Genomic DNA, 57,671 nt, shown 5'->3' with positions numbered 1-57,671 from the left:
GCAGTGATGTTATTGTAAGTTTATGCATTGACCATGAACACAAGCTTTGGATAGGGACCTATTTTGGAGGGCTGGACTGTTTTGACGGGAGTAAGTTTATCCATTATAAACATGATGATAAAGTAGCGGGTAGCCTTGCAGACAACCGGGTGTGGAATATTCTTGAAGATTCGTCTCACAGGCTATGGGTAGGCACATTTAACGCCGGATTACAAGTTTTTGACCGTGCGCAAAAAATGTTTTCCCCATCATTCAAGCAAACTGATATCAGAAGCCCTTTCGTATCCGCGCTTTTTGAAGATAAAACGGGTAATATTTGGGTTGGAGGCTATTTCGGCGTCGATGTGATTAAAAAAAACACAGGCCGCATCATTCATTACAGTAATGATAAGAATGCGGCCAAGGGTTTAATAAGCAATAGCGTCAACGGAATTAACCAGGATAGCCGCGGCCTTATGTGGATAACAACGCGCGAAGGAGTTAATGTTTTAAACCCCAAAAATGGGGCTTTTCAATCTTTAACGACACATAACGGATTGCCGGACAATAATGTACTTGATATGCTTGAGGATAGGTGGGGAGCTGTCTGGTTGAGTACGGCAAACGGAGTAAGTAAGGTATCCGTAACATCCAAAAAAGAAGCTTACACCTTTAGCTTTGAAAACTTTGATGAAAGTGATGGCTTACAGGGCCGGGAATTCAATGTTCAGGCCGCTCTTAAAACCGGCGATGGAAAACTGATATTTGGAGGGGGACATGGTTTTAACATTTTCGATCCTTCAACTATACATGCCAATATATATAAACCGAAATTGGTTTTCACAGATTTTTTGCTGTTTAATAAAAGTATTAAAGCAAATGAAGAAGTTAACGGGCATGTAATATTGTCTAAATCAATTTCGGCAACCCGCGATATTACGCTGAAGCATGGCGAAAACGTTTTTACGATTGAATTTGCGGCGCTTAATTTTTTTAATCCTAATAAAGTAAAGCATCAGTACATGATGGAGGGATTTGATAAGGGTTGGATTGATGCGGATAATGCTACACGAAAAGCTACCTATACCAACCTTGACGGCGGCGACTATACCTTTAAAGTAAGGGCCATCAGCCAGGAAAGGACGTGGGAGCCTGATTGCATTACGTTAAAAATCAAGGTATTACCGCCCTTCTGGAAATCGAAAGTTGCTTATGTTATTTACGTTTTGCTTTTGGTTGCAACACTCTTTCTGATGCGGAGGCGAGGTATCCAAAAAATAAGAAGGCAGTTTGAAATTGAAAAGGAAAAACGCGAAGCTAAGTTGCTGATCGAAAACGAACGTAACGAGGCCCGGCGCATGCACGAGCTTGATATGATGAAAATTAAATTTTTCACCAACGTAAGCCACGAATTCAGGACCCCGTTATCATTAATTATGGCACCGGTTGATAAGATTTTAAAGCAAACCGAAACCGAAGAGCAGCGAAACCAGTTGCAAATGATTAACCGAAATGCAAGGCGTTTACTGAATATGGTAAATCAACTGCTCGACTTCAGGAAAATGGAGGTACAGGAACTCCGGCTGCATGCCCGGAGCGGGGACATCGTAAATTTTATTACAGAAATGGTTTATTCATTTTCGGATATGGCCGAGAAAAAAAATATCAGGCTGGTATTTGATTCGGAAATAAAAAGCCTCATCATCAATTTTGATCACGACAAAATTGAGCGAATCATTTTTAACCTGCTTTCCAACGCGTTTAAGTTTACGCCTGATGGTGGTAATATTAGTGTATTGATATCAATAATTGAAAAAAACGTCGAAACAAAGCAACTGGAGATAAAAGTTATAGATACAGGTATCGGAATCCCATTGGATAAGCAGGATCGCATTTTTGAACGCTTTTTTCAAAACGATATACCAGGCACCATGGTTAACCAGGGCAGCGGGATAGGTTTATCAATAACCAGGGAATTTGTAAAGCTGCATAATGGCGAAATATCAGTTCAAAGCGAATTGGGCCAGGGTAGCACTTTTACTATCCACATGCCTGTTGACCTGGCAACGGAGCCTGTATTATCCATCTACGAAACTAACTTACTCAAATCAGAATTACAAGATAGCACCGAATTGGCAAAGGCGGGAAGTGGTATTAACAGAAAGCTTACCGTATTGCTGGTTGAAGACAATGAGGATTTTCGTTTCTATCTGAAAGATAATTTAAGCGAAACCTTCAACATCATTGAGGCAGCCAACGGAAAGGAAGGATGGCAAAAAACGCTTGCACTTCACCCTAACCTCGTAGTTAGCGATATCAGTATGCCCGAAATGAATGGCGTCGATTTGTGCCGTAAAATACGCAACGATAAACGTACATCCCATATACCGGTAGTATTGCTCACCGCGGTAACTGATGAAGAGCAGCAATTACAGGGGCTTGAAACCGGCGCCAACGACTACCTGACCAAGCCTTTCAACTTCGAGATCCTTACCTCGAAGCTTAAAAACATACTGGCCATGCAACAGGATATGCGTAAAACCTACCAAAAGCAGCTTGATGTTAAGCCAACAGAGATAGAAACCGAATCGTTTGATGAAGCGTTTATTAAAAAGACAGTACAACTGATTGAAAAGAACATTGATAACGCTGAATTTTCGGTGGAAGAACTGAGCAGCGAGCTATGTGTAAGCCGTGTAACCCTCTATAAAAGAACCCTCGCTTTAACCGGGAAATCGCCGGTGGACCTGATCCGTACTATCCGCCTCAAACGTGCCGCGCAATTGCTTGAAAATTCGCAGCTAACCATATCACAAATCTCCTACAAGGTGGGCTTTAAAAGCCAGAAGTATTTTGTACGATGTTTTAAAACTGAGTTTAATTGCCTTCCTTCAGCCTATTCCTCAAAAAAAAATAAATAACCTTTTATAGCATTTGCACTTTCCGCTTCCGGCCTTCTTATCAAATGGTATAGCCGGATGTTCAAAAGTCCTCTTTGGGATATTAAACTGCTGTGAACAAACATGGCATGCTGTCTTAACATTTGTATCCCTATTTATAAACAATCTATTACGTACTAAAATTTAGTTTAGCGGCGCAATCAACAACTCTTTAGTACAAAATACAATGAGTTTTGTATTGCTTAGCCAATTTTAAAACCTGCTTAATTTACTATGATGTTAAAATACATACATATGCTATTTCGGGGACGTAGGATATTGTACATACAGGCGAACCGATAACTTGCCTTGCCGAAATGTTATTCATGCTTTTACAGCTGGCTGCAATTAAAATTCCCACGACAATAATGCCTCCTTTAATCACATCCACATCTGCTTTTGGCATCCCATATTAATAACCATCGCTATACCATGCTTACAAAAATTCCCTTCTTCAAAATTTTTTACTTCTTGATTTTATTTTTAATTATTTCTGCAAACTCAATAGCCCAGCTACCAAATGTATCAGGTTCAAAACGCGAACACATTTCAATAGATAACGACTGGCGTTTTGCGTTGGGACATGCTTATGATGTTTCGAAAGATTTTTATTATGGAACCGGTGGTTTCTCTTACCTGGCAAAAACAGGTTATGGAGACGGTGCCGCCTCGGCAGAATTTGATGACAGAGGTTGGCGAAAACTCGACCTGCCGCATGACTGGGCGGTTGAACAGTCCTTTAGCCCTAAGGGTAGTTTCAGCCATGGATCGAAGGCAATCGGCCGTAATTTCCCGGAAGCCAGTGTAGGCTGGTACCGCAAAACTTTTGCTATCCCCGCCTCCGACCTCGGTAAACATATATCCATAGCATTCGATGGCGTTTTCCGCAACAGCATAGTTTGGGTAAACGGACATTTTTTAGGTACCGAGCCCAGCGGTTACCACGGCTTTGAATACAATATTTCAGAATATTTAAACTATGGCGGCAATAACGTTATAGCCGTGCGTGCAGATGTAACTATGGAAGAAGGCTGGTTTTACGAGGGGGCCGGTATTTATCGCCATGTATGGCTTAACAAAACAGATCAGCTTCATATTTTGCCCGAAGGAACCTTTGTTACCACAACGGTAAAAGATAATGTGGCCGGGGTTACCGCGACATCGGCTATAAGTAATGATAGTGAAAAGCCAAGGAGCTTTGATATAACCCAAACAATTATTGATGATAAAGGGAAAGCCCTTGCAGCAAAAAACACTACCGGAGTTGTTTTAAAGCCGTTCGCAGCTAAGGATATTAAAAGTTTATTAAATGTTAGCAATCCAAAGCTATGGTCGTTAGATATGCCCTGCCTATATCAGCTAATTACCACCGTTGAAGAGAATGGGATTGTTTTGGATAGTTATGTAACAACGTTTGGCATTCGTACCATCAGGTTTGATGCTAATGAAGGTTTTTTTCTGAACGGTGAGCATGTAAAAATACAGGGCACCAACAATCATCAAGACCATGCTGGTGTTGGCGTTGCGCTGCCGGATGGTTTACAGGAATTCAGGATCAGGACGTTAAAGGGGATGGGTTGCAATGCATATCGCTGCTCACATAATCCCCCGACGCCAGAATTGCTTGATGCGTGCGACAGGTTAGGTATGCTGGTTATTGACGAAAACCGTTTGATGGGTACCACTTCGACACAGTTGAACGACCTGAAAAGGATGATAACGCGCGACCGGAACCATCCCAGTATCATCAGTTGGTCGATAGGGAACGAAGAGTGGGCTATTGAAGGCAATATTAAAGGTGCGCGGATAGCTGCAACTATGCAGGCTTTCGCTAAATCGGTTGATTCAACACGCTACATCACCGCGGCCATCAGCGGTGGCATTGGCTGGGGTATATCGACCGTGATAGATGTGTTAGGCTATAACTACGTAGCTACTAAAAACACTGATGAGCAACATAAAAAGTACCCTGATCAATTTAGCTGGGGTACCGAAGAGGGGTCGACAGTTGCCTCAAGGGGAATTTATGAGAATGATCCGGACAGGCACCAGCTTGCAGCATACGACCGGAAGCAAAACGATTTTTTTTATAGCCTGGAACAAGGATGGAAACATTACGCCTCACGCCCGTACCTGGCCGGCATGTTCATCTGGACAGGCTTTGACTACAGAGGGGAACCTACACCGTTTGGGTGGCCCTCTGTCGGATCATACTTCGGGATGGTTGATGCCTGCGGCTTTCCCAAGGATGATTACTATTATTTAAAGTCGTGGTGGACGAAACAAACGGTAGTGCATATTTTGCCGCACTGGAACTGGCAGGGTAAAGAAGGCCAGGAGATACGGGTATGCACCTACAGCAATTGCGACGAGGTAGAGCTTCTTCTAAATAAAAAAAGCCTCGGCAAAAAAACGATGGAGCAGAACGGGCACCTCGAATGGCAGGTAAAATACCAGCCCGGCACATTGCAGGCGGTAGGTTATAACAAAGGCATAAAAGTAGGCAGCGATATGGTTAAAACCACGCTGCCACCGGTTCAGGTTAAGCTATCAGCCAACAGAAAAGCGATCAGGGCTGATAAAAAAGATATGGCCATAATTACGGTTGAGGCTGATGATAAAAACAATCTCCGGGTGCCTACGGCGCAGAATGAGGCGACCTTTTCAATTACAGGCCCTGGTAAAATTTTAGGAGTAGGCAATGGCGATCCGACTTCGCTGGAAGCGGATAAATACGTAGAAAGGATCGACCTTGTTCACATAGATACGTTAAAGGAGAAATTTGTTGACGATTTAAATCCAAAAGCTGAAGTGGCCGAGCATTATAACGACAGCAAATGGCAAAACGCCTTTATGGATACAAGGGATGATGAATTTGGGCGAAAGGTGAAAGCGATAGTCTACCGTGCCGGTTTCAATATGCCTGCTGATGTTGCAGCTGCAACGGCTACCTTTTTCAGTAAAAACATCGGTACGGTTCAAAATATTTTTATTAACGGTAAGGAAATAGGGCATCAAATTAAAGTGGCCGATCTGAACACCGATTTTAAACTGGATGCTTCATTGCTGCACCCCGGCAACAACACTCTTGCTATTGTAGCAACACCATTGCTTAAAGCTAATATATGGGCAAGTGTTAACACCGATCCCGGCCTCATCCAGTTGGTTTATCCCCCTGCTCCTTATAAGCGAAAACTTTTTAGCGGGTATGCACAGGTAATCGTTCAGTCAACAGGGCAACCGGGAACTATCGTTTTAAAGGCAAGCTCGCCGGGCTTAAAATCTTCGGCTTTTGAAATAACGGCTGCTGAAAAATAATCTATAAATAACCAATCCAAAGAAATAGTTTTTATGAAATATATAATTACCTGTTTTATCGCGCTTTTTTTGTTTGGCGGTGTATCTGCACAAAACAAAAACGAGGCGGCCATTAAATTGAAGATCAATAGCGTGATCAAAAAGATGACACTTGAAGAAAAAATAGCGATACTGCATGGTAACGCCTTGTTTTCGTCGGCAGGTGTGCCCCGCTTAGGTATCCCTGAATTAACGTGTGACGATGGGCCGTTAGGCGTGCGGGAAGAGATAAAACGCTTTGATTGGGCTTCGGCAAACTGGACAACGGATTCTGCTACTTTTTTACCCAATGGTTCGGCGATAGCCGCTACCTGGAACCCAACTATGGCCAATAAATATGGTGTGGTAATAGGAGAGGAGGCTAATGCCCGAAAAAAGAATGTAATGCTTGCACCCGCCTTTAATATTTGCCGGATGCCGCTTTGTGGCCGCACTTATGAATATTACTCAGAAGATCCCTACCTGAACAGCCTGCTGGCCGTTCAGGCGGTAAAGGGTATCCAAAGCCAGCATGTGGCTGCCTGTATAAAACATTTTGCTGCCAATAACCAGGAGCTTAATCGGGATAGCGTAAATACCATAGTTGATGAAAGAGCCTTACAGGAAATCTATTTTCCCGCCTTTAAAGCGGCGGTTCGGCAGGGTAATGCTTATACCGTAATGTCGGCTTACAATAAGTTAAATGGTTATTGGTGTTCTGAAAACGGTTATTTATTAAATAAGGTTTTAAAAAATGACTGGGGTTTTAAAGGTGTAGTGATGTCTGACTGGGCCGGAACGCATCATACTGTTGCGGCAGCAAATAACGGTCTCGATATTGAGATGGGATCCGGCGGACCTTACGAGCAATGGTACATGGCCAAACCATTGCTTGCCGCTGTGAAGGCGGGCAGCGTTTCGCAGAAAACCATTAACGATAAGGTAAGCAGGATTTTATGGCTTATGTACCATACGTCCATGAGTGCCAATCATCCAAAAGGATCGATCTCAACCCCTGAGCATGGCAAAGCCGCGTATGAGATCGCCTCAGAGTCTATCGTACTGCTAAAAAACGACAAACAACTTCTGCCTTTGCAAATAGGCAGTATTAAACACATTGCCGTTATAGGAGATAATGCGATACGCACGTTTGCCTTGGGCGGATACGGTGCAGGTGTAAAAGCCAAATATGAAGTTACGGCTTTGCAGGGGATAAAAATAAAATTCGATAAAATTGCCGAAGTTAGTTTTGCCCAGGGTTACCGGGCCAATTACCAAGCTAACAAAACCGCCGTGCAAAATGGTGATTATAATAAACCCGATCAAAACCTGATTGATGAAGCAGTAGCGCTTGCTAAAAAAAGTGATGTTGCTATCTTGTGTATTGGCTCAAACCGTGAATATGAAAGTGAAGCCCATGATCGTAAAAGCCTTGAACTGCCTTTTGGTGAGCAGGCATTGGTTAACGCTGTAAGCGCGGTTAACCCCAATACCGTTATCGTAGTGATGGCCGGTGCGCCCTACGATTTGAATGAGATCAGTAAATCTAATCACACCATTGTTTGGTCGTGGTTTAACGGTTCGGAAGCTGGTAACGCGCTGGCAGATGTTTTGAAAGGAACTGTAAACCCCTCGGGTAAGCTGCCGTTTACCTTCCCGGTTTCATTAAATGACTCACCGGCTTTTTATATGGATACCTACCCGGGAAATAAGCTCACGGCCGAATATAAAGAAGGTATTTTGGTAGGATACCGCTGGTATGATACCAAAAACATAACGCCGCTTTTCCCTTTTGGATATGGACTGTCTTACACCGGTTTTTCATTAAGCCATCTGGCTACCGATAAGCCGGTATACAGGAAAAACGAGATAATACATGTACGGTTCACAATAAAAAATACGGGCGACAGGTACGGCGCCGAAGTTGTACAGCTTTATGTAAGCGAACCGGTTAGTACCGTGCAGCGTCCTCAAAAAGAGCTTAAAGCCTTTAAAAAGATCTTTTTAAAGGCCGGCGAATCAAAAACGATAGATATGCAGGTAAAGGTTACAGATCTTGCGTTTTATGACGAAGCGAAAAAAGGCTGGAATACGGAAGCGGGCGAGTACGTTATTGAGTTAGGTAATTCATCACGTAATATTATTCTAAAAACAAAAATTACAGTTAAGTAACTGTGTAATGCACACTATTTCATGAAAACAATAACCATAGCCATCCTGTTTTTGGTTTATAGCATGTTAAGCTTCGCCCAACTTCCGGGCGCTATCATGCGAAAACAGCTATTTGATTACGATTGGAAATTTAACCCTGGCGATGATTCGCTGGCGAGATTAAGAGACTTTAACGATAAGCCCTGGCGTAACCTTGACTTGCCGCATGATTGGAGTATTGAGGGGAAAGTGAGCCTCAAAAATCCAACCGGCGGTGCGGGCGGTTACTTCCCGGCTGGTATCGGTTGGTACAGAAAAACGTTTAGGGCTCCTCCCGAATGGAAAGAGAAAGAGGTTTCTGTTTATTTTGAGGGAGTTTACATGAATGCTGAAGTGTTTATCAATGGTAAATCACTGGGCATCCGGCCTTATGGCTATTCTTCATTCAGTTATGATCTTTCACCTTATCTTGATTTTGATAAAGAAAATGTGATAGCCGTACGTGTTGATGATTCACAGCAGGTTAATTGCAGGTGGTATAGCGGCTCTGGAATTTACCGCCACGTATGGTTGAATATTACTAACCCTGTGCATATTGCCGGATGGGGAGTTGCGGTTACAACCCCCGAAGTATCTCCAAAACAGGCCTCAGTGCTTGTTAAAGCGAAGGTGAAAAACCAAACGGACATTCTGCAGCGGATTACTATCAACACAGGCTTGTTTTATGGGGGCGCTAAAAACGTAGGAAATAGCAAAGTAAGTTTAGAGTTACCGGCAAACAGTGAAAAAGAGGTAGCACAGATTATAAAAGTGTCGAAGCCCCTGTTATGGACACCCGAAACCCCATATTTATACCAGGCCCGGATCCGGATATCAAAAGGCAATGAAAAAATTGATAATACGAATACCACTTTCGGCATCCGTTCAATAAAATTTACTGCCGAAGATGGTTTTCAGCTCAATGGTAAAACGGTAAAGATCAGCGGTGGCTGTGTTCATCATGATAACGGCTGCCTCGGTGCCGCCGCTTTTGACCGGGCCGAGGAGCGTAAGGTGGAGTTAATGAAAACTTCGGGGTTTAATGCTGTACGCACTTCTCATAATCCCCCTTCTGAAGCTTTTTTAGATGCCTGCGACAGATTAGGTTTATTGGTTATCGATGAAGCTTTTGATGGCTGGAAGGTTAGTAAAAACAAGTATGATTATTCGGCTTATTTTGACCGTTGGTCTAAACCAGATCTGGAAACGATGGTGCTGAGGGATAGGAACCACCCGTCAATTTTTATGTGGAGTATAGGAAATGAGGTGGTTGAAAGAAATAAGCCCGAAGCTGTGGTAACCGCTAAAACGCTTGCAGGTATTGTTAAAAATATAGACAGCACACGGCCTGTAACATCGGCGATAGTAAAATGGGGCAACGACTGGGAATCGTTAGACCCACTTATGGCAGCACACGATGTTTGCGGTTATAATTACCAGCTGCAGGGCGCGCCTGCCGACCATAAAAGGGTTCATTCACGTGTTATTTTTCAAACCGAATCGTACCCGCGCGATGCATTTGCCAATTGGAAGCTGGTGCAAAATAATAACTATATCATAGGAGATTTTGTATGGACAGCTATAGATTATTTAGGTGAAGCTGGAATTGGCCGTTGGTATTACTCGGGCGAAGTGCCGGGCGAGCATTGGGAAAATAATCTTTTTCCATGGCATGGCGCATATTGTGGGGATATTGATTTAACCGGATGGAGAAAGCCTATATCGCACTACCGCAGCATGTTGTATAATGATAAGGAAAAGCTGTATATGGCTGTTCGCGAACCCAACCCCGAGCCATTGGAAATCAAAGAAACCTGGTGGTCGGTTTGGCCCACGTGGGAAAATTGGACCTGGCCTGGCTTTGAGGGCAAAAAACTGGATGTAGAGGTGTATTCGAGATACCCCAAGGTAAGGCTTTATTTCAATGACAAACTTCTTGGTGAAAAACTCACAACAGCACAGGAGGAATTTAAAGCTACTTTTCCTGTTCCTTATGCGGCGGGAACCCTCAAAGCAGTAGGCGTAGAAAATGATAAAGTGATGGAATCAACCACACTGCAAACGTCGGGTTCTGCTGCTAAGATCCGGCTCTTTGCCGACCGCAAACAAATATTGCCGAACGGACAGGACTTATCCTATATTACAATTAAAGTAACCGATAAGGACGGCGTTATTCAACCCAATGCATCAAATCGGCTTCAATTTAAACTTGAGGGGCCGGGCGTAATAGCCGGGGTTGATAATGCCGATGTTAAAGACACAGACCCTTATGTCGGCAATTCCCGTAAAGCCTGGCACGGCCGTGCCATGTTGGTGATCAGAAGTACGCATAACGCCGGCGATATCAAACTTACAGTAAGTTCGGCGGGATTGACCGAAGCGACAGTAACGGTCAAAGCCCACGCAAATTAATAGATAGATTTTCCAACCAACTATAACAACCTAAAATGATAAGTAAAGTAAAAAAGATCGTCGCCCTCGGCCTGGTACTTTCAACAAACACATTAATGCTGTATGGGCAAAACCTGCCCGTTAACAAAGGACCGTTCAATCCTTCGGATTCTTCATTTAAGCAATACCAATATCCCGCCTGGTTCAGAGATGCCAAGTTTGGTATCTGGGCGCATTGGGGCCCGCAGGCTGTTCCACGCCAGGGTGACTGGTATGCCCGAAATATGTACATCCAGGGCAGCGAACAGAATAAATATCATGTTGCACATTACGGGCATCCGTCAAAATTTGGGTACAAGGACATAATCCCGTTTTGGAAAGCTGAAAAGTGGGACCCCGAAAAATTGATGGCGCTTTATAAAAGGGCCGGGGCAAAATACTTTGTGAGTATGGGCACCCACCATGACAATTTCTTCTTATGGAACTCTGCACTGCACCGGTGGAACGCTGTGCAAATGGGGCCGCATAAGGATGTGGTTGGCATCTGGCAAAAGGAAGCTAAGAAGAATGGCCTTAAATTCGGGGTTTCGGAGCATTTGGGAGCGAGCTTTACCTGGTACCAACCGGCTCATAATGCTGATACATCCGGCGATTATAAAGGCGTGCCATACGATGGCAACGATCCGCAGTATGCGGATTTGTATCATTCAAAGGCAAAACCCGATGACCGTGCGTGGTACACTACCAACCCCGAATGGCAACGCACCTGGTATAAAGCTGTTAAAGAATTGGTAGATAATTATCATCCCGACCTGCTTTATTCAGATGGATGGTTCCCGTTTGGGGATATTGGCCGGGATATGTTAGCTAATTTTTACAACGGAAACATCGCATACAACAACGGTCGGCTCAACGCTGTGTATAACTGCAAGCAGGCATCGAACGGGATGTGGGTGCAGGATATTGAACGGGGCGTTCAGGATTCGATCAGTCCATATCCATGGCAAACCGATACTTCTATAGGCGATTGGTTTTACCGCACCGGTCAAACCTATAAAAGCGGCACCGACATTATACAAATGTTGGTAGATATTGTAAGCAAAAACGGAAACTTGCTGATTAACATCGTTCAAACACCGGAAGGCGACCTGGAGCCTGATATGCTGAATACACTTGATGAGATTGGCAAGTGGACGGCCGCTAATGGCGAAGGTATATACGGATCACGCCCCTGGAAAATATTCGGCGAGCGGCCGCAGAATGTGGCAACTGTTAAAACCAGCGCCTTTAACGAAGACCGGGTTAAGTATACAGGGGAAGACATTCGCTTTACTTGCAACGGCAACAAGTTATATGCATTTCTGCTCGACAAACCTACAGGAGATATCAGAATCAAATCGCTCGGTAAATCATCAGCCCTGAATAAACAGAAAATAACCTCGATAAAGCTTTTAGGCAGTAAGGAAAAGATCAGGTGGCAACAGGAAGATGATGCGCTGATCATTAAAAAGCCTGTGAATTTACCGGACTGGAAAGTGACGGGTATCAAGATTGATCTTGCTGATTAAGCGGGATAAGTGATAAATAGAAATTAAACTAACAAAATGTGTTTCCACCCGGGGACACATTTTGCATTAAACAGCTTTAAACCGATAAACAACCAGAAAACATAATGAGAACTTTAATACTCGTAACCATATTTAGCAGCTGGCTGGCGCATGTATCCGCGCAAAAATCTGTACCGCTTTACCCCGGCGATATTCCTAACGGTAAACCCACACCTGCAACTTATAACGAAAAACCTAATGAATGGGGCGGTACTGCCAATGTATCTGTGCCAACGCTTACACCCTATTTATTGAAGGAAGGTGCCATGCATACCGCCGTGTTGGTAATTCCGGGCGGCGGCTACTCGGCGGTGGTCATGGGGCATGAGGGAGAAGCCATAGCAATCGCCTTTAACAAAATAGGGGTAGCCGCATTTGTATTGAAATATCGATTGCCGAATGATAGTATCATGGTCGACAAAACTATCGGTCCTTTGCAGGATGCACAGTCGGCTTTGTGCATGATCCGCAAAAATGCGAAACAGTGGAATATTGACCCTGCTAAGGTGGGGGTGATCGGCTTTTCTGCAGGTGGGCATTTGGCCTCGACCCTGGGTACACATTTCGACAAACCGGCGATAAAGAACAGCGATCATATCAGTCTCCGCCCGGATTTTATGGTATTGATATATCCCGTTATTACGTTTGGAACATTCGCCCATTCCGGGTCGCGCGAAAATCTGATCGGCAGAAACCCGGCACAAAAACTGATCGACCTCTACAGCAACGAAAAACAAGTTACCGCCGCAACACCGCCCGTATTCCTGATGCATGCCGAAGATGACAATGTAGTGCCTGTTCAAAATACTTTATTATTTTACAACGCGTTAATCCAAAACAAGGTTAAAGGAGAAATGCATATCTATGCCAATGGGGGCCACGGTTTCGGCTTATATAATTCAACTACACGCGATTACTGGTTTGATAGGCTAAAGGCTTGGATGGATACCAATGGCTGGCTTAAATAGCTGTATGAACCATCGTAAATGGATTTAACCCTTGTACGTAGTTTCCGACGAAACTAAAGTTTCAATCCAGCCGTCTTGGTTATAAGGTACTTTTCTTAAAGTCCTCCAAAAAAGGCGAGGATATTTGGATACGGGCCCTGGCAAAATACGAAGTCCGCTAATTTTTCAGCCATAAAAAAGCGATCAGGTAAAGTGCAAGCCTTACCTGATCGCTTTTTTATTTGTTAAGGAGGCTTTCGCTACTTTTTCAATAGCAAAACAGCTGTTAATTTCCGCCTTGCTTAATGGCATTTATGGTACGCTGATCTTTTACAGTATAAGTTCTCCTGTCTAAAGCGCCGCCTGTGTCCCAATAAAACGGTAACATCCCGCGTGTTTTCGCTTGTTTGGTTACATACATGTTCCAGTAGTCAACCGCATCCTCATGTGTTGGCAAATCTAACGGGACATGCGCCGTATTGTCACGCCTGTAAGCGCCGTACTCGCCTAATAAAACCGGGATTCCCTTATCAACAAACTTTGTCTTCATCCTATCAAAAGAAGCATCAACTTCGCTTTCTTCACCCCAGGTAGCGTTTCGGTCGGGTTCGATGGCAGAATGGTGCCCTTTACCCCAGTAATAAAACATTTTACCCCAGCTCGCGTCATTATCCAGCAGGCAACAGAATTGAAACGGTGAGTAATAATGCACCTCAACCATCATCCGCGCAGCAGCCGGGTCTTGCGGCAGGGTTGTCATGAAATCGCTTGTCTTTTCCATATTGGTTGCAGGGCCCTGAAGTACCAGTACACGGTAGGCATTCTTACCGCCCGTTGATCTGACCGCGCTGATAAAGGTTTGATGATAGGTTAAAAGAATTGCTGTCGCTGCTGCGTCGTCTGCCGCTGGCTCGTTGGCGCTGGCAAACATTAAATGTTCGTCAAAATCGCGCATGGCGGTTGCAATTTGTTCCCACAACGCTTTTTGCTTAGCGTTAACAGAATCCTGTTTTATTTTGGTGATGTTATTTTCAAGCCAGCCGCCATCCCAATGGATGTTCAGCAATACATACATATCGTTTTTTACGCAATATCCTACAACATCTTTTACCCGTTTAAGCCAGTTTGGGTCTATTTGCGCTGTCGCAGGGTTGCTTAGATGGCCCATGTTCCAGGCACATGGAAGGCGTATGGCATTAAAGCCCTGCTGTTTTACAAATTTCACATAATCTTCGGTGATGAGCGGATTGCCCCAGCCTGTTTCGCCGCCCGAGGCTTCCAATGTATTGCCAATATTCCAGCCCAGCTTAATTTTTGCCGCAAGCTGAACTGCATTGCTACTCATTCCAGTAGCATCCGGAGCAATTGGCGAGGTATTGTAGTCGGGATATAGATTGGCAGTTTGAGATACTTTCAGGCTCCTGGCCTGGCCGTTCGAGGAGTTTATGGTTAAAGTACTTGAGCGTGTTGATCCGGTACCATTAGATGATAAGGTTTTTATATGAACCACCGTTTGCCCACTATTGCCGCTGGTTACATTTAACTGCAGCCATGATGACCCGGGATTAACGATGTTCCATGTGGCGTTACAGGAGATGGAAAAATCCTGGGTTCCGCCATCAGGAGTAAATGTGATAGCTGTTTGATTTACCGTAAGCTCGGCAGGCGTGCTTTTCGTTTTACTGCACGAAAAAAACGCTAACAGCGTTAGCGTTATCAAGAGTACAGGTTTTAAGAACGGTGTTTTTTTCATTTTTTTAATGCTTGTATTTAAATATGTTGTTTGTTTTTTATGCGATTGTTTATTTGGCTTAAGGTTGGTAGAGTTACATGATTTTAAATTGATTGGCAGCCGGTTTTAAAGCATCTTGCTAAAAAATGCCGGGGCCCTGTTTGTAACCCCAGGCATCCATTTATATTCAACTAACTTTTACTTTTTGATTAACTGCCCTTGAAATACAAGCAGCCAAGTTATTCCCGACCGGGAGTGATCCTTTACTTTGGATACGTTGGATTTCTATCGCAGCACCGCTTTTAAAAATGCCGGGGCGGTTAAGCCACGTGCATTCACTTATAATCAACTAACTCTCTCGCTTATTTTATTCTCACCACCCTGATATTATCAATAGCCGCCTCGAAAGTTTGGACAGTGCTTGACCCGTCATTGATAAATTGAAATTCGATGCCACCGGCGCCGGTGGCACCAAGAAAATCGGTGAGGGTTGCGGCGGGGAAGCCTTTGTTATCTACAAAGCTTGAAAACGGTATGGTAACCGTTTGCCAGCCCTTTGTTGTAAATGCCGCTGTTGCGCCTGTGGCTGTTTTCCACGGGCGATAAAGGGCTGCGTAACTACCGTAATCCTTTAAAATCTGGATCGAGCCGTTTACCCATGGCTTGGTGGCCGAAATCTCGAACTTAACGGCATAATGGCTCAAGGTATCTTTTAAATTTGCCTGGGGAACCCATTGTGCCGCGTTGATATTGATTGAACGGCCACCGTTCCACCAGGACCAATCGCCGGCCGGAACATTTGAGGCAGCCATTATGCCATAATAGCCCGTGTTACCAGGATAGGAGGCAGAACTGTTTGAGGTATTCGATCCCCATGAAAAATTGTTTACGTTATCATAATTGTTCAATACCCCGGCAGTAAAATTATGTACAGCATAAACGGTAGCAGCTTTGCCCGACTTGGTTTCAACGCTTACAATTCCCCCTGTTTGCGTGATGCCGGAAGGTACCGCGAGGCTGAGGCTTGTGCCGTCGTTTGACGATTTAAAACCGGTAATATTAATTCCGCCGTACACCACGCTATTAACAAAGAAAAAGCTGAGCCCGTTAATCCTTACCGAATCGCCAGGATTAGCGCTTTCGTTAGAAATACCCGAAATAGTAGGGGCGGGGGCAACGATAGGAAACGAAAACGTAGTTTCGCCATGGTTGGTAACATAATGTATGGTATTCAGCTTATCGGAGGGAACCGACGGAAACGCGATAACCGCCGGGATCAACGCGATGGCGCTGGTATCGGAAAACCAGGCATCGTTAAAAGAACCTTTTACCCCGTCGAAATTGATAGCAAGCGCGCCCCGCAGATTTTTGCCCGAAATAACTATCCATTGGCCGGTACCAACGCTGCTCAGAAGCGAATCTCCGGGATGGGCTACATAATTGCGGATAGCAGTTATTACAGGGGTGCCCTTTGATGAAGATGCATCCTTTTTGCAGCCATACTGCATAAAAACCACCGCAGCCAACAGTAGGAGTAAGGGGGAGTTTTTGATATAGTGATTTAACTTTTTCATGATCTGAAAATTTGAATGATTTTTGAACGTATTTAATAATAAGGAACAGGTTCCTGCAATAACATCGGGTCGGCAGTTTGCTCATTTGCCGGTATAGGCAGCGTAAATGTGTTAATGCTTGGCGGTGTAATAATCAAGCTGTTAGCCGATGCTGTTTTAATTCCCGTAGCAGGGTCATAGCTAAACTGCGACCGGGGGATATACGGTACCGCATCCTTTGTTGGAGTTATCTGTTTATTAATGATCGAGATTGCCTGTTGCGGGTTATAATAAGAAAGGCGTACCAGGTCAAACCAGTACTGACCTTCAAAGGCCAGCTCTATCCGTCTTTCCTTCCATATAACATCGGCAGTAAGGGTTGTAACCTTGTCAACCCCGGCTCTTGTGCGCACCGCGTTAAAATATTGTAAGGCTTCACCATTGGCGGTAGATGCATTGTTACCTAATAAAGCCTCGGCATAAATCAAATATACATCGGCAAGGCGCAATACCGCGTTATGCTCGATAGACGACCAAAGGTCCATTGTTGGCGAATTATTATCGGCAGCGGTGCCCACTACATGCTTTTTAACGTTAACACCGGTTGCAGTGTAGCCGCCGCCGGCGGCGTTAAGTTCAGGGTATTTATCGCCGGTAAGCATAAAGGTAGCTTTACGGCGCACCGAATCCTGGGCTGTGTATTGGTTTGCGAGATCAATAGTTGGGCCAATAGCACCGCCCCAGCCTCCGCCGCCGGTAACAAGGCTGCCGCTTGGCGCAAACTGGGCTTGTATGGAGTTACCTTGTCCATAAGCTACGCCTGGTGCCCATTGGTACGCAAACAGCGATTCGGTATTGTCGTTGTATTGTGTCCGGAATAGGTTGTAGTAACTTGGTAAAAGTGTTAATCCGCTGGTTTTGCAAACATTACCCGCATAGTAGGCGGCGCTGTCCAGGTCGGATTGATTACGTGAACCCTTTTGGTTTAAACCGGCCCTGGTTAAATAAACCTTTGCCAGCATACCCTGGGCCGACCATGTAGTGACGCGGCCCGGCTGATCAGTTTTGGGTAAATTAGCAACAGCATATCGTAAATCGTTTATAATAAACTTGTACACATCTTCAAGCTTATGGCGGGGTACAAGCGGATTCGCTATCAGTTTATCATTATCCTCAATAATGGGTACCGCACCCCAAAATTGAGCAAGGTATAAATAAGAAGTAGCACGGATAAACCTGATTTCGCCTAAGGCCCCTGCTTTACTTTTTACAGATACGCTATCCGGCATTTTAGTGTTGATGGCTTTAAGGTTTACATTGCAATGCGCTATAACATTGTAAAAACTTTGCCATGCAGCTGTAAGCGTTCCGTTTTGAGGTGTGATAGAAAATGTGGTAAGCTGAACAAGATCGCCATTGTAGGGCTGCAACATGTTGCCGCTCATAATATCCCCCATGCCAAGCAAGGGGAAATTGTTCCAGCTGGCCCAGGGCTGGGCGTATAAGGTAGCTGTAGCTAATCTTAAATCCGCGCCGCTTTTATAAAAGTTGTCGGTAGTTATACCGGTTAAAGGCGGGCGTTTCAGGTAATCTTTTTTGCAGCTGCATATCATAATAATACAGATAACCAGCCACATTATATTTATACGTTTCATAAATCTTGATTTTAGTTGTTTAAGGATAAATTAACGCCGAACGTATATACCCGCGGTTGGGCATAATAACCGTTATCGATACCTGCTGCCAAAGGGTTCCATGAGCCTATCTCAGGATCGTAACCGGTATATTTAGTAATGGTGAACACATTGGTTACGTTAACATATACCCTTAGCGATCTTAACTTAAGCTTATTTAAAAGGCTGTTAGAAAAATTATAGCCTAAAGCGATGTTTTTGCATTTAATGAATGATCCATTTTCAATGTATTTATCAGAAAAGCGCTGATTATCATTGCCGCTGGCCTGGCTAATGCGGGTGATATTTGTGGATGGGTTTGTGATATACACATTGTTGATATCCGACGTTGAACCCGTCGGATCAATCAATCCTATTTTAGCATAGTTGAAAACCGATGGGAAATAACCGAAGTTTTGATTAGGGTTATCGCCGTTTACTTTTAACTGGTTATAAACTTTGTTACCATAGTTGCCGGCCAGAAAAACATTCAGGTCGAAATTTTTATAATTAAAGCTGTTATTGATGCCGAACTGAAACTTAGGCATGGGCGAACCCAGGAAGGTTTGGTCGCTGGCATCAATTTTACCATCACCGTTGATATCCTTAAAAATCACATCGCCTACCCAAACACCGCCCGAACCAGGGGTTATAGGTATAGGGCCACTGCCATTTTGCGGTAAAGCGGTGTGATTGGCAAAATCGGCGGCGTTTTTATAAATACCCAACACCTGGTAACCATAAAACTCACCGATAGACCTGCCTACAACAGTTTTAGAAACAGTTCCGTAGATAGCCGGGGTACCATCAACCAGAGCAAGTACCTTGTTAATATTCCGCGAAAAGTTGATGTTAGTGTTCCATGTAAAATTTTTCGACCTGATGTTTTGTGTAGAAAGTGAAAACTCAAAACCCCTGTTGCTTACCGCGCCAATATTTACATAAGGGGCCTGCACAGCGCCCGGCGAATAGCCGCCTGCCGCGAATGTGCCAGAGTAGTAGGGTAGGGTTAAACTGAGCAATAGGTTATCGGTTTTGCGGTAATAAACATCACCAGAGAAGTTGATCCTGCCATTTAACACAGACGCGTCTAAACCAATATTGTAGGATTTTGTAGTTTCCCATTTGATGTTCGGGTTTCCGGTTGTGGTAGTGATTTGCGAATTACCCGACAAACCGGTTGATATCGTACTTAAGGTTGAGCCATAAGCATATTCCGCGATGTTTTGATTGTTCACCAATCCGTAACCCAGCCTCAGTTTAAGGTCATTTATCGCTTTTATGCCTTTAAGAAAGCTTTCATGGTTTATTTTCCAGGCAAGCGCACCCGAATAGGTTGTATTCCACCGGTTGGCTTCAGCAAATTTCGATGATCCGTCATGGCGCACGGTTGCGGTTAGCAAATAACGATCATCATAAGTAAAGTTAGCCCTGCCGAAATATGCTTCTAAAGCGCCCTGACCCTTAACGCCGGTATTGGTTGCGGTTGTTGCATCGCCGCTGCTTATTGTTTGTACGTTGTTACTTGCAAAATTGGTACGTGTGGCCGATATGCCGCTATTTTTAAGTAGTTGGGCTTCATGACCTGCAACAGCGTTTACAAAATATTTTTTTGCAAATGTGTGCTGGTAGGTCAGGTAATTTGAAATAGAGTTGTAAAAATTTTGCGCGCTCGAGGCCGTGCCGCTGTTATTACTTTTAGTATAAGCGCCCATTACGTAGCTTGGGTTAAAGTAATCTTCGGTAGCGAAATCAAAATTACCAGCTACTTCGTTACGCAACGTTAAATCTTTGGTAAATTGAATTTCCGCATAAGCATTACTGAATAGTTGGTAGCGGCTTTTAAAATCTTTCACTATGGTTGCTATGGCGAAAGGGTTAGTGCCTACAGCGCCATAAATATTAGGGTCGTTGCCTCCCCAGGTACCATCCGGGTTCACAACGGCTACATCGGGGGTTTGATTAAGTGCTTGTAAAATCACACCCGTATTGGAGGTGGTTACATTTTCGGCCACATGCGCCATGTTCAGGTTAATACCAACCTTTAACCAATCGGTTGTTTTGTTATCAACATTCGCTTTAACCGATGTTCTTTTAAAATCTGAGCCTAATGCAATACCGGTTTGTGAAAAATAGGTGCCTGATATGTAATATTTTGTTCTCGCATCACCGCCGCTGATGGCTAAATTATGGTTTAACATAGGGGCCGTGCGAAACAGCGCTTTCTGCCAGTTGGTGCCCGGCCCCAGGTATTGCGGGTTGGCAAATTGCGGCCGCAGATCATAACCTATAATTGCCGACTTCTCATTCATGAAGGTTGCGTACTGCCTTAAATCCATCACATCGTAGTACTTGGGCAATTTTTGCCAGCCCTGGTAGCCGTCGTAGCTAATAAGCGGCGGACCGGAGACACCCCTTTTGGTGGTAATGATGATTACACCGTTAGAGGCCTGTGAGCCGTAAATAGCTGTCGCCGACGCATCTTTTAATACATCTATTGAAGCTATATCGGATGGGTTGATGCTGGATAATGGGTTTGTGCCGTTACCCGCAATGGCCGATTGTCCGTTCGGCGGGATCTGCACACCATCAATCACATATAAAGGAGGAGCGCCTGTAAAGCCGCCCAAACCGCGGATCTGAACATTCACATCGCCGCCGGGCTGGCCTGATACCTGCTGCACAACCACGCCCGCTACTCTTCCCTGTAAGGCCTGATCGAAAGTTGTAGGTTGTGCTTTCAGTATATCTGCAGATGTTACTGAGGAGATGGCACCGGTAAGGTCATGCCGTTTACGGGTGCCATAACCGATAACCACCACTTCGTTCAAATCGCTGGTTGACGATTTGAGCACCGCGTTGATAACCGAAGATGTGCCGACATATATTTGCAAGGTGTTGTAGCTTATGAAGCTAAAAACCAGAACATCTCCTTTTTTTGCATTAATGGTATAAGTGCCATCCAGGGCCGATAATGTACCTGTAGAGGAATCCTTTACTTTAATGGTTACACCGGGTAATGGCAGATTATTATCTGCACTGGTAATTTTACCGGTAATTTTTATGGTTTGTGCAAAACCGGTAATACTTAACAGCACTAAAGCAGTAAACAGCGGTACTACCTGTTTTAATCTTTTTCGTAAATCTTTTTCCATGTTAATTGACGTTCATAATTGTTTGGTTAATTGGTTTGTTAATTGTTTGGTATTTTATCGGGCAGTTTTATACGCTGAAGCATTGGTGTGAATGGATAGCAATTTATTATAGCAGGATCTTGATTCCCTTGGTGTCATGAGGAAAATTCAAGGCTATTACACTTGTAACATCGTTACAACACCAACTGATACGGGTACTGCAAATAAGGCAGCCCCTAAGTTTTTAATGGTTTACCGTACAAAAAGTACGAGTGCATATAAGTATGCGTTTTGGCATAATAATTAGTTTAATTAGGTTATTGTTAAAATTGGTTATACCGTTGTTTACCATCGTTGGTAACAGACACACGGCAGCGACAGGGCAAATGCCGTTTTATGGAGGATAAATTTAGAGGACCCGATCTCAATCGATTGTTTATAAATAGGGATACAAATGTTAATCAGTTATTAAGACATTGATATTCAATCAAATAAATTATATTGCTACCTGATGTGGCCCAAAATGGTTCAAAAATTATCAAATGTATGAAAGGAGCAAAGCCTGATAAGTTCAAATAGTAGTATGCCTTCTCTCCGACATGCGAGGATGATGCCGATTTTAAAGGAGAATAATACCGTGAACCAGCATCGTACAAAGCATAACAGCTGATTTAAAACAAAATTGATTTCAGGGCTATTTAAATGTTAATGGATTAATCGGGTTTTTAACATTTGTATCCCTATTTGTAAACAACTGGCTGCGCACCCGATTCTACTTTTGCGCTATCGAATAACGCGGAACATCTTGGTATGGTTAAAGATTTACGGTAAACTGTTATATCGTAAAAATAAAGTTCCGTAATTTATTCGGTACCGGGTAACAAGGAGGCGAAAAAGTGGCCGAGCCAATCGTCTGGTATCCGGAACAAATAACCAATTAATATGAAAAGAAAAATTTTACCATTCCTTATAGCGGGTAACCTTTGCAGCAGTGTTTTGGCGCAAACTGATCATCCGGGTCATGCGCCTACAGCTAACAGAATTATTAGCCTTGATTTTAATAAAGAAAAAGGGATTTTCAATACTTCGTTTAAGGCGTGTGTGGGGGCGGGGCGTGCAAACGAGGGCTTACGATCCGATTGGCAACAGCAATTGGCCATTGCGAAAAAGGAATGCGGCTTTAAATATATCAGGATGCACGGCCTCCTCACTGATGATATGGCTGTTTACATGGAGGACAGGAACGGAAAGCCGAAATATAACTATCAATATGTCGACGTACTGTATGACTATATTTTGAGTATAGGCATGAAACCTTTTGTGGAGTTAGGCTTTATGCCGGGAGCGCTGGCAAGTGGTAATAACACAATTTTTTGGTGGAGAGGTAATGTGACCCCGCCAAAAGATTATAAAAAATGGGAAGGTTTAGTCAGAAACCTCGCTCAGCATTTTACCGAACGATATGGCGCTGATGAGGTTAAAACCTGGTATTTTGAAGTTTGGAATGAGCCTAACCTGAAAGGAGGTTTTTGGACAGGCTCGCAGGATGATTATTTCAAATTGTATCAGTACAGCGCAAAGGCGATAAAAAGCGTGAGTGCGGCCTATAAAGTTGGTGGCCCTGCTACCGCGGGGGCGGCATGGGTGCCCGAAATGATAGATTTTTGTTATAAGAATTCGGTTCCGATTGATTTTATAAGCACCCACGCTTATGGCGTAAAGCAGGGTTTTTTAGATGAATACGGATCGACAGGTACGGTGCTGGATAAAAATAAGGAAAGTGTTAGCGGTGACGTTTGGAATTCACGCAAACAAATTCAAAATTCAGCCATTCCGGGGCTGGAATTACATTACACTGAATGGAGTTCGTCATACACGCCTGCCGATCCATTGCACGATAGTTATCATGAGGCGGCGTACATTCTCCAAAAGCTGAAGCAAACAGGCGCGGCAGCCAATTCCATGTCGTACTGGACGTTTACAGATATTTTTGAAGAGCCAGGCCCCCGGTTTACTCCCTTTCATGGCGGATTCGGTTTGCTGAACACACAGGGAATAAAAAAGCCTGCTTTTTTTTCCTACTCCTTTCTAAATAAATTGGGTGAAACAGAAATAAATGATGAGGACAATTCGTCATGGGCTTGCAAGGATAAAAAAGGCGGCGTTCAAATTCTGTTATGGGATTATACATATACTTTGCCCGATTCCGTTAATAACCAGTCGTACTACATCCGCGATCTGCCAGCCAAATCAAAAGGAGAGGTTGATTTAAGAGTATCCGGTATGCAGAAGGGAAAATACCGGTTGGAAATTTATCAAACCGGTTATAAAGTAAATGATGCTTACACAACCTACCTATCGTTGAATAAACCCGATCAATTAACAAAAACGCAGGTGGCCATGTTGAAAACCCAGAATGACGGTGCTCCGGTTTTTAAGGCAACAATCAGCGTTAACGCTTCAGGCCTGTTTTTCCGGAAAATTGCATTAAAAGAGAACGACGTTTTTTTGATTAACCTTGTCAGGCTTTAAAAGATAAATCCCCAAGCACACCATCGTGTTTTAAGTTGCATGATGTTGATTGTCTTAAACCAAATTTCTAACGGTTTGCTTCGCCGCTAAGGCTACATGATTAACGTGTACTTTTAGCGGTTATTTGTTTACGCCGTTAGTATTCCACAGTCGTTTCGATATTAAAATTCCGGGCAACCTGTAATAGCCCGAATGCTGGTTATTTTTTCTATATTCTTAGTGAATATTAGCCTTTAATTAAAGGTTGTTTAATATTGAATTAAACATTCGGTACCCTATTTATTCACTTTCGTAACCTTTTCGCCCAATAAATTTGGCTCCCAAACCAATAAACTAACAACGCTTTAAACCAACAACAGGCTACAAAATTTAAAACGGAATTACAATCATCTAAAAGCTGTTTGTAATCTGGTTCTCTGTACCTGTTGCTTTTTGTAATAAACCAATTAATAATTCAATATGAGAACACTAAACTTTTTTTTAGGTATCGCTATGCTTTTACTGTTAACACAATGTAAAAAGCAACAAATTACCACCCCGGATGCTAAGCCGTCTATTTCAAAAACAACCAAAACGCTGGCTGTAATAAGTTATCCCAGCTACAACACATCTCCCCTCGCGCCAGATCAAACGGGAGTTTCCAGCACCGCTGCCCAACTTGCCGCAAAATTTCAATTGGGCTGGAATTTGGGTAACTCACTTGAGGCAACCGGAGGGGAAACAAACTGGGGTAATCCAATGGTAACTCAGGCACTTATCGATGAAGTAAAAAAAGCCGGTTTTACAGCAGTTCGTATACCGTGCGATTGGGACCAGTACTCAAACCAAAGCACCGGGCAAATTCAGCAATCATGGCTTAACCGCGTACAGCAAGTGGTTCAGTACTGTGTTAATGATGGTTTATATGTAATATTAAATATACACTGGGATGGTGGTTGGTTAGAAAACAATTGTACTACAGCGGCTCAGGCCGCAGTAAATGCCAAGCAAAAAGCATTTTGGGAGCAAATTGCAACTGCCATGCGAGGTTTTGATGAACATTTGATTTTTGCCAGCGCTAACGAGCCAAATGTTACAGACGCTACTGGTATGGGTGCACTGCTTTCTTACCATCAAACTTTTGTTAACGCAGTCAGATCAACCGGTGGCCATAATAGTTACAGGGTGCTGGTTGTTCAGGGGCCAGGTACAAATATTGATAATACCAATGTTTTAATGAATACGTTACCTACAGATCCGGCCTCCAATCGCCTGATGGTTGAGGTACATTATTACACACCACCGCAGTTTTGCTTTCTGACCTCGGATGTAAGCTGGGGTAATATGGCCTACTACTGGGGCAGCGGTTACCACTCTACCGCAGATCCTTCACGAAATGCTACATACGGTGAAGAATCAAATGCGCCGGCAGAGTTTCCTTTAATGAAATCTAAGTTTATCGATAAAGGCATACCTGTTATATTGGGTGAGTATGGAGCTATCCGCCGTTCAGCTACACTCTCAGGAGATGCCTTAACATTGCATCTTGCAAGCAGGGCGTACTATCTGAATTATATCACACACCAGGCATTGCAATATGGATTACGCCCGTTTTATTTTGATGATGGAGCTACAGGAAACAACGCATTCAAACTTATCAGCAGGCAAAACAATAATGTAGGCGATCAGCAAGGCTATTCTGCCGTGGTACAAGGAGGTCAAAATAATACTTCGTTAGCGATACAGATTGGTCAGGTTTATCAAATTTATAACAGAAACAGTTTTAAAGCCCTCGAGTTTGCAGGATGGGGAACTGCAAATCAAACACAAGCCGACCAGTGGGAATACTTAGCGGGAGCGAACCAGCAGTTTAAAGTAGAAGATGCGGGCAGTGGCTATTACAGGCTAACACCTATGCATGCAACAGGCAAGTGCCTCGAAGTTTACGGCTGGAATACAGGCAATGGCGGCCAGGTAGAGTTATGGGATTACAGTGGAAATGCAAATCAGAAATGGTCAATCCAGGTAACCGATAATGGATATTATAAGATTATTAATGCTAACAGCGGGAAAGCTTTGGATGCAACCGGAGGTTCCCTTAATAATGGCGTTGCCGTTAACCAGTGGACTTACTCTGGAGGACGCAACCAGCAATGGGCGTTTGTGAAGATATAATTGTTACAGTCGGGTTTGCGAATATTGAATGGTCAAGCCTGTGTTAAAAATTAACAATTGGAACCCGGTATAGATGGCCGGGTTCCAATTGTTAATTATTGATTTGTTTTAATAGGCTATCTTAAAATTCGCTTATTCAGCTCAAATGAACATGTGCTTAATTCCGGTTACTTTTCTCTTGTTTTTAGTACCAATGTGGTAACCAGCGAGTCTGGTCGTACGTTCGCCAGATCGAGATTGACCCCCGTTTTATCCTGACGGAATTTGATTTTTTTACCGTGCAGAATAGAACATGACATGATAATTTGCTTAATCGGCGGTAGTTGAACGGTTGAATTTCCCTCCGGCATTTTGAGCAGGTGGATATAAATATTGTTACCCCTGAAGGTGGCCCCATAAAAACCATCAACAGGCTGAAACGGACCGGGGCGCGTTTGATAAATGCTCTCACCATTTTTCGCTAACCAGTTTCCCGCTTCTTTTAACCGCTCAACATGCGTAGGGGGGATAACTCCATCCGGGTCAGGACTAACATTTAAAAGCATATTTCCTCCACGGTCAACGGTATTAACAAGCATGGTGATAATCCGTTTAACCGGCATTAGTTGCTGGGCTTTATTATATCCCCAACTTGTTTCATTAAGGTTCAGGCATTTTTCCCAGGGGAAAGGGATAATTGGCCCATTCACATCCCCGCCGCCTTCGTCAGTCTGAAAATCCCCCACCATTCCCGATCTTGGATTAATAACAATATCCGGGTTATAGCTGCGCACCATGGCGTTAAGTTTTAACGGTTCCCAAAACCAAGCCGCGTCGGCATCAGTGCCCTTATGAGCCAACCATCCGCCATCATACCACAAAATATCTATTTTGCCATAATTTTTCATTAACTCTTCAACTTGCCCGTAGGTTTGCTTCTTGAGCAGGGCGGCATTGTCAGGAAAGCCCTGCGGGTCAAAATAACCCGGAAACCGCCAATCCAGCGGAGAATAATAAATGCCAACATACAGGCCCGCCTTACGGCAGGCATCTGTGTACTCCTTCATAAAGTCACGGTGGGCGGCAGTTTCCCAACTATTGAAAAGCCGGTAACTTGCCGGGCTGTTCCAAAGAGCGAAACCATCATGATGGCGGCTAACCATCACCATATATCTCATTCCCGCTTCTTTAGCTACCCTGGCCCATTCTGTGGCGCTAAAATGTTTGGGGTTAAATTGACTGGCTAATTTGGCATATTCTTCCGCCGGGATCTGCTGGTTGAACATAGTCCATTCCCCTGTAGCCGGGATCGCATATAATCCCCAATGTATAAACATCCCAAATTTTTGATCTTCCCACCATTGCATTTTTTCGGGCGAAAGGTTTGATCCCGGCCCGGATACTCCAAGCCCGGCACCTTTTAATGCAGGGTAAACTTTGCCCTTATCCATTGATTTTCTTTCAGCGTCACTCATTTGCTGGCTTTTTACCGAAAAAGAATAACTTGTAAAAATTAATTGGAGTCCGGCAGCAATAATTTTTTGTTTCAACATAATTTGGGTTTAGAAATTTTAACTGTTTGTTATCGGTGCGTTCCCTTTTTATTCGTTAAAATACTTTGGTTATAATTTAGGGCGCAGTTTATTAAGTGTTAATTGGTTGACGAATTTAGACAACTCCGCTGATGGAAGTGTTATACCAATCAGACTTTCATTGTTATAAATCCGACACTTTGCCTCGCGTCATGTTGATTTTCGTTTACTGATACTGTGGCTGCTGCGACGACCTTTTTTTAAATTTCAGGAAAGCTGACGAAATAATTTTTGCTAGCATGGCGAAGGAGTTTTTACCAAACATTATAGTATATACTTTGTCCTAACAAGACCTGCGGTAGAATCATAAATCAATAGATTACCTACGTGAAACCAAACGAGCTAACATGTACCACGTTTGAAATGTTAGAGGAATCGAGATTTACATTCAATAAAAATGAATTAAAAGCTATGATTTATTATGTGAGGATCAAACGTACAGAAATTATATAATTCTGAGCGAAGTTTTGAATTATGGAAACCATCATTTTGATAACTAAGTTTTTCTGGAAAGAATATACTCACTAATTTTCGCTTGTTTTCTACGTCGGCCTTCTGATGAACCAGCGGTAAAATGTGCATTTCTAATTCGGTTCGCCTATATTGTTTGATAATTGCATCAAGGGATTTAGTAACGTTACTTAATGTGTGAAAAAAAGCTTTTATCTGATTTTCGTAATCTCGCTTGATATTGCGATAGTCGTCTGCATCAAGATCCCCCGATAATAATAATTCTTTGGCACGAGCAAATCTGGGTTGTTGATATTCAATTTTCTTTTGGACTTGAGCCTTTAGATGCGATGCATGGGACCTGATTGATAGTGCTTTGGCTTTTTCAAATAGAAAAGCAGACTGACGTTTGTTCTCATAATAATGAGGATTAATAGTGAAACAAAATTAATTTTCTCATCATTTAAGCGCAAGATGTTCGTTTATTTAACGATCTGCATATCAAACAGTTGTAATGGAATTGGTGAGTCATTGAGCAGCTTTGATTGACTCACCGAATTACTCACCAGAGTTATGATTTCGGATGAATAATTTGGTGTGGGCCAAAAACAAAAAAACCCTCAAATGATATCATTTGAAGGGTTTTGCTCAACTTTAATATTGATTTTGCGGAGAGGGAGGGATTCAAACCCCCGGTACCTGTTACAGTACACCTGATTTCGAATCAGGCACATTCGATCACTCTGACACCTCTCCGTATATTTTATAAAAGAAAAAATCCCGCATTTTCAGCAGGATTTTTTTAGCGGAGAGTTAGGGATTCGAACCCCAGGAACCTTTCACAGTTCAACAGTTTTCAAGACTGCCGCAATCGACCACTCTGCCAACTCTCCGGGGACAAAAGTACAAATCCGGGCCGAATTGGCAAATTTGATTTTAACTTTTTTTGATTTATTTAATAATTGATATAAATTACTGATTAACAGAAAATTAATTTTTAATTTCTGTTGGTTTTTTGGTCCTGAAAGTGTTGAAACGGGGTTTTACAATGCGAATTGTGCGCTTGGAAAGCTCGACAGACGCATTTAATTCGAAGCCGATGATCAAAATTAATGAGTTTAAATACATCCAGATCATCACCACGATCAGCGTTCCGATAGAACCGTAAACCTTATTGTACGATGAGAAATTGTTGATATAATAGGAGAAGCCCACCGATGTTAAAACCGCCAGCGCAGTAGCCAGTATAGAACCTGGGTTTACAAAATTCCACTTTTTTTTATGTGCGGGAGCATACCGGTATAAGCAGCCTATAGTTACAAAAATGATGGCTATAATAATAATCCACCTGAACAGCATTATCGGGTAAACCCAAAAATGATTTTGGGTTGCAACGTGCGATTTAATAAACTTGATGATAGATTGGCCAAGGATAAGAATAGAAATGGCCAGTAACAAAGCGAAACTTATAGATACGGTGATCGCCGCCGCCACCAGTCGCCGCTTTAGCCAGCTGCGTTTATCCTCAATCAGTGAGGATTTATTGAAAGCCTTCATCAGGTTAATAACACCATTGGTGGCAAAGTAAAGTGTAGAAAGAAAACCAAACGACAATAATTTACCGTTTTGATTGCTTACGATATCAAGAAGCGTATCCCTGAAAGCCATATAGGCGTTTGTAGGCATTACCGAAGCCAATACACTCATCAGGCTGCTCTTAAAGTTTTTGATAGGCACGTATGGGATGAGCGTAAATAAAAAGATGGTGGCCGGAAAAGTGGCCAGCATAAAGCTGTAGGCTAAAGCATAAGCCCGGTTAATGAGCGAGTTGTTGGTTACCTCTTTTACAAAAAAATCAATAACCGTGTAAAGCGGTAATGGCCTGAAACCCGGAATGATAACAGACTTTGTCCACTCAATGATATATCTGTAAAACCCAAACCTGAGTAAAAAACGGTGCAGCCATTTCATTTACACCAAATTTACTCAAAAAATGGCTTTAATTTATCCATAAAATCCTGCGGGGCAAGGCAGGGGCGGTTGCTTTTCATATTAATGAAAACCAGCAAAGTTTCGCCAATGTTAATCAGTTCGCCTTTGGGGTTGCTTAGCTCGTACCTGAAATGAACGCGGATGCCGGGAAGCTTATCCATAATCACCTTAATGCTGATCTCTTCATCGTACAAAGCGGGCTTAAGGTATTTGCAATTCAACTCAAGCACGGGCATCATAATGCCCGATTCTTCCATGCCCTTGTAGGTAAGGCCCAGGCTGCGCAGCATCTCTACACGGCCAACTTCATAAAATTCGGCATAATTACCGTAGTACATATAGCCCATCTGGTCGGTTTCGCCGTAGCGCACCCGTATTTTGGTGGTGTACTCAAACATTACCTGCGGATATTACGATCATTAAGAGCCTGCTGAAATTTATGGGCGTTGACGGCGTGGTCGGCAGGGTTGTTGGCAAATGCATGATAACCCGAAAAATCGGCTTTGGCACACATGTATATATAATCGTTTTTCTGGTAATTAAGCACAGCTTTAACTGCATTTACTGATGGCATCATGATAGGGCCCGGAGGCAAGCCATTGTGCAAATAAGTGTTATATGGCGAATTGTACGACAGGTAACGTAAAAGCACACGTTTAATGGTAAAATCGTTCAGCGCGAAGATCACCGTAGGGTCGGCTTCCAGCTTCATGCCTTTTTTTAAACGGTTAAGGTACAGGCCTGCTACTGCGGGCATCTCATCATCGTGCAAAGCTTCGGCGTCAACTATCGAGGCAAGCACAGATACTTCCTGCGGCGTAAGATTTATTGCCTCGGCCAATCGCTTACGCTCGGGTGTCCAAAAGTTTTGGTAATGATCATACATCCGCTTAAAAAACTTTTCGGACGAGGTATTCCAGTACATCTGGTACGAATCGGGCATAAACATCACATAAACGTTATCGGTAGTGAAGCCATACTTGCTTACAAAGCTTGCCGAATCGAGCAGGTTGATGATCGCGGTCGAATCGGGTTCAATTTTTTTGGATATAAAGCCCGCAAACTGCTCTTTAAGCCTCAGGCCATGAAACTCAACCTTAACCGGCTCCTGCGTACCCGATGCCAGCATATTAATCAGCTTGCGGTTGCCCATGCCTTCGTGCAGGCGGTATTTACCGGGTTTTACACGCGTGGTATAGTTCATGTTACGGGCTGCCCATCCAAATGATGCAGTGTCTTTCACTATACCCTCGGCCTGGATGGTTTTAAAAACATCACCAAACGTAGCACCGGTGTGTATGTATAAATATTCCTGTTTACCGGTAACATTAGGGCCGAAATATTTTTGATAATAATTGAAGCCTGTAAAACCCAGTAATATCACAATAACGATTACAAACGCTATAATGAATTTTTTAAACATGCCTGATCCCTGTTTTTTCGCGGTCATGGTAGTATTGTATATGGATAGTTTATGTTGTTATTGTTTTAATTTTTGAACAGCCAGCAGCCCGCCGCTCAAATTACGCACATTAGTGTAGCCCTGTTGCTGCATTACGGCCTGTGCAGTTTCGCTCCTTAAGCCAACTTTGCAGATAACGATTATCTCATCTGTTTTGTTGTAAGATAAGCTATCAAGCGCATCTGTTAGTTTTGACAGCGGGATATTGTTGCCGCCAATATTATACGTGTAAAACTCGATAACTTCACGTACATCAACCATATTTAGGCTCTCGCCGTTGCTTAGCCGTTCAAGCAGTTCGGCGGCATTAATTTGCGGGTGGTGCTGCATCTGTTTTAGTACCTTGTGAAACGGTAAGGTTTATCCGTGTACCTATACTTGTTTTGCTCAGCGAATCGGTTTTCATAGGGTATTGCGATACCACCACTACATTGGTCGAATCGGAGATAGTTCCCTGGTAGGTAATGATACCAACCGTTAAACCTGCTCCTTTAATAGCAAAACGCGCGGCATCCAGGTCAAGGTTAACCAGTTCCGGAATCTCTACCTCGCTGGCTCCTGCGCCGTCGCCCAACACCAGGTCAACGCGTGATCCTTTGGGCAGCTTAAAGCCAGCTTTAATAACCTGCCCACCATAACGCACTTCCAGAATACGGTCGCGCGCTATATCTGAGCGATAGGAGGTATCGCCAACTTTTAAACCATAGTTTGATATGGTGGCTATGGCCTCGCGGTAACTGCTTTGATCCAGGTCGGGCAGGGCTACGTCTGGTGCCTGTAAAGTAACCATGGTAAGGTAGATCACGCGGTTTTCCTTTACGTTGGTTCCGGCATCAGGATCCTGCTCAACAATGGTACCGGGTGCTACATCCTGCACAAATACCGAATCAATTTTATAGTCAAAGCCCTGTTCTTTTAAAATGGCCATGGCTTTGTCGATAGTAAGCCCCTTAAGTTTAGGAACCGGGATTCCTGAGCCATGCCGGGTATAATAACCCAGGCTAAAAAATGCTATTAAAACAACAGCTATTACCGAAACAATAGCCATTATCAAGTTATTTCTGAAAGATTTTGTTTTTAAGTAAGCGCCAAATTTGCTCATTGGTATGGTAGGGTGTCACCTTTAATTAAGTATCAAACATAGGAATTATTTTGCATATCAGGCGGGGGAGATGTCGGATTTCGGATTGGGGATTTCGGAATTTGAATGTGATTTTTTGAATTTGCTGATATGCGCTTCAATATTTATTCTAACTTCGAAACGTAAAATAATTGCTTCGGGTTTGCGTGTAAAATCCGAAATCGAACATCCCAAATCCGAAATAAAAACATGTCAATCAAAAATATTGCCCTTTTGGCCGGAGGTTATACCGGCGAGTATGAAGTATCAGTAAACAGTGCAAAAAATATTGCCGCCAACCTGTGCGGTAACGCCAATTACAAGATTTATGCTATTTTTATAACCCGCGACAGGTGGTTTTTTGAGGCAGATGACACGAAGGTAGATGTTGATAAAAATGATTTCAGCATCACCCTGAATCAGGAAAAAATAAAGTTTGATTTTGCCTTTATCACTATTCACGGTACGCCGGGCGAAGATGGGAAGTTGCAGGGGTATTTTGATATGCTGGGCATCCCTTATAATACCTGCGATGCCACCACATCGGCCATTACCATGAATAAGGCCTACACTAAGGCTATTGTAAACGGTATTCACGGTTTACACACCGCGCACTCTATGAGGTTATTTGAGCGTGATGTACATGATGTGGCAACCATAGCTGCCAACCTTAAATTCCCATTTTTTATAAAGCCTAACAATGGCGGCAGCAGTGTAGGCATGAGTAAGGTACAAAACATAGCCGGCTTGCCCGAAGCTTTAAACAGGGCTTTTCAGGAAGACAGCCAGGTGTTGGTTGAAGAGTTTATAAAAGGCCGCGAGTTTAGCATTGGTATTGCCCGCCTGCACGGCAAAATAAGAGTACTGCCTGCCACCGAAATCATCACCTCGAAAGACTTTTTTGACTACGAAGCCAAGTACACCGATGGTGTAACAAAAGAAATTACACCTGCCGATTTACCTGCCGAAAAGGTCGAGCAAATTGGCGAAATAGTAACCGAGGCTTATATCCGTCTTAATTGCCGGGGCATGGCAAGGGTTGATTTTATTTTACAGGAAAGCACCAACGATTTTTATTTTATCGAGATTAATACCACTCCGGGTCAATCGGCCGCCAGTTTAATACCGCAGCAGGTACGGGCGGCGGGTATGGACGTGGGCGAATTTTATAGTGCGCTTATTGAGGGAGCGGGGTTGTAGTTTAGGAATTTGTCTGAATCAGAATTTTCAGAATTAGTGAATTTTCAGAATGAAAAGACAAATTCGACTGCTCCAAACAAATTCTGCTAATTCTTAAATTCTGAAAATTCTGATTCGGACAGCCTATTCCCGATGCTCCAATTTATAAACTTCACCAAACGATACGGCACATACCCGGCATTAAAAATAGATGACCTAAGCCTTGAAACCGGCATTTACTGGATAAAAGGTGTTAATGGCTCGGGCAAGAGTACGCTACTTAAATCTATCGCCGGGATCCTGGCTTTTGATGGTGATATTTTGCTTGATGATAGCAATATCAGCATAAAAAAACAACCCGTAGTTTACCGCAAACTGGTAAACTTTGCCGAGGCCGAACCTATATTCCCGGAGTTTTTAACCGGAACTGAGATGATAGCTCTTTTTGCCGATGCTAAAGACGCGCCAGCCGGGCAGGAGCAACAATACATTAAAAGCATGCAGATGCAGAGTTATGTAGATAAACCAATTGGCACCTACAGCAGCGGCATGTTAAAAAAGCTTTCATTATTACTTGCTTTCCTGGGGCAACCAAAAATCATCCTGCTGGATGAGCCGCTTATTACCATTGATGCGGCTTCGCTGGCGATACTTAATACCTGGATCAGGGAGCGCTACGAGCAGGAGGGAACCGGTTTCCTGCTATCATCGCACCAGGTACTTGAAGACGGCAGCTTGCCTGTATCGCGCGAGTTGCTGGTTGAAGATCAAACCCTAAAGTTTATCAGCTAATGCAGCCACTGAGCAATGTATTATTAAAAATATTTGCCGGTGGCTTTTTCAGGATCCACGCCGGGATGCTGTTGTTTGTTTTTTTAGTGATGGTAGGGGTGGTGCCGCCACAGTATTTGTTAGGCTACCACAAGGCTTTAATGCTGGCTATGGATAGTAATCCGTTTATGATGCTTTTGTTTTTTGCCGGATGGTTAATGTATACCATAAAAAGCTGGCATTATGTATCCGGCCAGATTTTTTATCAGTCGCAGCATTTTTTGTTTTACAGCAGCAACGCATTTAGCAGGCAAAAACAAATTACAGGCTGGTTTAGTACGCAAGCGGCTATTTTATCTCCGGTAATAGTTTATGGATTGATAGCTGTGGTATTAGGTTTTGCTAATCATTATTACTTATTGCCGCTTTGCATACTGGTTTACATGGCAGGTTTGGTTTACTTAAGTGCTTTAATTTATACCCGGCAAATCAACAAACTTGTTGATGGCAGCAGCCAATCGTTGTTATTGCGTTTAAGCAGCAAGTGGCGTAAACCTTATTTCAGCTTATACATCTATCATATTTTTGATGCCCGCAAAGTACCTTACTTAATTACCAAAGCCTTGTCGTGGTTAATTATAACCGGTGTGTTTTTTGTTTTTGCCGATGTGAAAACAGATATACGCGTAGCGGGGATTGCTATGCTGGCCCTCATTACGGCGCATATTGTACTGGTATTTGAGGCGAAGAAGTTTGAAGAAGGCAAGCTGATTTTTTCGCGCAATTTACCCTACAGCCGGTTAAGCTTATTCCTGAATTTTATAGGCGTTAATCTGGTTTTACTGATCCCGGAAGCCGTATGGCTTTTTGCCAGGTTTAGCCCGCTGATGGCCGCCGAATTGCTACTGATGGGCCTAAGCACCATCATGCTTTTTCACAGCCTGCTTTACTGGTTTGGCTTAAATATGGATAAATACCTGCAATGGGCGTTGGGACTTTTTATTGTATTGTTTTGGGTGATTATGTTTAACCTGCTATGGTTACTGGCACCCGCTAATCTGGCAATTGCTTATCTGCTGTTTTATAATAACTACCGGAGCCGCGATCCCGGCAATTTGACTTCTTAAAGACGAGCCATACAAGAGATCAACGGAATCAGCGAAATCAAACCCCATCAACGGTTAAATCGTATACTGCGCAATAATATCTTCCGGAACTTTTGCGCCGCGGCCTGTTGCCATATCAATCATCACGTAATCAAACCACCCATCGCAGCAGATTTTTTTGGTGGCTTTATTGGTGATGCTGAACTTTACGCGGCAGCCTTTATCATCTATGCTTTCAATGCCCGTTTTTACAATAAAATAGTCGCCCATGGTTAAGGCCCTTTTGTAATCAACGTGTGCTGTGCGCACCACCCAACCAAAACCACGTTCCATAAATTTCTCCATGGCCATCCCATAGCAGCGCTCCATCTGGTCGTAACGGGCGGCAAGCACATAATCAAAATATTTGCTGTTATGTACGTGCTGAAACATGTCGATATCGTCGGGGCGGACGCGAAATTCAGATTCGAAAGTGGAGTAGTGGGCGGGTGTATCCATTGGGCAAATATAGCGCTTCAAATTTTAACCTATCGCTTAACAAAAACAACAAAAGGAAATCCGGGATGCGCTTTGCCAGTTGATATGGGTATTAACCAAAAAGGCTTCTCAAACCAGAGAAGCCTTTTTTATGTTAGCCGAAGAATCTACTAAAAAACTTCGGCTGATTGTTTAGCTGCCGATGCTAAGCTGACCCCCGTAAGCTGATCGGCAAAGGCTACGAAAGCCTTGCTTTCAGATATACGTTGTTGATTGGCGATCAGATTTTGCAAATTGATTTTTCCTATAACAAATTTATAACTGCCTGAATAGTAACGCTCATTTATGTGTTCAAAGTTCAATCTATCCACTAACTCTTCATCATCATAGCGCAAATACACCGTTAATTCGATATTGTTGGTGAAATTGAGGTCGGTTTTTTCCTTTGCTTTTTTGTATTCGTACTGATAGTTATAGCGTAATGCAGCGATATCTGATAGTACAGCCGAGCCGGTAGGGTGGCCACCGGCGCCTTTTCCGAAAAAGAATTGCTGATCGGCAAAGGCGGCCTGTACGGTTACGCCATTATATTCGTACTCTACGTTGTATAAAAACTCAGTATCATTTACAAATTTAGGCAGTACAAACAGGGCTACATTGCGGTCGTCCAGTTCTTTTGCTACCGGTACCAGTTTAATTTTTAGGTTTTTCTCACGGGCATACTGTAAATCTGCAGCCGCGAGGGTCTGTATCCCCATATTAAACACCTCATCGGGCTGTACAACCACACCATAGGCGTGAGCAGCAGCGATAACCAGTTTGTATTTGGCATCATAACCACCAACATCGCTGGTTGGGTCGGTTTCGGCAAAGCCCAGGTCTTGCGCTTGTTTCAGGGCGCTATCGTAATCTAATCCTTCGATAAAACCTTTTGATAGAATATAGTTTGATGAGCCGTTGAATATACCGCTGATGGAGTGCAACAGCTCGTTATCATAATACTCTTCCAGGTTACGGATAATAGGGATACTACCGCAAACCGCGCCTTCATATAATAGTGAAGTACCGTATTGCTGCTGAATCTCGATCAACTCATCCAAATGCAGGGCAATCATTTTTTTGCTGGCCGAAACCACATTTTTGCCCGACTTTAAAGCTCTTGATACAATCTCGAAAGCAGCTTCGGTATCATTGATCAGCTCAACAATGGTATTGATCTCCGGGTTGTTAAGCAGTTCTTCTTTATCAGTAGTAAACAATTCGGCCGGTAACGAACGTTTTTTGTTAGGATCCTTAATGGCGAATTTTACAATCTCGATGTTTAGTTTTTTTGTTTTGATGATATCATACAAACCCTGGCCTACTACTCCAAAACCAAATAGGCCGATGTTTAACTTTTTACTCATTACGCTGTACGTTGCAGTTCTATAATTTTTCCTTTTACATCGGTTTTAAAAAACGATGTAAATATGTTTGTTAATGCTTCTGTTTCAATTAAAAATCCGTCGTGCCCATAAAAGGAATCCAACTGGGCGAAGGCCGCTTTAGGAATCTGCCTGAACAGCAATTGCTGTTCCTCAACAGGAAACAATACGTCCGACGAAATGCCGATTACCAATGTTTTTGCTTTGATCTGGCTTAGAGCCTTTTCAACCCCGTTCCGACCACGGCCCACATTATGCGAATCCATCACTTTGGTAAGGTACCAATAGCTGTAGGCATTGTAACGGTTCACCAGTTTTTGCCCCTGGTAGTTTTGGTAAGATGATGAACGGAAATTGTCCGTAACATCATCGCTTTCTTCCTGTTGGGTAATGCCGTAGGTTTTATAAGTGCGGTAGCTTAACAGCGCGATGCTGCGTGCCGCCTTTAAACCATTCCGGCCTCCCTCAGGCGTATTATTATTAAACGTAGGATCAGCGCTTAAAGCCAAACGCTGCGACTCGTTAAAGGCAATACCCCATGGCGAGTGTTTGGCATTGGTAGCAATCAGGATCAGATTTTTGATGCGCTCCGGTTCAATAATTGCCCATTCCATAGCCTGCTGGCCTCCTAACGATCCGCCTATCAATACACTGATATTATTAATCTGTAAGTGCGCAGCAAGCAACCGGTGTGCCTTAACCATATCCCTTGTAGTAAACTGCGGATAGGTAAGATAATAAGGTTGGCCGGTAGCAGGGTTAATGCTCAGCGGACTTGTAGTTCCGTAAGGCGAACCCAAAATATTGGCACAAACAATAAAATGCTCTTCGGGATTAAAAAAGTAGCCCTCGCCAATCAAACCTTTCCACCAGTCAAATACATCACTATTGGCGGTAAGCGCGTGGCAAACCCAAATCACGTTATTTTTCTCTTTATTTAACCGGCCGTAAGTATGGAAGCCTATCTCTAAACCCTCCAGCGTTTGGCCCGATTCAAACTCAAAAGTATCAGTGTATTTAAATATCTCTGCGTTCATTCTCTTGTTTGTCGTATTGTGTTAAGTCGAAAGTCTTTAGTCCGAAGTCAAAAGTCAGAAACGTTAAATCCTAACTTTTGACTTCGGGCTTTGAACTTCAGACTTAAACACAAACAACGTTTACTATATCACTTTTAAAAAACTATACATTGTTAAACTAATTCACCCTCTCTGATCTTTGCAAAGGCCTGTTCAAAATCGGCCTTGATGTCATCAATATGTTCAATACCTACAGCAACACGTAATGATGTTGGCGTAACACCGGCAGATAATTGTTCCTCATCAGATAATTGCTGATGTGTTGTTGCCGATGGCTGAATGATCAGCGTTTTTGCATCGCCTACGTTGGCCAAATGGCTCACCAGTTTCAGGTTGTTGATCAACTGGCTGGCCTGTTGTTTATCACCTTTTATTTCGAATGATAAAACACCACCGAAACCATTTTTAAGGTATTTTTTAGCCAGATCATGGTATGGCGACGATTCCAGTCCCGGATAATTTACAGTAGCTACCTGTGGATGCTGCTCCAGCCATTTAGCCAATTGCAAAGCATTATCTACATGGCGCTGAACACGTAATGAAAGGGTTTCCAAACCCTGTATATTCAACCACGCGTTAAACGGCGATTGCGACGGACCGAAGTCCCTCAAACCTTCCACACGGGCGCGAATAATAAACTGAATATTTCCAAAAGGGCCACCGATGCCAAATACATCGTTAAATACGAGGCCGTGATAACCTTCGGATGGTTCGGTAAATTGCGGGAATTTACCATTGCCCCAGTTGTAATTACCGGCATCAATAATGGCTCCGCCTATACTGGTACCATGCCCACCAATCCATTTGGTAGTTGATTCAACAACCACGTTTGCACCATGCTCAATAGGGCGGAAGAGGTAGCCACCTGCGCCAAAAGTATTATCAACTATTAACGGCAGATCATGATTTTTGGCAACCGCGCTTATTTTTTCAAAATCGGCAATGGTAAAGCCCGGGTTGCCTATGGTTTCTAAATAAATGGCTTTGGTTTTATCGTTGATGAGCGCTTCAATGCTTTCGGCGGTGTCATCCTTGGCAAAACGCACTTCGATACCTAAACGTTTAAAGGCTACTTTAAACTGGTTGTAGGTACCACCATATAAAAACGGAGATGTAACAAAGTTATCGCCGGCCTGTAAAATATTATTCAGCGCTATAAACTGGGCCGCCTGGCCCGATGCGGTGGCTAAAGCCGCAACGCCGCCCTCTAAAGCCGCTATGCGTTTTTCAAACACATCGGTAGTAGGGTTCATGATCCGGGTATAAATATTGCCAAACTCTTTTAGGGCAAACAGGTTTGCGCCATGCTCGGCACTGTTAAATACGTACGAAGTTGTTTGGTAAAGCGGCACCGCGCGTGAACCTGTTGTTGGATCAACTTCCTGACCGGCATGTAATTGGAGTGTTTCGAATTTTAAGGCAGACATAGTTTTGTGATTTTTATGTGTTTAATTTAGATTTTGAATGTTAGATGGATTTTGACAAAGCCGGTTGTGAAATAACCGGTTTAACAATACACACCCTTTTCCGGAGATGGAAAAGAGACGTGTGCTAAGCATCAACAGCAGCAACAAATACAAATACAGCTAACGGGAGAGCTAATATATTGTACGTTACCGTTTAAGGTGTAAAAAGTGTTGCGTTGCGTAAATTTAATTAAACTTTTCATGGTTATAAATTTATATTCCCCGGTGTTATTTGCCGGGACAGGAATTGGCACCTTCTTCAACATTGAAGGGTTGCCAGCGGGTCATTGAGCCTGATCTCTCGCCGCTTCTTTATAAATCAAAACCCGAAACTATGTGCGGAGTAATGATCGACCTTGGTATCGCTACCAAATAATGTTGCGAATATAAGGGGTTATGGGGTAATGTACCAAATTTTATTTCAGAAAGGAGGTTAAAGGATAAAGGTCAAAGGCAAAAGGTTTTTTAAGACGAGTGTTTTAACCTCCTCAAATGCTTCTACCTTTCGCCTTTTACCTTTATCCTTTCGCCTTATTAAGCCAAAGCCTGCTCCAAATCGGCTATCAGATCATCAATATGCTCCAAACCAACCGAAACCCTCAACAGGTTGCGCGGTGTTTTGGTATCCGGCCCTTCAACGGTGGCGCGGTGTTCTATCAGGCTCTCTACACCGCCGAGGCTGGTAGCTTTGATAAACAGTTTTAGTTTATTGATGATGTTATGCGTATCGTTTTCATCGCCTTTAATAATAAAAGATAGCATCCCGCCAAAAGCCAGCATCTGATCTTTAGCTATTTCATGTTGCGGATGCGATGGCAGACCAGGATACATCACTTTCTCTACATTGGGATGCCGTTCAAGATATTCGGCCAATAGCTGCGCGTTCTGTACGTGCCCCTTTACACGGTAGGGCAAAGTTTTAATACTGCGCACCAAATAATAGCAATCCATAGGCGAGGGGATAGCACCACCCATTTCCTGCACCTGCCGAATTTTTGCCCACCAATCGCTCTTTTCGGCAGTAATTAAAGCACCGCCCATCAAATCGCTATGTCCGCCGAAGTATTTGGTGGCGGAGTGCATCACCATATCGGCACCCAGCTCAAGCGGGCGTTGGCAAATTGGGGTAGCAAATGTATTATCGCACAAAACTTTAATGCCGTTTGCTTTGGCTATTGTCACTACCTTTTTTATGTCGGTTATTTTAAGCAGCGGGTTTGACGGGGTTTCAATCCAGATGAGGCCGGTTTCGGGTTTGATATGCTGTTGTAAAACTTCTTCATCATTAACATCGATAAAATCGAACGTTAAAATACCTGCAAACAGATTTTTAAGTTGATTGCGCAGGCCATGGTACATATCATCAGGTGCGATAATATGCGTACCTGGCTTAAGCGATTGAAATACCGACATGCCCGCGGCATTGCCCGATGAAAATGATGCGGCTTCAGTACCGCCTTCCAGTTGTGCCAAAACACGCTCTAAAGCATGTCTGTTAGGGTTAGCCGACCTGCTGTAAATATAACCTGCCGGGAAACCGCCATCGTCGCCACGTTCAAAAGTGGTGGACATAATGATGGGTTGGATTACGGCCCTTGTTGCTTTATCAACATGGTTACCGGCGTGTATAGCTATAGTTTCAGTTTTCATGATATTTGCGCTTATCGCCCAAAGTAAAAAAGAATATTTGTGATTAGCTGTAGCGTTTTTTTATTTTTAACCGAATAGGATATAAAACCTCATCATTATGAAAAGAGCCTTTATACTCATCCTGTTTGTTATCGCCGGTTTATCAGCCTGTAAAAAAGATGCCAATGATACCGCTTACGATAAAAGCTATAAAGCATGGCAAAGCTTTAAGGCTGAGAGTAAAAACTCGTACACCTACACCGTAACTTCGGGGTCGGTATTTGGCTACGGATCCGAAACGAAGATCACCGTTCAAAATGGCAATGTGATAGCCCGCGACTATTATGCCTATAAATTAGAATACACATCTTCAACCACGCCTCCGATTAAAACCACAACCGAACAATGGCATGAAGATAAAGCATCATTAGGTCAACACAATTCGGGAGCTTCCTTACTTACCCTCGACCAGGTTTATCAAAAAGCCAAAAACGAATGGCTTGCCGTTAATAAAAAAGAAAACACCACCTACTTCGAGGCCAATAACAATGGTATGATCTCGGTGGCCACGCATGCAGCAATTGGTTGCCAGGACGATTGCTCGATAGGCATCCACATCAGCGAGATCAAGGCTCTGTAACCTTATTGTAATTTTGGCCGATATATGTTATAACGCACATTAGTATTGTGCTTTTTAGTACATTTGGCGGAAATTTATAATGATGCAAAATTCAGATAATTTACAGTTTTTACTTAACAATCCGAATTTATCTGCTGACTTAAAGCACATTGCCCAAAAGGTACTAAATAAACAACGCATCACTTTTGATGAAGGCGTTTTGCTTTATGAGCAGGGCGAGCTTGGATATCTCGGCACTTTAGCCAACCATATCCGCCAGGAGCGCCACGGCGACAAAACTTATTTCAACCGTAATTTTCATATCGAGCCAACCAATCTTTGCGTTTACGATTGCAAATTTTGCTCGTACTCACGCCTGCTGAAACAAAAATCGGAAGGGTGGGAGTATACCATGGATGAGATGTTTGATATGGTAACCAAATACGATGGCGAACCGGTTACCGAAGTACACATTGTGGGCGGCGTATTGCCTCAATATGATGTGCCTTTTTACCAGCAATTATTCGCTCGTATCCGTGCCCACAGGCCCGAGCTGCATATCAAGGCGCTTACCCCGGTTGAATACCACTACATTTTCAAAAAAGCTAAGATCGACTATGCTACAGGCATGCGCCTGATGCAGGAAGCCGGTCTGGATTCAATCCCAGGCGGCGGTGCCGAGATCTTCGACCCGGAGATCAGGGATCAAATCTCTAAAGATAAATGTACTGCCGATCAATGGCTGGCAATTCATGAGGAGTGGCACAAATTAGGCGGCCGTTCAAACGCTACTATGCTTTACGGACACATTGAAGAGTTTAAGCACCGTATTGATCACATGGAACGCCTACGCCAGTTACAGGATAAAACAGGCGGTTTCCAAACTTTCATTCCGCTTAAATTCAGGAATAAAGACAACCAGATGTCGCATGTGCCGGAAGTTTCGGTTATTGAGGATCTGCGTAACTACGCTGTAGCACGTATTTACCTGGATAACTTTGATCACATCAAAGCTTATTGGGCCATGATCAGCCGTACTACCGCACAGCTTTCGCTTAATTTTGGCGTGGATGATATTGATGGTACTTTAGATGATACCACCAAAATTTACTCGATGGCAGGCGCCGAGGAGCAACATCCCGGCATGAGCACCAAGCAATTGGTTGAGTTAATTAAACATGTAGGCCGCCAACCAATTGAGCGCGACACCTTATATAATGTAGTAACTGATTACACTAATTTTGAGTTTGAGAACGAACCCAAGCCTCAATATTATAAGTTACCGGTAATTAATTAATCAAAAAGCCGAAGGCTCAAAGCTTAAAGCAAATAAATAAGCTTAAAGCAAAAGGCCAAAAGCTTAAAGCAAAAAAAGATAAGATATACAAGCAAGAAAGCTTTAAGCCTTCGGCTTTTAGCTTTCAGCTCAAAATATGAAAACCTTATACATAGTACGCCACGGGCAAACGGAATTTAATAAGTTGGGCATTATTCAAGGTCGTGGAGTTAATACCGACCTGAATGATGAAGGCCGCAAACAGGCCTGCCAATTTTTTGAGGCTTATAAAGCAGTTCCGTTTGATAAGATTTACATTTCGGCACTGAAGCGTACCCAGCAAAGTATCCAGCCTTTTATTGATCTCGGTATCCCGTTCGAAAAACTTTCGGGTTTGGATGAGTTAGCCTGGGGAGTGCATGAAGGGCAGGCTCCTACCGCCGACAACAAAGCAGCTTTTTTGCAAATTATGCGCGATTGGCTGGATGGCAAACTGGATAGCAAATTTGAAGGCGGCGAAAGCCCACTGGAGGTGGAGAAACGCCAGCGCGAAGCTTTGGAGGTGATCATGAGCCACCCCGAAGAAAAAACGGTATTGATTTGTATGCATGGCCGTGCTATGCGTTTACTGCTTTGCATCCTTACAGGTAAACCACTATCCGAAATGGATAGCTTCCCGCACCAAAACCTGGTACTTTATAAGGTAACCTACAATGGCGAAAAATTCGAGATCATCGATTTTAACAACGCCGAACATTTAAAACATTCCGAAGAACAGAAATAGCTATTGTGAATAAGATCAGAATATCAGCGGTAAGCTACACTAATACCAAACCCTTTTTATACGGCATCCAACATACCGACATTATTAACAAGATCGACCTGAGCCTCGATATGCCGGCCGATTGTGCGCAGAAACTCATTGATGATGTGGTTGATATCGGCCTCATCCCAGTAGCGGCAACGTTAAGCCTCCCTCAATGGGAAATAGTATCCGACTATTGTATCGGTGCCATTGGCGCAGTTAATTCGGTATTCATCTTCAGTAATTGTGATATTAAAGATGTAAAAACCATCCAGCTTGATCCGCAGTCGCGCTCATCAAATAACCTGGCCCGTGTGTTGATGAAAAATCACTGGCAGGTAAACCCGGAGCAGATCGTTAACGCGCCGGATTATTCGCTCTCAACCGATGAACATACTGCCTTTGTACAAATAGGCGACCGCACTTTCGGCAAAAAAGATCAATACAAATACGTTTATGACCTTGCCGAAGAATGGCAAAAAATGACCGGCCTGCCATTCACCTTTGCCGCCTGGATAGCCAATAAGCCGATACCGCAGGAGTTTATGGATGAGTTTAATCAGGCGCTTAAATATGGGCTGGATCATCGTGAGGATTTGTTTAAGGAAATGGATATGCGCGATGATTTTGATTTGGTTGATTATTTGATGGTGAAAATTGATTATGATTTGACTGAGGATAAGAAGAAAGCATTGTATATGTTTTTGGATTATATCAAGGCGTTATAGTTTTAAATCTTAAACTAATAAAACTCCGCCACGTCATTGCGAGGAACGAAGCAATCCCCAATAGGCAGAGAGGCTAAGCAAGTCCGCCCTGTACAGTCGGGGATTGCTTCGTTCCTCGCAATGACGTTTTTTTCGTGCCACCCCCAAAAGCAATCTTCCGGCAATAAATACCAATTTAAATAGCAAATGCTATTTAAAATTCTATTTTTGTATCCACAAAAATAAAGTCACTTTGTAGGTGACCGGTTAAACGTAATTTTATAAATTAAAAATCATAGTTGTAGATGATTAACATTACACTTCCTGATGGTTCCGTTCGTCAGTATGACAAGGGAATCACTTCCGCTCAGATCGCTCTATCGATCTCTGAAGGATTAGCACGTAACGTATTAGCGGCCGAAGTTGACGGCCAGGTTTGGGATGCAAGTCGCCCTATTGAACAGGACGCGCATGTAAAACTACTAACCTGGAACGATGCCGACGGCAAATCAACATTCTGGCATTCATCGGCCCACTTAATGGCTGAGGCCTTGGAAGCCCTGTATCCGGGTACTAAATTCGGTATCGGCCCGGCAATTGAAACCGGTTTTTATTACGATGTTGATTTTGGCGACAAGGTTTTATCTTCTGACGAGTTTAAGCAGATAGAAGATAAGATGATCGAGTTGGCTAAAACCAAAGAAGAATTTATCCGCAAGCCGGTTAGTAAAGCCAACGCGATTGAATATTTCACCGAAAAAGGCGATGAGTATAAGCTGGACCTGATCAAAGATCTGCCAGATGGTGCCATCACTTTTTATTCGCAAGGTAATTTTACCGATTTGTGCCGTGGCCCGCATATCCCTAACACAGGTTTTATTAAAGCGGTTAAACTGATGAGTGTTGCCGGTGCCTACTGGCGCGGCGATGAAACACGCAAGCAGTTAACCCGTATTTACGGCGTTACTTTCCCTAAAGCCAGCGAGCTGACTGAATACCTGCACATGATCGAAGAAGCTAAAAAGCGCGATCACCGTAAGTTGGGTAAAGAGTTGGAACTGTTCGCATTTTCGGAAAAAGTGGGTATGGGCTTACCATTGTGGTTGCCAAAAGGAACTGCACTGCGCGAGCGTTTGGTTACTTTTTTACAAAAAGCACAGGTTAAAGCCGGTTATGAGCAGGTAATTACTCCGCATATCGGTCATAAAAATCTGTATGTAACTTCGGGCCACTATGAAAAATATGGTGCCGATTCGTTTCAACCGATCAAAACACCGCAGGAGGGAGAGGAGTTTTTCCTGAAACCGATGAACTGCCCGCACCATTGCGAAATCTATAAAACAAAACCACGCTCGTACAAAGACCTTCCGGTTCGTTTTGCTGAGTTTGGTACTGTATACCGTTACGAGCAAAGCGGCGAGTTGCACGGCTTAACCCGTGTACGTGGCTTTACTCAGGATGATGCGCACTTATTCTGCCGCCCGGACCAGGTAAAGGATGAGTTTAAAAAAGTGATCGACCTGGTTTTGTATGTATTTAAGGCATTAGGCTTTGATAACTACATTGCGCAGGTATCATTACGCGATCCTGAAAACCGCGCCAAATATATCGGTACAGATGAAAACTGGGCTTTAGCCGAGAACGCGATTATTGAAGCCGCTGCCGAAAAAGGCTTGCCAACCGTGGTTGAATACGGTGAAGCAGCGTTTTACGGTCCGAAGCTGGACTTCATGGTGAAAGATGCTTTAGGCCGTAAATGGCAGTTAGGCACTATCCAGGTTGATTATAACTTGCCAGAGCGCTTTGAGTTGGAATACACTGGTAGCGATAATATGAAGCACCGCCCGGTAATGATCCACAGGGCACCGTTTGGTTCGATGGAGCGCTTTATCGCGGTATTGATTGAGCATTGTGCCGGTAATTTCCCGCTTTGGTTATCTCCTGAGCAGTTCATTATCCTGCCTATATCAGAAAAATATGAAGAATATGCAAAAAAACTTTCTGATATATTAAAAGATTCCGATATTTGCGGGCTAATTGACTTTAGGGACGAAAAAATTGGACGTAAAATCCGCGACGCTGAAGTTAAAAAAATCCCTTATATGCTGATTGTGGGTGAAAAAGAAGCTGCCGAAGGGCTGGTTTCTGTCCGTAAACACGGCGCCGGCGATTTGGGAAGTATGAGCATTGAAGAATTTAAAGAACAAATAACAAAAGAAATAACAGTATAACTTGGCATTAAACAAACCTTTCAATAGAGGACCAAGGCTTCCTTTTAAGAAAAAAGAAGCTGAACACAACATTAACCAATTCATTAGGGCTCAGGAAGTTCGCCTTGTAGGTGATAACGTTGAGCAGGGCGTATACTCATTAAGGGATGCGCTGGCAATTGCCGCCGATCTTGAACTGGACCTGGTTGAAATATCTCCAAACGCAGTACCTCCCGTTTGTAAAGTAACTGATTACAATAAGTTTATTTACGAGCAAAAGAAAAAGCTTAAAGAGATTAAAAGCAATGCCAAGCAAACGGTTATTAAGGAGATCCGTTTCGGACCGAACACTGATGATCATGACTTTGAGTTTAAACTGAAGCATGCCATCAAGTTCCTTGAATCGGGCGAAAAGGTAAGGGCTTACGTACACTTTAAAGGCCGTGCTATTGTTTACAAAGAACAAGGCGAGATCCTGTTACTTCGTTTCGCTCAGGCGTTGGAAGAGGTAGGTAAAGTAGAGCAATTACCTAAGCTTGAAGGAAAAAGGATGTTTTTAACCCTTGCTCCTAAAGCAGCTAAGAAATAGATTTATATGTGCAGATGTGCAGATTAAAAATGTGCAGATGCCGGAAAGTAAAACGTTGAGAAACGTTGATTATCTAAACACAAATAAAATAGAGTTATGCCAAAAATGAAAACCAATTCCAGTGCAAAAAAGCGCTTTAAGCTTACTGGAACCGGTAAAATCGCAAGAAAAAACGCATACAAAAGCCACATCTTAACCAAGATGTCTACAAAACGTAAGCGTGCCCTTGGTCACACCAGCTTAGTATCTGATGCTGATATGGGTAACGTAAAACGTATGCTTTGTATCGGAAAGTAATTCACATTTTTTAAAAACCAGGTATTAGAGTTTTAAGTCCGGCAGTCAAGATGCAGGCACTCACTACCAAAAAACACACAAGATGCCACGTTCAGTTAACGCAGTAGCGTCGAGAAGACGCAGGAAAAGGATCATGAACCTCGCCAAAGGTTATTGGGGTTCACGTAGCAAGGTTTATACCATTGCAAAAAACACAGTTGAAAAAGGTTTACAGTACGCTTACCGCGACCGTAAAACCAAAAAGAGAGAATTCAGAGCTTTATGGATCCAACGTATCAACGCTGGTGCCCGTCAGCACGGAATTTCTTACTCTCAGTTAATGGGTAAATTAGCTGCTAAAGAAATCGGTTTAAACCGTAAGGTATTAGCTGATTTAGCAATGAACAACCCGGATGCTTTCAAAGCAGTTGTTGATGCAGTAAAATAAATATCGTTTAGATAATATCCAAAAAGGGCCGCTTTTAGCGGCCTTTTTTAGTTTGTGGAGATTATTTGGGTTGATTGAAACCGTTATTGTGAATAGAGTGCTTTTATCTATTCAATAATAATCACTTCAGCAAACTCATCCGCATCATTATTAATATCCATGTATTGCTTAAAGTTCTGGATATCCTTATCAACCATATTTTTAAATACCGGATTAAGCACTTTAGCTATTCCGGCGCCAATGCCGCCTGCAGGTGGTTGATAGCTGATCACCACATCAACAACAGTTCCGGTGCCATCAACAGTATCCTGGAAACGGATTTTACCCGCATTATTGATCATAGAATCGGGCAGGGAGCTCCAGCCGATCATTTCATTAGGTTCATCATGCACAATTTCTGCATGCCAACTTACCGTGGCTACGTTTTGTGGCAGCTTTAATACCCAATAGGAGTATTTGGCATCTATTACCTCCACACTTTCCAGGTGTTTCATAAACAGCGGCAGGTTATCCAGTTTACGCCAAAACTGGTAAACCTTTTCTCTTGGCTTATCAACGGTGAATGATGAGCGGATATTAATATTGATGGGATTGGTTGATAGTTTACCAATGCGTTTATACAGTTCGCAATGGCCGGTTATGCCACGGTTTAAAAGGTAGCCGCCAGCGCCAATCTTTACAATGCTCGCGAATGGGTTACTGAAAATGTTTTTAAAGCCTGAAAAGCCTATTTTCATCCCCCCGGCAATGGAGGTAAGGCGCTCGGGCCAGTTCAGATTTATGCGGTCGTCGCCGTACAGCACGGGGTAATTATCGGTATATTTTACTATTGTAGTTGCCATAGGTTTTTAAACTTTATGTTTTTTAAACACCATAGCTTGTGGTAAAGTTTTGTTTAAGTGAATTTTATTGCTTTTTAGTACAAGTGCAACTCCTTGCATCGACGGTTCCTGCTACAGTTTTGTGGTTCTGCTTTACTTACATTACTTTTACGGCGCTTTAGGTTTCATTAAATAGTGTAAATGAATTAAAAGGGAATACAGTGTAAATCTGTAACTGTCCCGCAGCTGTAAGCTCTGTAACTGTTACCAAATCTGTAAGGTCACTTTCTGTAAAGCAGGAGGGAAGGCCGGGGAAACGGGGAGTAAGTCAGAAGACCTGCCAAAGCATTATATATTATTCAAGGCTTTCGGGGATTGAAGCTTGAATGCGAGTGCCATCCGTTAGCGCATTTTCATTTTCTTCATTTCCGTGTTTGCCGCTTTAAAACGCATTTATTTCAATCAATAAATACTACATGGAAAAAAGTTACCTGAAATTTTTATTTGGTTTAGCATTGTTGCCTTTTGCTACGTTTGATACCGTGCATGCACAGGATACTACCAAAACATTAAATACGGTTGTGGTTACCGCTACCCGCTCGCCTAAAAAACTATCAGATATTGGCAGGGTAGTTACTGTTATTTCCTCTGCCCAGATTAACCAGTCGCAAGGTAAATCATTGCCTCAATTACTAAATAACGTTGCCGGCGTTACATTTTCGGGCGCTAACAACGCGCCGGGGATAGCTACTTCGGTTTACCTGCGTGGCGCTTCAACCGGTAACACATTAATTTTGGTTGATGGTTTCCCGGTAAACAATGCTTCAAGTATTGATGGTAGTTATGATCTGAATGCTTTTTCGTTGGATTTGATAGATCATATTGAAATACTGAAAGGCAGTGGTTCTTCGCTATACGGATCGGACGCAGTAGCCGGCGTGATCAATATCATCACAAAAAAAGCAAAAGCGCAGGGTATAACCGGAAGCTTAATGTTTACCGGCGGCAGCTATAATACTTTTAAGGAAGCTGCATCGGTAAGCGGAAAAGTAAAAAATACAGCCCTTGCAGTTAACGTTTCAAATACAGATTCGAAGGGATTCTCGGCGGCCACAGATAAATCAGGCAACAACGCATTTAAAAAAGATGGTTTTCATCAGCGTTCGGCAAGTGTAAACCTTAGCCAGTATTTGTCGCAAAAATTTATCATCAACGGCAACTTTCAGGCAAGCCGCAATACCGGCGATTTGCCTTATGGTGCTTTTGCAGGGGACAACGACTATACTTATAAAAACACGTTTGTATTTGGCGGTATTGGCGCGAAGTTGATTTTACCAAAAGGCGATTTGAACGTAAACGTATCACAAAATACAGTTCAAAATAACTTTACCAACCTGCCATCTGATAACGACAGCACGCACCAGGTAACTAAAAATACCGGCCGAATAACTAACGCCGAGGCAGTGTTCAATTATCAGCCTAACAAATACCTTGATATTACAAGTGGTGCTGCCTTCAAATACAGCAATACCAGCCAGTACAGCCTTTACGAAGCCACAGGCTATTCGGCACCAGCCAGTGTTATAAAGGCCGGTGATACGCCTACCAATATTTTCAGCGCCTACACCTCGTTGTTTTTCAAGTACGATATATTCCACCTGGAATTAGGGGGCAGGTATAATCACCATAGCAGATATGGCGATAAATTTACCTATACGGTAAACCCTTCCCTGTTCCTGGCCGATCAATTTAAGATATTCGGTACTATTGCCTCTGCATTTAAATCGCCATCGCTTTATCAACTGTATTCTGAATATGGAAACCAGAAGCTAAACCCGGAGATCACCACATCTTACGAGGCCGGATTTGATTGGGAAATTCTGAAAAACCAACTTTCGTTTAACACGCAGTTTTTTAAGCGCAATACCAAAGGCGTAATTTACTTTTTTTCTGAATCAGCGCCGCCGTATAGCTCGTTTTACAAGAACGGGCAGTTGCAAAAAGATAAAGGTTTCGAATCTGAATTAAAATATCACGCAAACAAACTCAACGCCTCGGCTTACTTTGCTTACGTAACCGGCAAGCTTACTGATGAAGCGGGTAAGGAAACCAACAATCTATACCGCCGACCAAAAAGCACCTTCGGTGCCAATGTAAGCTACCAGGTTTTAACTGATTTTTTGTTTGGTATCAATTATAAATACACAGGCAATCGCACCGACCAGGATTTTTCCGGCTATCCAACAAAGGTTGTTACTTTAAAGCACTACAACCTGGTTGATGTGCACCTTGAATACAACGCAACAAAAAATCTAAATGTTTTTGGCGATCTGAACAACGTTTTCGATACCAAATACGTAGATTGGTTAGGATATAATACCCGCGGCATTAATTTTATGCTGGGTGCCAGGTACCAATTTAGATAGCAGGTTTATATTATCCGGATTTATAAGTAATTTTACCGCATGACCACTAAAGATAACAACACACGTAATTTGTTTTTGATAGCAATGATTATAGTAGCGGCCATTTTCAGGGTGCTTGCCGTTTACATTCCGGCTTTGAGTAATTTTACCCCGGTAGGTGCTGTCGCGCTGTTTGGCGGAGTTTACTTTAAGGAAAAATGGAAAGGCTATGTGGTAGTGCTTGCCACCTTGTTTTTTACCGATATCCTGATCAATTACTTACGTACATCAACAGTTACATTAGGTTACACCGTAACTTTTTGGGTTTATATAAGCTTTATATTGATGGTAACGGTTGGTAGTTTAATTAAAAAAGTAAATGTGCAAAACATATTGCTTGCCTCAACTGCCCCGGTGCTTATCCACTGGTTACTTACCGATTTTCCGGGCGATCTGTATCCGCATACGCTTGCCGGCTACGGCCAATCGTTAGTAGCAGCTATTCCGTTTGAATATAATCTTATTTACGGTACGCTTGTATTTAGCACTATACTATTTGGCGGCTTTGAGCTGGCCAAACGCAAATACACTTTTCTGCAGGATAAAAAGCAATTGGCTTTATAATATAAAAGCATTTAAATTTAAAGCGGATTGTTGAAAGGCGATCCGCTTTTTTTGTGACCTTATGGTCTTTATCTACTTAAAATAATCATGAAAAATATAGTAGTGCTAACCGGCGCAGGTATCAGTGCCGAAAGCGGTTTAAAAACATTCAGGGATAGCGACGGGCTTTGGGAAGGCTATAATATTGAAGATGTAGCCACACCCCAGGCCTGGGAATGGAACCCGGTAATGGTGCAGCAGTTTTACAACGAGCGCCGCAAAAATGTGCTTGAGGCAAAACCCAATGCTGCTCACTATGCGCTCGCAGCGTTGGAGGAAAAGCACCGGGTTACTATCGTTACTCAAAATATTGATGATTTGCACGAGCGTGCAGGCTCAACAAACGTGGTTCACCTCCACGGTATTATCACCCGTTCGCAATCGAGTATCAACCCGGAGCTTACTTACCCTATTGACGGCTGGGAGCTTAAAATGGGCGAGAAGTGCGAATTGGGTTCGCAGCTGCGCGCGCATGTGGTTTGGTTTGGCGAGCCTGTGCCGATGATTGAGCGGGCAGCAATGATTTGCGCCGGCGCTGATATTTTTATTTTAGTGGGCTCGTCGCTTGCTGTTTATCCGGCAGCAGGTTTAATCAGCTATGTAGATCAGGAGGTGCCGAAATATATTATCGATCCGAAAATCCCAACAGTAAATGTACGCGGCCAGGTAATTAAAATAGAGGAGAAGGCTTCAGTGGGCGTACCTGCACTTGTTAATCAATTATTAAACGGGCAGCCAAATTAAATCACCTAAAATTGAAATGTATCTTCAACTGGAGCGGCGGTAAGGATAGCGCCCTTGCCCTGTACTACTGCCTGCAAAATCCTGATCTCGAAATTGCCTATCTCGTAACTACCATTAATGATGCTGCCGACCGGATCTCGATGCACGGCGTGCGTACGGAATTGCTTATTGACCAAGCCGAAAGCATAGGGATACCGCTATACCAGATCCGCCTGCCCGAAATGCCGGGGATGAAGGAATACGATGAGGTGATGCAATACCACCTGTTGCATCTTAAAAGCGAAGGCATTACCCATTCCATATTCGGCGATATATTTTTGCAGGACCTGAAAAATTACCGGGATGCCCGGCTGAGCGAGGTTGGTATGCAAGGCCTATACCCCTTATGGAAACGCGATACCCGCGAACTGATCACTGAATTTCTTGAACTCGGTTTCGGTACTGTAATAGCCTGCACCCAACAACGAATAGAGCGGATAGTAGGGCGGGAGATCAGCCTGGAGTTGATCGATTCTTTGCCGGACGATATTGATGTTTGTGGCGAGAACGGCGAATTCCATACATTCACTTTTAAAGGCCCGATCTTCAAAAAAGCCATAGTTTATAAAACCGGCGATAAAGTTTTTAAAGAATACAAAGCACCTAAAAATACCGATGATTCCTGCGTTTCTTCAGTTGATGAAAAACCAGCCGGTTTTTGGTATTGCGATCTTTTGCCGGCTTAATTTAGCGTTTATTTGGCCAAAATAGTTGCAGAATATAATTTTGTTGTTGTTTTTAAATTGTTATTATACAGTTATTTACAAGATCTTTATAAAGATTTTATTTAGATATAAATAGCATCTATCCAACGTTAGGCGCTACCAAGCAAAGTTTAACCAAATTTAATTCTGTTTTAGAGCCTCATTCACTATAAACAATTGATAGTCAAACATTAACGATAGACCATCTTAATAATTGTATCTAAAGTAAGCGTCTTTATAATCGTTGCGCATCTCAATAAACCGGGCAGCTATCTTTTTCAGAAATTCATCGTCCAATAGTTCAAAAACACTGTTAACGCCATCGGTTAAATCTATTTCGGGGATCTTGTAGCTTTGTTCAAGTGAGCCCTGTTCAGCCTTTACAATAAATTTATTGTTCATGTTCAGGATGGATATTTTAAAATCGGGATGGGGGAGTTCGGCAATAATTCTCATGTTGTTTTATTATTTAGTAAACCCTTTAAAGGGTCGGTTCCGTTTAGCGTTCCAAAGCTTGCCAAAGGTTTAAACCGGGCAAACAGTTCTTCACTGTACCAGTTTTCGTTTCGTGTTTTTTTAATTACTTCTGCATGTTCGGGACTCTGGTAGGCAAACGCCTTTACATCATCGGTACTTTTCCAAACTGAAAAAGTTGCCTGCCTGTAAACAGGAGCTTCGCCTATTCCAAACGATGTTACATAACCTGGTGCATTAGCCATCATGCCGGCCACAGCATCTACATTGGCCCAAAAGTTTTTAAGACGGTTAAACCTGATGGTAGCCCGGGTAAGTACGGCCACCGGGCCGCTGATGCCGTTGGCAGAGCTTTTCCCGAAAGGTTCCCGGCCGCTCCATTGGCCGTGGCTTTGTAGTGGTTCGCAAAGTATAGTCCAGCGTTCCTTGCATAACAATCTCCACCATGATGATACAAATGAGCGTTTGTAAAACCGATCAAAGTGCTCCTGGCTTTCCCAGCAAGCCATCAGGCCCCATTGCTGCCAGTCGGGTTTCAGATCGAAAGTGCCGTTTTTTCCCGAACCGAGGAGTTTATAAAAGCTGCATCCTTTCTGCAGCATCATAGGCAACCGGTGCAAGGCCATAGCCAACAGGGCGAAGGGAATAAAAAGCTTGCGGTAGCGGACTATAGTAAGGCTAACGATCATATAAATGCGAATTAAAAAATTTAATATGATATTAGCCTTATTTACTTTCGATACCACATTGTTAAGTTTGCACCATGGCAGAAGATTTAAAAATAACCACATCAACCGATAAAGCCGAGCAGTACACTACGCTGATCCCCCAAATAGAAGCTTTGCTTTACGGTGAGCCCGATTTAGTGGCGAACCTTGCAAACGTAGCGGCAGCTTTAAAGGAGCAGTTTAAATGGTTTTGGGTTGGTTTTTACCTGGTAAAAAACAGCGAACTTGTTTTAGGTCCTTTCCAGGGGCCGGTAGCCTGTACCCGCATTGGCCTGGGCAAAGGTGTTTGCGGAGCCGCCTGGCAGCAGGCTAAAACTTTCGTGGTGCCTGATGTAGAAGCTTTTCCGGGGCACATCGCTTGCAGTTCACTTTCCCGTTCGGAGATTGTGGTACCCGTATTTAAAAACAATGAGGTTGTGGCGGTATTGGACGTAGATAGCGAATTGCTGGATCAGTTTAACGAAACCGATGCACAGTACCTGGAGCAGATAGTTAAACTGGTTAATTTTTAATGAGCAGAATCTACCTGATAGCGGGCCTTGGCGCCGATACCCGTGTTTACAATAACATCAACCTGAATGATGAACATGAGGTAATCCCTTTAGATTGGGTTGAGCCCGACGACTTAAACGACACTTTAGCTACTTGTGCCCAAAGGCTTATATTTCAATACAATATCAAACCAAATTCGGTATTGATAGGTAATTCTTTGGGTGGTATTATCGCGGTTGAAGTGGCCAAATTTATGCCGGTTGAGAAAGTGATCCTGATCTCGAGCATCAAAACAAGCGATGAGGCTCCCTGGTATTTTAAATTTTTTCGAACCCTGCCGGTTTATAAGCTTATGCCAGGCAGCCTGTTTAATTCGATGGGCGGAATGGTAAAACCTGTGTTTGGCCATATGAGCGATGAAGATGCCTGGTTGTTTGGTGATATGCTCAAAAAATCGTCGCCTGTGTTTATGAAGTGGGCCATGTATGCTATCCTGCACTGGCAAAATGACGTTATTCCACCCAACCTGTATCACATTACCGGTGATAAAGATCTCGTTTTTGATTATAAGCGGATAAAAGGTGCAACCATAGTAAAAGGCGGTACCCATATCATGATATTTGATAAGGCCAAAGAAATCAACAAACTATTGAAAGGAATTTTGAAGAAATGAAGCTGCCCGAAAGTTATTATTTAGGCAATGATGTGGTGGCTATCAGCAAAGACCTGATTGGCAAGTATTTATTTACCCGCATTGACGGTATAACTACCGGCGGATATATTGTTGAAACAGAGGCTTATAATGGCGCTATCGACCGGGCTTCACACGCTTATGGCAATCGTAACACGCCGCGAACCAGTATCATGTTTAAACAGGGCGGCATCACTTACATTTACCTATGCTATGGTATTCATGAAATGTTTAATATCGTAACCTCTGTAGAGGGGCACCCCCAGGCTATCCTGATCAGGGCTATTCAGCCAACTGATGGGATAGAGGCCATGCAAATACGGCGCAATATGCCGGTGCTTAAACCCAACATAACCAAAGGTCCCGGATCTGTTGCGAAAGCTTTAGGTATTTCCCGTAAAATCAACGCTATCAGCCTGCAAAGCGATACCATATGGATTGAAGACAGAGGGCTGTGTTTTCCGGATGAGCAAATCGCCGACGGCCCGCGCATAGGTGTGGCTTATGCTAAGGAAGACGCGTTTTTACCGTATCGTTTTTATGTAAAAGGCAATATTTACGTAAGCAAGCCCAATAAATAAGCTTTTGAATTTGTAATATTGGGCAATGAATTATCAAAATAATTTAGAGTTTGCCAAACAGCAGGATCAACTCGATCCGCTTAAAAATTTCAGGAATCAGTTTCTTATCCCCCGGCATAAAGGCGAAGACGTGGTTTATCTCTGCGGAAATTCGCTCGGGTTACAACCCATTACTGCGCAACAGTACTTAAATGACCAGTTGAACAATTGGAAAAACCTTGCTGTTGAAGGCTGGTTTCAGGGAGATGATCCCTGGCTGGATTACCACAAATCACTTTCGGGTTCGATAGCCAGAATTGTTGGCGCGCAGGAAAACGAGGTTGCTGTAATGAATTCACTTACAGTAAACCTTCATTTACTGATGGTAAGCTTTTATAAACCAGATAACAAAAGATTTAAAATTATCATGGAGGGAGGCGCTTTTCCCTCAGATCAATATGCCATGGAGAGCCAGGTGAAGTACCACGGCTTCGATCCTAAGGATGCGATAATTGAGATTTTTCCACGGG

Annotated in this window: 45 protein-coding genes, 2 tRNA genes and 2 riboswitches (2 of these 49 running past the window's edge); of the genes, 27 read left to right on the top strand and 20 right to left on the bottom strand. The window is 43.2% G+C overall.

Going from position 1 to position 57,671, the window contains the following annotated elements:
- The 6 genes from HYN43_RS09635 to HYN43_RS09610 all read left to right on the top strand — a co-directional run.
- A protein-coding gene (locus HYN43_RS09635; RefSeq protein ID WP_119411494.1) for a hybrid sensor histidine kinase/response regulator transcription factor crosses the window boundary here: on the top strand, positions 1–2,900 show its 3' portion. The gene continues 1,249 nt to the left of window position 1, outside the view; only the last 2,900 of its 4,149 coding nucleotides appear in the window; the start codon falls outside the window, past its left edge; its stop codon occupies positions 2,898–2,900.
- A gap of 450 nt (positions 2,901–3,350) precedes the next feature.
- Positions 3,351–6,236, top strand: a complete 2,886-nt coding sequence (galA, locus tag HYN43_RS09630; protein WP_119411493.1) for a beta-galactosidase GalA — start codon at positions 3,351–3,353, stop codon at positions 6,234–6,236.
- A gap of 33 nt (positions 6,237–6,269) precedes the next feature.
- Positions 6,270–8,426 (top strand): glycoside hydrolase family 3 C-terminal domain-containing protein, encoded by a 2,157-nt coding sequence (locus tag HYN43_RS09625; protein ID WP_119411492.1) that lies wholly within the window; start codon positions 6,270–6,272, stop codon positions 8,424–8,426.
- 21 nt (positions 8,427–8,447) lie between these two features.
- Positions 8,448–10,856: a glycoside hydrolase family 2 TIM barrel-domain containing protein gene (locus tag HYN43_RS09620; protein ID WP_119411491.1), complete on the top strand. Its 2,409-nt coding sequence runs from the start codon at positions 8,448–8,450 to the stop codon at positions 10,854–10,856.
- Between the two features lie 35 nt (positions 10,857–10,891).
- Positions 10,892–12,403, top strand: a complete 1,512-nt coding sequence (locus HYN43_RS09615) for an alpha-L-fucosidase (RefSeq protein WP_119411490.1) — start codon at positions 10,892–10,894, stop codon at positions 12,401–12,403.
- Positions 12,404–12,507: 104 nt separating this feature from the next.
- The gene (locus tag HYN43_RS09610) at positions 12,508–13,410 is read left to right on the top strand and encodes an alpha/beta hydrolase (RefSeq protein WP_119411489.1); all 903 of its coding nucleotides are present in this window, start codon (positions 12,508–12,510) and stop codon (positions 13,408–13,410) included.
- 265 nt (positions 13,411–13,675) lie between these two features.
- On the opposite strand, the gene HYN43_RS09605 is transcribed toward HYN43_RS09610, so the two are convergent.
- The 4 genes from HYN43_RS09605 to HYN43_RS09590 all read right to left on the bottom strand — a co-directional run bounded on the left by HYN43_RS09605 (position 13,676) and on the right by HYN43_RS09590 (position 21,502).
- Positions 13,676–15,142, bottom strand: a complete 1,467-nt coding sequence (locus tag HYN43_RS09605) for a cellulase family glycosylhydrolase (RefSeq protein WP_119411488.1) — start codon at positions 15,140–15,142, stop codon at positions 13,676–13,678.
- Between the two features lie 341 nt (positions 15,143–15,483).
- On the bottom strand, positions 15,484–16,695 hold the full coding sequence (locus tag HYN43_RS09600; RefSeq protein ID WP_119411487.1) for a glycan-binding surface protein: 1,212 nt from the start codon (positions 16,693–16,695) through the stop codon (positions 15,484–15,486).
- Positions 16,696–16,727: 32 nt separating this feature from the next.
- Positions 16,728–18,329, bottom strand: coding sequence for a RagB/SusD family nutrient uptake outer membrane protein (locus HYN43_RS09595; RefSeq protein ID WP_119411486.1), 1,602 nt, complete (start codon positions 18,327–18,329; stop codon positions 16,728–16,730).
- A gap of 11 nt (positions 18,330–18,340) precedes the next feature.
- Complete coding sequence (locus tag HYN43_RS09590) at positions 18,341–21,502, bottom strand: SusC/RagA family TonB-linked outer membrane protein (protein ID WP_119411485.1); 3,162 nt, start codon at positions 21,500–21,502, stop codon at positions 18,341–18,343.
- A gap of 921 nt (positions 21,503–22,423) precedes the next feature.
- On the opposite strand from HYN43_RS09590, the gene HYN43_RS09585 reads away from it, so the two are divergent.
- Positions 22,424–24,013 (top strand): GH39 family glycosyl hydrolase, encoded by a 1,590-nt coding sequence (locus tag HYN43_RS09585; RefSeq protein ID WP_119411484.1) that lies wholly within the window; start codon positions 22,424–22,426, stop codon positions 24,011–24,013.
- A 459-nt stretch (positions 24,014–24,472) separates the two neighbouring features.
- Positions 24,473–26,167 carry a cellulase family glycosylhydrolase gene (locus tag HYN43_RS09580; protein ID WP_119411483.1) on the top strand — a complete coding sequence of 565 codons (1,695 nt, stop codon included), beginning with the start codon at positions 24,473–24,475 and terminating at the stop codon, positions 26,165–26,167.
- Positions 26,168–26,334: 167 nt separating this feature from the next.
- On the opposite strand, the gene HYN43_RS09575 is transcribed toward HYN43_RS09580, so the two are convergent.
- The 8 genes from HYN43_RS09575 to HYN43_RS09540 all read right to left on the bottom strand — a co-directional run bounded on the left by HYN43_RS09575 (position 26,335) and on the right by HYN43_RS09540 (position 32,744).
- Positions 26,335–27,621 (bottom strand): alpha-L-fucosidase, encoded by a 1,287-nt coding sequence (locus HYN43_RS09575; RefSeq protein WP_162996398.1) that lies wholly within the window; start codon positions 27,619–27,621, stop codon positions 26,335–26,337.
- Between the two features lie 1,236 nt (positions 27,622–28,857).
- Positions 28,858–28,944 (bottom strand) — tRNA-Ser (locus HYN43_RS09570).
- Between the two features lie 50 nt (positions 28,945–28,994).
- Positions 28,995–29,081: transfer RNA gene (locus tag HYN43_RS09565), tRNA-Ser, on the bottom strand.
- Positions 29,082–29,178: 97 nt separating this feature from the next.
- On the bottom strand, positions 29,179–30,159 hold the full coding sequence (locus HYN43_RS09560) for a YihY/virulence factor BrkB family protein (RefSeq protein WP_119411481.1): 981 nt from the start codon (positions 30,157–30,159) through the stop codon (positions 29,179–29,181).
- Between the two features lie 11 nt (positions 30,160–30,170).
- The gene (locus HYN43_RS09555) at positions 30,171–30,578 is read right to left on the bottom strand and encodes an acyl-CoA thioesterase (RefSeq protein ID WP_119411480.1); all 408 of its coding nucleotides are present in this window, start codon (positions 30,576–30,578) and stop codon (positions 30,171–30,173) included.
- Positions 30,578–31,630, bottom strand: a complete 1,053-nt coding sequence (gene mltG / locus HYN43_RS09550) for an endolytic transglycosylase MltG (protein ID WP_119411479.1) — start codon at positions 31,628–31,630, stop codon at positions 30,578–30,580. The genes HYN43_RS09555 and mltG overlap by 1 nt, the downstream gene beginning before the upstream one ends.
- 30 nt (positions 31,631–31,660) lie before the next feature.
- Complete coding sequence (locus HYN43_RS09545; protein WP_119411478.1) at positions 31,661–31,972, bottom strand: rhodanese-like domain-containing protein; 312 nt, start codon at positions 31,970–31,972, stop codon at positions 31,661–31,663.
- Entirely contained in the window at positions 31,950–32,744 is a 795-nt protein-coding gene (locus HYN43_RS09540; protein ID WP_119411477.1) for a PASTA domain-containing protein, read from the bottom strand. The genes HYN43_RS09545 and HYN43_RS09540 overlap by 23 nt, the downstream gene beginning before the upstream one ends.
- A gap of 228 nt (positions 32,745–32,972) precedes the next feature.
- Between HYN43_RS09540 and HYN43_RS09535 the strand changes: the two genes are divergently transcribed.
- The 3 genes from HYN43_RS09535 to HYN43_RS09525 all read left to right on the top strand — a co-directional run bounded on the left by HYN43_RS09535 (position 32,973) and on the right by HYN43_RS09525 (position 35,839).
- Positions 32,973–33,962, top strand: a complete 990-nt coding sequence (locus HYN43_RS09535) for a D-alanine--D-alanine ligase (RefSeq protein WP_162996397.1) — start codon at positions 32,973–32,975, stop codon at positions 33,960–33,962.
- Positions 33,963–34,094: 132 nt separating this feature from the next.
- Positions 34,095–34,733 carry an ABC transporter ATP-binding protein gene (locus tag HYN43_RS09530; RefSeq protein WP_119411476.1) on the top strand — a complete coding sequence of 213 codons (639 nt, stop codon included), beginning with the start codon at positions 34,095–34,097 and terminating at the stop codon, positions 34,731–34,733.
- Positions 34,733–35,839 (top strand): hypothetical protein, encoded by a 1,107-nt coding sequence (locus HYN43_RS09525; RefSeq protein WP_119411475.1) that lies wholly within the window; start codon positions 34,733–34,735, stop codon positions 35,837–35,839. Before HYN43_RS09530 ends, HYN43_RS09525 begins: the two co-directional genes overlap by 1 nt.
- A 54-nt stretch (positions 35,840–35,893) precedes the next feature.
- On the opposite strand, the gene HYN43_RS09520 is transcribed toward HYN43_RS09525, so the two are convergent.
- The 5 genes from HYN43_RS09520 to HYN43_RS09500 all read right to left on the bottom strand — a co-directional run bounded on the left by HYN43_RS09520 (position 35,894) and on the right by HYN43_RS09500 (position 41,911).
- Positions 35,894–36,316, bottom strand: a complete 423-nt coding sequence (locus HYN43_RS09520; RefSeq protein ID WP_119411474.1) for an acyl-CoA thioesterase — start codon at positions 36,314–36,316, stop codon at positions 35,894–35,896.
- 149 nt (positions 36,317–36,465) lie between these two features.
- The gene (locus HYN43_RS09515; RefSeq protein ID WP_119411473.1) at positions 36,466–37,701 is read right to left on the bottom strand and encodes a homoserine dehydrogenase; all 1,236 of its coding nucleotides are present in this window, start codon (positions 37,699–37,701) and stop codon (positions 36,466–36,468) included.
- Positions 37,701–38,756, bottom strand: a complete 1,056-nt coding sequence (locus tag HYN43_RS09510; protein ID WP_119411472.1) for a homoserine O-acetyltransferase family protein — start codon at positions 38,754–38,756, stop codon at positions 37,701–37,703. Before HYN43_RS09510 ends, HYN43_RS09515 begins: the two co-directional genes overlap by 1 nt.
- A gap of 152 nt (positions 38,757–38,908) precedes the next feature.
- The gene (locus HYN43_RS09505) at positions 38,909–40,222 is read right to left on the bottom strand and encodes an O-acetylhomoserine aminocarboxypropyltransferase/cysteine synthase family protein (protein WP_119411471.1); all 1,314 of its coding nucleotides are present in this window, start codon (positions 40,220–40,222) and stop codon (positions 38,909–38,911) included.
- Between the two features lie 249 nt (positions 40,223–40,471).
- A riboswitch (SAM riboswitch) is annotated at positions 40,472–40,582 on the bottom strand.
- Positions 40,583–40,795: 213 nt separating this feature from the next.
- The gene (locus HYN43_RS09500) at positions 40,796–41,911 is read right to left on the bottom strand and encodes a trans-sulfuration enzyme family protein (protein ID WP_119411470.1); all 1,116 of its coding nucleotides are present in this window, start codon (positions 41,909–41,911) and stop codon (positions 40,796–40,798) included.
- Between the two features lie 97 nt (positions 41,912–42,008).
- Between HYN43_RS09500 and HYN43_RS09495 the strand changes: the two genes are divergently transcribed.
- From HYN43_RS09495 to rplT, 8 genes are all read left to right on the top strand, one after another.
- The gene (locus tag HYN43_RS09495; protein ID WP_119411469.1) at positions 42,009–42,530 is read left to right on the top strand and encodes a hypothetical protein; all 522 of its coding nucleotides are present in this window, start codon (positions 42,009–42,011) and stop codon (positions 42,528–42,530) included.
- A gap of 82 nt (positions 42,531–42,612) precedes the next feature.
- The gene (mqnE, locus tag HYN43_RS09490; protein WP_119411468.1) at positions 42,613–43,806 is read left to right on the top strand and encodes an aminofutalosine synthase MqnE; all 1,194 of its coding nucleotides are present in this window, start codon (positions 42,613–42,615) and stop codon (positions 43,804–43,806) included.
- 136 nt (positions 43,807–43,942) lie between these two features.
- Positions 43,943–44,569 (top strand): histidine phosphatase family protein, encoded by a 627-nt coding sequence (locus HYN43_RS09485; RefSeq protein ID WP_119411467.1) that lies wholly within the window; start codon positions 43,943–43,945, stop codon positions 44,567–44,569.
- 5 nt (positions 44,570–44,574) lie between these two features.
- Positions 44,575–45,318 (top strand): menaquinone biosynthetic enzyme MqnA/MqnD family protein, encoded by a 744-nt coding sequence (locus tag HYN43_RS09480; protein ID WP_119411466.1) that lies wholly within the window; start codon positions 44,575–44,577, stop codon positions 45,316–45,318.
- Between the two features lie 284 nt (positions 45,319–45,602).
- A complete protein-coding gene (gene thrS, locus HYN43_RS09475) occupies positions 45,603–47,528 on the top strand; it encodes a threonine--tRNA ligase (RefSeq protein ID WP_119411465.1) in 1,926 nt (641 codons plus the stop codon).
- 1 nt (position 47,529) lies between these two features.
- Positions 47,530–48,096: a translation initiation factor IF-3 gene (gene infC, locus HYN43_RS09470; RefSeq protein WP_109607271.1), complete on the top strand. Its 567-nt coding sequence runs from the start codon at positions 47,530–47,532 to the stop codon at positions 48,094–48,096.
- 96 nt (positions 48,097–48,192) lie between these two features.
- Positions 48,193–48,393 (top strand): 50S ribosomal protein L35, encoded by a 201-nt coding sequence (rpmI, locus tag HYN43_RS09465; RefSeq protein WP_022829872.1) that lies wholly within the window; start codon positions 48,193–48,195, stop codon positions 48,391–48,393.
- Between the two features lie 82 nt (positions 48,394–48,475).
- Positions 48,476–48,820: a 50S ribosomal protein L20 gene (rplT, locus tag HYN43_RS09460; protein ID WP_022829871.1), complete on the top strand. Its 345-nt coding sequence runs from the start codon at positions 48,476–48,478 to the stop codon at positions 48,818–48,820.
- 107 nt (positions 48,821–48,927) lie between these two features.
- On the opposite strand, the gene HYN43_RS09455 is transcribed toward rplT, so the two are convergent.
- Positions 48,928–49,662, bottom strand: a complete 735-nt coding sequence (locus tag HYN43_RS09455) for an SRPBCC family protein (protein WP_119411464.1) — start codon at positions 49,660–49,662, stop codon at positions 48,928–48,930.
- Between the two features lie 141 nt (positions 49,663–49,803).
- Positions 49,804–50,000: riboswitch (cobalamin riboswitch) on the top strand.
- Between the two features lie 117 nt (positions 50,001–50,117).
- Between HYN43_RS09455 and HYN43_RS09450 the strand changes: the two genes are divergently transcribed.
- The 4 genes from HYN43_RS09450 (at position 50,118) to HYN43_RS09435 (ending at position 54,178) form a co-directional block, all read left to right on the top strand.
- Positions 50,118–52,067: a TonB-dependent receptor plug domain-containing protein gene (locus HYN43_RS09450; RefSeq protein ID WP_119411463.1), complete on the top strand. Its 1,950-nt coding sequence runs from the start codon at positions 50,118–50,120 to the stop codon at positions 52,065–52,067.
- Positions 52,068–52,106: 39 nt separating this feature from the next.
- Positions 52,107–52,670: a DUF6580 family putative transport protein gene (locus tag HYN43_RS09445; RefSeq protein ID WP_119411462.1), complete on the top strand. Its 564-nt coding sequence runs from the start codon at positions 52,107–52,109 to the stop codon at positions 52,668–52,670.
- A gap of 87 nt (positions 52,671–52,757) precedes the next feature.
- Entirely contained in the window at positions 52,758–53,453 is a 696-nt protein-coding gene (locus tag HYN43_RS09440; protein WP_119411461.1) for an SIR2 family NAD-dependent protein deacylase, read from the top strand.
- 11 nt (positions 53,454–53,464) lie between these two features.
- A complete protein-coding gene (locus HYN43_RS09435) occupies positions 53,465–54,178 on the top strand; it encodes a Dph6-related ATP pyrophosphatase (protein WP_245447222.1) in 714 nt (237 codons plus the stop codon).
- Between the two features lie 225 nt (positions 54,179–54,403).
- On the opposite strand, the gene HYN43_RS09430 is transcribed toward HYN43_RS09435, so the two are convergent.
- Both HYN43_RS09430 and HYN43_RS09425 read right to left on the bottom strand, forming a co-directional pair.
- A complete protein-coding gene (locus HYN43_RS09430) occupies positions 54,404–54,652 on the bottom strand; it encodes a hypothetical protein (protein WP_119411459.1) in 249 nt (82 codons plus the stop codon).
- The gene (locus tag HYN43_RS09425) at positions 54,649–55,359 is read right to left on the bottom strand and encodes a DUF3291 domain-containing protein (RefSeq protein ID WP_119411674.1); all 711 of its coding nucleotides are present in this window, start codon (positions 55,357–55,359) and stop codon (positions 54,649–54,651) included. The genes HYN43_RS09430 and HYN43_RS09425 overlap by 4 nt, the downstream gene beginning before the upstream one ends.
- A gap of 74 nt (positions 55,360–55,433) precedes the next feature.
- Between HYN43_RS09425 and HYN43_RS09420 the strand changes: the two genes are divergently transcribed.
- The 4 genes in view from HYN43_RS09420 to kynU are tightly spaced (at most 25 nt apart) and all read left to right on the top strand, a layout consistent with a single transcriptional unit that may run on beyond the window.
- Positions 55,434–55,910 (top strand): GAF domain-containing protein, encoded by a 477-nt coding sequence (locus HYN43_RS09420; RefSeq protein ID WP_119411458.1) that lies wholly within the window; start codon positions 55,434–55,436, stop codon positions 55,908–55,910.
- On the top strand, positions 55,910–56,563 hold the full coding sequence (locus HYN43_RS09415; RefSeq protein ID WP_119411457.1) for an alpha/beta hydrolase: 654 nt from the start codon (positions 55,910–55,912) through the stop codon (positions 56,561–56,563). Before HYN43_RS09420 ends, HYN43_RS09415 begins: the two co-directional genes overlap by 1 nt.
- Positions 56,560–57,162, top strand: coding sequence for a DNA-3-methyladenine glycosylase (locus HYN43_RS09410; protein WP_119411456.1), 603 nt, complete (start codon positions 56,560–56,562; stop codon positions 57,160–57,162). Before HYN43_RS09415 ends, HYN43_RS09410 begins: the two co-directional genes overlap by 4 nt.
- A gap of 25 nt (positions 57,163–57,187) precedes the next feature.
- Positions 57,188–57,671 carry the 5' portion of a kynureninase gene (gene kynU, locus HYN43_RS09405; protein WP_119411455.1) on the top strand. 800 nt of this gene lie beyond the right edge of the window, so only the first 484 of its 1,284 coding nucleotides appear in the window; the start codon lies at positions 57,188–57,190; the stop codon falls past the right edge of the window.

The sequence above is a fragment of the Mucilaginibacter celer genome, assembly GCF_003576455.2.
GTDB lineage: Bacteria > Bacteroidota > Bacteroidia > Sphingobacteriales > Sphingobacteriaceae > Mucilaginibacter > Mucilaginibacter celer.
The sequence above is the reverse complement of the archived record's forward strand: the minus strand, read 5'-3'. Positions and strand labels throughout refer to the sequence as shown.

What these genes read in the sequence shown, in the direction of transcription:
- galA (WP_119411493.1), top strand. Translation starts at nt 3,351, where the DNA reads ATGCTTACAAAAATTCCCTTCTTCAAAATTTTTTACTTCTTGATTTTA.
- HYN43_RS09625 (WP_119411492.1), top strand. Translation starts at nt 6,270, where the DNA reads ATGAAATATATAATTACCTGTTTTATCGCGCTTTTTTTGTTTGGCGGT.
- HYN43_RS09620 (WP_119411491.1), top strand. Translation starts at nt 8,448, where the DNA reads ATGAAAACAATAACCATAGCCATCCTGTTTTTGGTTTATAGCATGTTA.
- HYN43_RS09615 (WP_119411490.1), top strand. Translation starts at nt 10,892, where the DNA reads ATGATAAGTAAAGTAAAAAAGATCGTCGCCCTCGGCCTGGTACTTTCA.
- HYN43_RS09610 (WP_119411489.1), top strand. Translation starts at nt 12,508, where the DNA reads ATGAGAACTTTAATACTCGTAACCATATTTAGCAGCTGGCTGGCGCAT.
- HYN43_RS09605 (WP_119411488.1), bottom strand. Translation starts at nt 15,142, where the DNA reads ATGAAAAAAACACCGTTCTTAAAACCTGTACTCTTGATAACGCTAACG.
- HYN43_RS09600 (WP_119411487.1), bottom strand. Translation starts at nt 16,695, where the DNA reads ATGAAAAAGTTAAATCACTATATCAAAAACTCCCCCTTACTCCTACTG.
- HYN43_RS09595 (WP_119411486.1), bottom strand. Translation starts at nt 18,329, where the DNA reads ATGAAACGTATAAATATAATGTGGCTGGTTATCTGTATTATTATGATA.
- HYN43_RS09590 (WP_119411485.1), bottom strand. Translation starts at nt 21,502, where the DNA reads ATGGAAAAAGATTTACGAAAAAGATTAAAACAGGTAGTACCGCTGTTT.
- HYN43_RS09585 (WP_119411484.1), top strand. Translation starts at nt 22,424, where the DNA reads ATGAAAAGAAAAATTTTACCATTCCTTATAGCGGGTAACCTTTGCAGC.
- HYN43_RS09580 (WP_119411483.1), top strand. Translation starts at nt 24,473, where the DNA reads ATGAGAACACTAAACTTTTTTTTAGGTATCGCTATGCTTTTACTGTTA.
- HYN43_RS09575 (WP_162996398.1), bottom strand. Translation starts at nt 27,621, where the DNA reads ATGAGTGACGCTGAAAGAAAATCAATGGATAAGGGCAAAGTTTACCCT.
- HYN43_RS09560 (WP_119411481.1), bottom strand. Translation starts at nt 30,159, where the DNA reads ATGAAATGGCTGCACCGTTTTTTACTCAGGTTTGGGTTTTACAGATAT.
- HYN43_RS09555 (WP_119411480.1), bottom strand. Translation starts at nt 30,578, where the DNA reads ATGTTTGAGTACACCACCAAAATACGGGTGCGCTACGGCGAAACCGAC.
- mltG (WP_119411479.1), bottom strand. Translation starts at nt 31,630, where the DNA reads ATGACCGCGAAAAAACAGGGATCAGGCATGTTTAAAAAATTCATTATA.
- HYN43_RS09545 (WP_119411478.1), bottom strand. Translation starts at nt 31,972, where the DNA reads ATGCAGCACCACCCGCAAATTAATGCCGCCGAACTGCTTGAACGGCTA.
- HYN43_RS09540 (WP_119411477.1), bottom strand. Translation starts at nt 32,744, where the DNA reads ATGAGCAAATTTGGCGCTTACTTAAAAACAAAATCTTTCAGAAATAAC.
- HYN43_RS09535 (WP_162996397.1), top strand. Translation starts at nt 32,973, where the DNA reads ATGTCAATCAAAAATATTGCCCTTTTGGCCGGAGGTTATACCGGCGAG.
- HYN43_RS09530 (WP_119411476.1), top strand. Translation starts at nt 34,095, where the DNA reads ATGCTCCAATTTATAAACTTCACCAAACGATACGGCACATACCCGGCA.
- HYN43_RS09525 (WP_119411475.1), top strand. Translation starts at nt 34,733, where the DNA reads ATGCAGCCACTGAGCAATGTATTATTAAAAATATTTGCCGGTGGCTTT.
- HYN43_RS09520 (WP_119411474.1), bottom strand. Translation starts at nt 36,316, where the DNA reads ATGGATACACCCGCCCACTACTCCACTTTCGAATCTGAATTTCGCGTC.
- HYN43_RS09515 (WP_119411473.1), bottom strand. Translation starts at nt 37,701, where the DNA reads ATGAGTAAAAAGTTAAACATCGGCCTATTTGGTTTTGGAGTAGTAGGC.
- HYN43_RS09510 (WP_119411472.1), bottom strand. Translation starts at nt 38,756, where the DNA reads ATGAACGCAGAGATATTTAAATACACTGATACTTTTGAGTTTGAATCG.
- HYN43_RS09505 (WP_119411471.1), bottom strand. Translation starts at nt 40,222, where the DNA reads ATGTCTGCCTTAAAATTCGAAACACTCCAATTACATGCCGGTCAGGAA.
- HYN43_RS09500 (WP_119411470.1), bottom strand. Translation starts at nt 41,911, where the DNA reads ATGAAAACTGAAACTATAGCTATACACGCCGGTAACCATGTTGATAAA.
- HYN43_RS09495 (WP_119411469.1), top strand. Translation starts at nt 42,009, where the DNA reads ATGAAAAGAGCCTTTATACTCATCCTGTTTGTTATCGCCGGTTTATCA.
- mqnE (WP_119411468.1), top strand. Translation starts at nt 42,613, where the DNA reads ATGCAAAATTCAGATAATTTACAGTTTTTACTTAACAATCCGAATTTA.
- HYN43_RS09485 (WP_119411467.1), top strand. Translation starts at nt 43,943, where the DNA reads ATGAAAACCTTATACATAGTACGCCACGGGCAAACGGAATTTAATAAG.
- thrS (WP_119411465.1), top strand. Translation starts at nt 45,603, where the DNA reads ATGATTAACATTACACTTCCTGATGGTTCCGTTCGTCAGTATGACAAG.
- rpmI (WP_022829872.1), top strand. Translation starts at nt 48,193, where the DNA reads ATGCCAAAAATGAAAACCAATTCCAGTGCAAAAAAGCGCTTTAAGCTT.
- rplT (WP_022829871.1), top strand. Translation starts at nt 48,476, where the DNA reads ATGCCACGTTCAGTTAACGCAGTAGCGTCGAGAAGACGCAGGAAAAGG.
- HYN43_RS09455 (WP_119411464.1), bottom strand. Translation starts at nt 49,662, where the DNA reads ATGGCAACTACAATAGTAAAATATACCGATAATTACCCCGTGCTGTAC.
- HYN43_RS09450 (WP_119411463.1), top strand. Translation starts at nt 50,118, where the DNA reads ATGGAAAAAAGTTACCTGAAATTTTTATTTGGTTTAGCATTGTTGCCT.
- HYN43_RS09445 (WP_119411462.1), top strand. Translation starts at nt 52,107, where the DNA reads ATGACCACTAAAGATAACAACACACGTAATTTGTTTTTGATAGCAATG.
- HYN43_RS09440 (WP_119411461.1), top strand. Translation starts at nt 52,758, where the DNA reads ATGAAAAATATAGTAGTGCTAACCGGCGCAGGTATCAGTGCCGAAAGC.
- HYN43_RS09430 (WP_119411459.1), bottom strand. Translation starts at nt 54,652, where the DNA reads ATGAGAATTATTGCCGAACTCCCCCATCCCGATTTTAAAATATCCATC.
- HYN43_RS09425 (WP_119411674.1), bottom strand. Translation starts at nt 55,359, where the DNA reads ATGATCGTTAGCCTTACTATAGTCCGCTACCGCAAGCTTTTTATTCCC.
- HYN43_RS09420 (WP_119411458.1), top strand. Translation starts at nt 55,434, where the DNA reads ATGGCAGAAGATTTAAAAATAACCACATCAACCGATAAAGCCGAGCAG.
- HYN43_RS09415 (WP_119411457.1), top strand. Translation starts at nt 55,910, where the DNA reads ATGAGCAGAATCTACCTGATAGCGGGCCTTGGCGCCGATACCCGTGTT.
- HYN43_RS09410 (WP_119411456.1), top strand. Translation starts at nt 56,560, where the DNA reads ATGAAGCTGCCCGAAAGTTATTATTTAGGCAATGATGTGGTGGCTATC.